The sequence below is a fragment of the Actinomadura bangladeshensis genome (genome assembly GCF_004348335.1).
Taxonomy (GTDB): domain Bacteria; phylum Actinomycetota; class Actinomycetes; order Streptosporangiales; family Streptosporangiaceae; genus Spirillospora; species Spirillospora bangladeshensis.
The window spans coordinates 1-54,507 of sequence record NZ_SMJW01000013.1; the positions used below are offsets into that span (position 1 = coordinate 1).

General features: G+C 74.3%; 61 protein-coding genes, 1 pseudogene and 1 riboswitch (1 of these 63 only partly in view). Of the genes and pseudogenes, 33 read left to right on the top strand and 29 right to left on the bottom strand.

Annotated elements, in window-relative coordinates; genetic code table 11:
* Positions 1-159 precede the first annotated feature (159 nt).
* The 8 genes and pseudogenes from gap to E1284_RS04595 all read left to right on the top strand — a co-directional run bounded on the left by gap (position 160) and on the right by E1284_RS04595 (position 7,349).
* The gene (gene gap / locus E1284_RS04560) at positions 160-1,164 is read left to right on the top strand and encodes a type I glyceraldehyde-3-phosphate dehydrogenase (RefSeq protein ID WP_131937367.1); all 1,005 of its coding nucleotides are present in this window, start codon (positions 160-162) and stop codon (positions 1,162-1,164) included.
* 87 nt (positions 1,165-1,251) lie between these two features.
* Positions 1,252-2,439 carry a phosphoglycerate kinase gene (locus E1284_RS04565; protein ID WP_131937477.1) on the top strand — a complete coding sequence of 396 codons (1,188 nt, stop codon included), beginning with the start codon at positions 1,252-1,254 and terminating at the stop codon, positions 2,437-2,439.
* A 3-nt stretch (positions 2,440-2,442) separates the two neighbouring features.
* The gene (gene tpiA, locus E1284_RS04570; RefSeq protein ID WP_131937369.1) at positions 2,443-3,255 is read left to right on the top strand and encodes a triose-phosphate isomerase; all 813 of its coding nucleotides are present in this window, start codon (positions 2,443-2,445) and stop codon (positions 3,253-3,255) included.
* A gap of 135 nt (positions 3,256-3,390) precedes the next feature.
* Entirely contained in the window at positions 3,391-3,633 is a 243-nt protein-coding gene (gene secG, locus E1284_RS04575; RefSeq protein ID WP_131937371.1) for a preprotein translocase subunit SecG, read from the top strand.
* Between the two features lie 81 nt (positions 3,634-3,714).
* Entirely contained in the window at positions 3,715-4,086 is a 372-nt protein-coding gene (locus E1284_RS04580) for an RNA polymerase-binding protein RbpA (protein WP_131937373.1), read from the top strand.
* Positions 4,087-4,442: 356 nt separating this feature from the next.
* Positions 4,443-4,913 (top strand): Lrp/AsnC family transcriptional regulator, encoded by a 471-nt coding sequence (locus E1284_RS04585; protein ID WP_131937375.1) that lies wholly within the window; start codon positions 4,443-4,445, stop codon positions 4,911-4,913.
* A 130-nt stretch (positions 4,914-5,043) separates the two neighbouring features.
* Positions 5,044-5,844: pseudogene (locus E1284_RS04590) on the top strand (DMT family transporter); the annotation flags it as partial.
* 92 nt (positions 5,845-5,936) lie between these two features.
* Positions 5,937-6,023, top strand: a riboswitch (ZMP/ZTP riboswitch).
* A 54-nt stretch (positions 6,024-6,077) separates the two neighbouring features.
* Complete coding sequence (locus E1284_RS04595) at positions 6,078-7,349, top strand: serine hydroxymethyltransferase (RefSeq protein WP_131937379.1); 1,272 nt, start codon at positions 6,078-6,080, stop codon at positions 7,347-7,349.
* On the opposite strand, the gene E1284_RS04600 is transcribed toward E1284_RS04595, so the two are convergent.
* Complete coding sequence (locus E1284_RS04600) at positions 7,346-8,128, bottom strand: class I SAM-dependent methyltransferase (RefSeq protein WP_131937381.1); 783 nt, start codon at positions 8,126-8,128, stop codon at positions 7,346-7,348. The genes E1284_RS04595 and E1284_RS04600 overlap by 4 nt on opposite strands.
* 116 nt (positions 8,129-8,244) lie before the next feature.
* Here E1284_RS04600 and E1284_RS04605 point away from each other — a divergent pair, with 116 nt between their 5' ends.
* From E1284_RS04605 to E1284_RS04615, 3 genes are read left to right on the top strand one after another with little or no spacing between them, the layout of a single operon-like run.
* Positions 8,245-8,913: a carboxymuconolactone decarboxylase family protein gene (locus E1284_RS04605; protein ID WP_131937383.1), complete on the top strand. Its 669-nt coding sequence runs from the start codon at positions 8,245-8,247 to the stop codon at positions 8,911-8,913.
* Positions 8,906-9,499 carry a GNAT family N-acetyltransferase gene (locus E1284_RS04610; RefSeq protein ID WP_131937385.1) on the top strand — a complete coding sequence of 198 codons (594 nt, stop codon included), beginning with the start codon at positions 8,906-8,908 and terminating at the stop codon, positions 9,497-9,499. The genes E1284_RS04605 and E1284_RS04610 overlap by 8 nt, the downstream gene beginning before the upstream one ends.
* Before the next feature lie 50 nt (positions 9,500-9,549).
* Positions 9,550-10,983, top strand: a complete 1,434-nt coding sequence (locus tag E1284_RS04615; protein ID WP_131937387.1) for an NAD(P)/FAD-dependent oxidoreductase — start codon at positions 9,550-9,552, stop codon at positions 10,981-10,983.
* On the opposite strand, the gene E1284_RS04620 is transcribed toward E1284_RS04615, so the two are convergent.
* The 3 genes from E1284_RS04620 to E1284_RS04630 form a co-directional block, all read right to left on the bottom strand.
* Entirely contained in the window at positions 10,970-11,737 is a 768-nt protein-coding gene (locus E1284_RS04620; RefSeq protein WP_131937389.1) for an isocitrate lyase/PEP mutase family protein, read from the bottom strand. The genes E1284_RS04615 and E1284_RS04620 overlap by 14 nt on opposite strands.
* Before the next feature lie 42 nt (positions 11,738-11,779).
* On the bottom strand, positions 11,780-12,511 hold the full coding sequence (locus E1284_RS04625; RefSeq protein WP_131937391.1) for an aspartate/glutamate racemase family protein: 732 nt from the start codon (positions 12,509-12,511) through the stop codon (positions 11,780-11,782).
* A gap of 99 nt (positions 12,512-12,610) precedes the next feature.
* On the bottom strand, positions 12,611-13,342 hold the full coding sequence (locus E1284_RS04630; protein ID WP_207923560.1) for a phosphodiesterase: 732 nt from the start codon (positions 13,340-13,342) through the stop codon (positions 12,611-12,613).
* A 47-nt stretch (positions 13,343-13,389) separates the two neighbouring features.
* On the opposite strand from E1284_RS04630, the gene pdxR reads away from it, so the two are divergent.
* The gene (gene pdxR / locus E1284_RS04635) at positions 13,390-14,778 is read left to right on the top strand and encodes a MocR-like pyridoxine biosynthesis transcription factor PdxR (protein WP_131937393.1); all 1,389 of its coding nucleotides are present in this window, start codon (positions 13,390-13,392) and stop codon (positions 14,776-14,778) included.
* Between the two features lie 84 nt (positions 14,779-14,862).
* On the opposite strand, the gene E1284_RS04640 is transcribed toward pdxR, so the two are convergent.
* The 4 genes from E1284_RS04640 to E1284_RS04655 all read right to left on the bottom strand — a co-directional run bounded on the left by E1284_RS04640 (position 14,863) and on the right by E1284_RS04655 (position 16,775).
* Positions 14,863-15,435 (bottom strand): TIGR03086 family metal-binding protein, encoded by a 573-nt coding sequence (locus E1284_RS04640; protein WP_131937395.1) that lies wholly within the window; start codon positions 15,433-15,435, stop codon positions 14,863-14,865.
* Entirely contained in the window at positions 15,422-15,904 is a 483-nt protein-coding gene (locus E1284_RS04645) for an SRPBCC family protein (RefSeq protein WP_131937397.1), read from the bottom strand. The genes E1284_RS04640 and E1284_RS04645 overlap by 14 nt, the downstream gene beginning before the upstream one ends.
* Positions 15,837-16,232, bottom strand: a complete 396-nt coding sequence (locus E1284_RS04650) for an ArsR/SmtB family transcription factor (protein ID WP_131937399.1) — start codon at positions 16,230-16,232, stop codon at positions 15,837-15,839. Before E1284_RS04650 ends, E1284_RS04645 begins: the two co-directional genes overlap by 68 nt.
* 105 nt (positions 16,233-16,337) lie before the next feature.
* Positions 16,338-16,775: an ATP-binding protein gene (locus E1284_RS04655; protein WP_165965120.1), complete on the bottom strand. Its 438-nt coding sequence runs from the start codon at positions 16,773-16,775 to the stop codon at positions 16,338-16,340.
* A gap of 184 nt (positions 16,776-16,959) precedes the next feature.
* Between E1284_RS04655 and E1284_RS04660 the strand changes: the two genes are divergently transcribed.
* The 3 genes from E1284_RS04660 to E1284_RS04670 all read left to right on the top strand — a co-directional run bounded on the left by E1284_RS04660 (position 16,960) and on the right by E1284_RS04670 (position 19,124).
* Positions 16,960-17,814: a helix-turn-helix domain-containing protein gene (locus tag E1284_RS04660; RefSeq protein ID WP_131937403.1), complete on the top strand. Its 855-nt coding sequence runs from the start codon at positions 16,960-16,962 to the stop codon at positions 17,812-17,814.
* A complete protein-coding gene (locus E1284_RS04665) occupies positions 17,811-18,026 on the top strand; it encodes a DUF397 domain-containing protein (RefSeq protein ID WP_131937405.1) in 216 nt (71 codons plus the stop codon). Before E1284_RS04660 ends, E1284_RS04665 begins: the two co-directional genes overlap by 4 nt.
* A gap of 180 nt (positions 18,027-18,206) precedes the next feature.
* Positions 18,207-19,124, top strand: coding sequence for an NADP-dependent oxidoreductase (locus tag E1284_RS04670; RefSeq protein WP_131937407.1), 918 nt, complete (start codon positions 18,207-18,209; stop codon positions 19,122-19,124).
* Between the two features lie 16 nt (positions 19,125-19,140).
* Here E1284_RS04670 and E1284_RS04675 read toward each other — a convergent pair whose 3' ends face one another.
* Positions 19,141-19,644 carry a nuclear transport factor 2 family protein gene (locus E1284_RS04675; RefSeq protein WP_131937409.1) on the bottom strand — a complete coding sequence of 168 codons (504 nt, stop codon included), beginning with the start codon at positions 19,642-19,644 and terminating at the stop codon, positions 19,141-19,143.
* Positions 19,645-19,862: 218 nt separating this feature from the next.
* Entirely contained in the window at positions 19,863-20,378 is a 516-nt protein-coding gene (locus E1284_RS04680; protein ID WP_131937411.1) for a TetR/AcrR family transcriptional regulator, read from the bottom strand.
* 3 nt (positions 20,379-20,381) lie between these two features.
* On the opposite strand from E1284_RS04680, the gene E1284_RS04685 reads away from it, so the two are divergent.
* From E1284_RS04685 to E1284_RS04695, 3 genes are all read left to right on the top strand, one after another.
* Positions 20,382-20,642, top strand: coding sequence for a nuclear transport factor 2 family protein (locus E1284_RS04685; protein ID WP_243714252.1), 261 nt, complete (start codon positions 20,382-20,384; stop codon positions 20,640-20,642).
* An 87-nt stretch (positions 20,643-20,729) separates the two neighbouring features.
* Entirely contained in the window at positions 20,730-21,140 is a 411-nt protein-coding gene (locus E1284_RS04690) for a VOC family protein (RefSeq protein WP_131937415.1), read from the top strand.
* Between the two features lie 4 nt (positions 21,141-21,144).
* Positions 21,145-21,609 (top strand): nitroreductase family deazaflavin-dependent oxidoreductase, encoded by a 465-nt coding sequence (locus tag E1284_RS04695; RefSeq protein WP_131937417.1) that lies wholly within the window; start codon positions 21,145-21,147, stop codon positions 21,607-21,609.
* Between the two features lie 10 nt (positions 21,610-21,619).
* On the opposite strand, the gene E1284_RS04700 is transcribed toward E1284_RS04695, so the two are convergent.
* From E1284_RS04700 to E1284_RS41195, 4 genes are all read right to left on the bottom strand, one after another.
* Positions 21,620-21,766, bottom strand: coding sequence for a hypothetical protein (locus E1284_RS04700; protein ID WP_207923562.1), 147 nt, complete (start codon positions 21,764-21,766; stop codon positions 21,620-21,622).
* A gap of 100 nt (positions 21,767-21,866) precedes the next feature.
* Positions 21,867-22,823: a polyprenyl synthetase family protein gene (locus tag E1284_RS04705; protein WP_207923563.1), complete on the bottom strand. Its 957-nt coding sequence runs from the start codon at positions 22,821-22,823 to the stop codon at positions 21,867-21,869.
* On the bottom strand, positions 22,820-24,433 hold the full coding sequence (locus E1284_RS04710) for a chymotrypsin family serine protease (RefSeq protein ID WP_131937419.1): 1,614 nt from the start codon (positions 24,431-24,433) through the stop codon (positions 22,820-22,822). Before E1284_RS04710 ends, E1284_RS04705 begins: the two co-directional genes overlap by 4 nt.
* Before the next feature lie 32 nt (positions 24,434-24,465).
* Positions 24,466-25,074 (bottom strand): hypothetical protein, encoded by a 609-nt coding sequence (locus tag E1284_RS41195; RefSeq protein WP_165965121.1) that lies wholly within the window; start codon positions 25,072-25,074, stop codon positions 24,466-24,468.
* A gap of 291 nt (positions 25,075-25,365) precedes the next feature.
* On the opposite strand from E1284_RS41195, the gene E1284_RS04715 reads away from it, so the two are divergent.
* From E1284_RS04715 to E1284_RS04755, 10 genes are read left to right on the top strand one after another with little or no spacing between them, the layout of a single operon-like run.
* Entirely contained in the window at positions 25,366-26,859 is a 1,494-nt protein-coding gene (locus tag E1284_RS04715) for a PKD domain-containing protein (RefSeq protein ID WP_165965122.1), read from the top strand.
* Positions 26,860-26,866: 7 nt separating this feature from the next.
* Complete coding sequence (locus tag E1284_RS04720; RefSeq protein WP_131937423.1) at positions 26,867-27,601, top strand: hypothetical protein; 735 nt, start codon at positions 26,867-26,869, stop codon at positions 27,599-27,601.
* Complete coding sequence (locus tag E1284_RS04725) at positions 27,598-29,661, top strand: lycopene cyclase family protein (RefSeq protein ID WP_131937425.1); 2,064 nt, start codon at positions 27,598-27,600, stop codon at positions 29,659-29,661. The genes E1284_RS04720 and E1284_RS04725 overlap by 4 nt, the downstream gene beginning before the upstream one ends.
* Entirely contained in the window at positions 29,658-30,215 is a 558-nt protein-coding gene (locus E1284_RS41200; RefSeq protein WP_165965123.1) for a hypothetical protein, read from the top strand. The genes E1284_RS04725 and E1284_RS41200 overlap by 4 nt, the downstream gene beginning before the upstream one ends.
* The gene (locus E1284_RS04730) at positions 30,212-31,882 is read left to right on the top strand and encodes an AMP-binding protein (RefSeq protein WP_165965124.1); all 1,671 of its coding nucleotides are present in this window, start codon (positions 30,212-30,214) and stop codon (positions 31,880-31,882) included. The genes E1284_RS41200 and E1284_RS04730 overlap by 4 nt, the downstream gene beginning before the upstream one ends.
* Positions 31,879-33,057 (top strand): acyl-CoA dehydrogenase family protein, encoded by a 1,179-nt coding sequence (locus E1284_RS04735; RefSeq protein ID WP_207923564.1) that lies wholly within the window; start codon positions 31,879-31,881, stop codon positions 33,055-33,057. The genes E1284_RS04730 and E1284_RS04735 overlap by 4 nt, the downstream gene beginning before the upstream one ends.
* Positions 33,054-34,202 carry an SDR family oxidoreductase gene (locus tag E1284_RS04740; protein WP_165965125.1) on the top strand — a complete coding sequence of 383 codons (1,149 nt, stop codon included), beginning with the start codon at positions 33,054-33,056 and terminating at the stop codon, positions 34,200-34,202. Before E1284_RS04735 ends, E1284_RS04740 begins: the two co-directional genes overlap by 4 nt.
* The gene (locus E1284_RS04745; RefSeq protein ID WP_131937431.1) at positions 34,199-35,158 is read left to right on the top strand and encodes an NAD-dependent epimerase/dehydratase family protein; all 960 of its coding nucleotides are present in this window, start codon (positions 34,199-34,201) and stop codon (positions 35,156-35,158) included. Before E1284_RS04740 ends, E1284_RS04745 begins: the two co-directional genes overlap by 4 nt.
* Complete coding sequence (locus tag E1284_RS42375) at positions 35,155-36,651, top strand: PEP-utilizing enzyme (RefSeq protein WP_207923565.1); 1,497 nt, start codon at positions 35,155-35,157, stop codon at positions 36,649-36,651. The genes E1284_RS04745 and E1284_RS42375 overlap by 4 nt, the downstream gene beginning before the upstream one ends.
* Positions 36,626-36,889 (top strand): acyl carrier protein, encoded by a 264-nt coding sequence (locus E1284_RS04755; RefSeq protein ID WP_131937433.1) that lies wholly within the window; start codon positions 36,626-36,628, stop codon positions 36,887-36,889. The genes E1284_RS42375 and E1284_RS04755 overlap by 26 nt, the downstream gene beginning before the upstream one ends.
* On the opposite strand, the gene E1284_RS42910 is transcribed toward E1284_RS04755, so the two are convergent.
* Both E1284_RS42910 and E1284_RS04765 read right to left on the bottom strand, forming a co-directional pair.
* Positions 36,870-37,841 (bottom strand): PEP-utilizing enzyme, encoded by a 972-nt coding sequence (locus E1284_RS42910; protein WP_243714253.1) that lies wholly within the window; start codon positions 37,839-37,841, stop codon positions 36,870-36,872. The two genes, E1284_RS04755 and E1284_RS42910, sit on opposite strands and share 20 nt — an antisense overlap.
* A 23-nt stretch (positions 37,842-37,864) precedes the next feature.
* On the bottom strand, positions 37,865-38,443 hold the full coding sequence (locus tag E1284_RS04765) for a hypothetical protein (RefSeq protein WP_131937437.1): 579 nt from the start codon (positions 38,441-38,443) through the stop codon (positions 37,865-37,867).
* A gap of 151 nt (positions 38,444-38,594) precedes the next feature.
* Here E1284_RS04765 and E1284_RS04770 point away from each other — a divergent pair, with 151 nt between their 5' ends.
* Both E1284_RS04770 and E1284_RS04775 read left to right on the top strand, forming a co-directional pair.
* A complete protein-coding gene (locus E1284_RS04770) occupies positions 38,595-38,966 on the top strand; it encodes a VOC family protein (RefSeq protein ID WP_131937439.1) in 372 nt (123 codons plus the stop codon).
* 41 nt (positions 38,967-39,007) lie between these two features.
* Complete coding sequence (locus E1284_RS04775) at positions 39,008-39,577, top strand: DUF4303 domain-containing protein (protein WP_131937441.1); 570 nt, start codon at positions 39,008-39,010, stop codon at positions 39,575-39,577.
* Positions 39,578-39,595: 18 nt separating this feature from the next.
* Here E1284_RS04775 and E1284_RS04780 read toward each other — a convergent pair whose 3' ends face one another.
* From E1284_RS04780 to E1284_RS04795, 4 genes are all read right to left on the bottom strand, one after another.
* Positions 39,596-41,689 carry an MMPL family transporter gene (locus E1284_RS04780; RefSeq protein WP_131937443.1) on the bottom strand — a complete coding sequence of 698 codons (2,094 nt, stop codon included), beginning with the start codon at positions 41,687-41,689 and terminating at the stop codon, positions 39,596-39,598.
* Between the two features lie 130 nt (positions 41,690-41,819).
* The gene (locus tag E1284_RS04785; RefSeq protein WP_131937445.1) at positions 41,820-42,494 is read right to left on the bottom strand and encodes a response regulator; all 675 of its coding nucleotides are present in this window, start codon (positions 42,492-42,494) and stop codon (positions 41,820-41,822) included.
* On the bottom strand, positions 42,491-43,618 hold the full coding sequence (locus tag E1284_RS04790) for a sensor histidine kinase (RefSeq protein WP_131937447.1): 1,128 nt from the start codon (positions 43,616-43,618) through the stop codon (positions 42,491-42,493). The genes E1284_RS04785 and E1284_RS04790 overlap by 4 nt, the downstream gene beginning before the upstream one ends.
* A 233-nt stretch (positions 43,619-43,851) precedes the next feature.
* Positions 43,852-44,307 (bottom strand): MarR family winged helix-turn-helix transcriptional regulator, encoded by a 456-nt coding sequence (locus E1284_RS04795; RefSeq protein ID WP_131937449.1) that lies wholly within the window; start codon positions 44,305-44,307, stop codon positions 43,852-43,854.
* An 83-nt stretch (positions 44,308-44,390) separates the two neighbouring features.
* Here E1284_RS04795 and E1284_RS04800 point away from each other — a divergent pair, with 83 nt between their 5' ends.
* Complete coding sequence (locus E1284_RS04800; protein ID WP_131937451.1) at positions 44,391-45,887, top strand: MDR family MFS transporter; 1,497 nt, start codon at positions 44,391-44,393, stop codon at positions 45,885-45,887.
* Here E1284_RS04800 and E1284_RS04805 read toward each other — a convergent pair.
* The 4 genes from E1284_RS04805 to E1284_RS04820 form a co-directional block, all read right to left on the bottom strand.
* A complete protein-coding gene (locus E1284_RS04805) occupies positions 45,884-46,549 on the bottom strand; it encodes a response regulator transcription factor (protein ID WP_131937453.1) in 666 nt (221 codons plus the stop codon). The genes E1284_RS04800 and E1284_RS04805 overlap by 4 nt on opposite strands.
* A 20-nt stretch (positions 46,550-46,569) precedes the next feature.
* A complete protein-coding gene (locus E1284_RS04810) occupies positions 46,570-46,995 on the bottom strand; it encodes a pyridoxamine 5'-phosphate oxidase family protein (RefSeq protein ID WP_131937455.1) in 426 nt (141 codons plus the stop codon).
* Positions 46,979-48,178 (bottom strand): sensor histidine kinase, encoded by a 1,200-nt coding sequence (locus E1284_RS04815; RefSeq protein WP_243714254.1) that lies wholly within the window; start codon positions 48,176-48,178, stop codon positions 46,979-46,981. Before E1284_RS04815 ends, E1284_RS04810 begins: the two co-directional genes overlap by 17 nt.
* Positions 48,179-48,254: 76 nt before the next feature.
* Entirely contained in the window at positions 48,255-48,932 is a 678-nt protein-coding gene (locus E1284_RS04820; RefSeq protein WP_131937489.1) for a DUF2249 domain-containing protein, read from the bottom strand.
* 78 nt (positions 48,933-49,010) lie between these two features.
* Here E1284_RS04820 and fdxA point away from each other — a divergent pair, with 78 nt between their 5' ends.
* Both fdxA and E1284_RS04830 read left to right on the top strand, forming a co-directional pair.
* Positions 49,011-49,334, top strand: coding sequence for a ferredoxin (fdxA, locus tag E1284_RS04825; RefSeq protein WP_131937457.1), 324 nt, complete (start codon positions 49,011-49,013; stop codon positions 49,332-49,334).
* 5 nt (positions 49,335-49,339) lie between these two features.
* Positions 49,340-49,972: a helix-turn-helix transcriptional regulator gene (locus E1284_RS04830; protein WP_131937459.1), complete on the top strand. Its 633-nt coding sequence runs from the start codon at positions 49,340-49,342 to the stop codon at positions 49,970-49,972.
* Positions 49,973-49,990: 18 nt separating this feature from the next.
* Here the strand turns inward: E1284_RS04830 and E1284_RS04835 are convergent, their stop codons facing one another.
* From E1284_RS04835 to zwf, 5 genes are all read right to left on the bottom strand, one after another.
* Positions 49,991-50,323: a cupin domain-containing protein gene (locus E1284_RS04835; protein WP_131937461.1), complete on the bottom strand. Its 333-nt coding sequence runs from the start codon at positions 50,321-50,323 to the stop codon at positions 49,991-49,993.
* Between the two features lie 57 nt (positions 50,324-50,380).
* A complete protein-coding gene (locus tag E1284_RS04840) occupies positions 50,381-51,589 on the bottom strand; it encodes a L,D-transpeptidase (protein WP_243714255.1) in 1,209 nt (402 codons plus the stop codon).
* Between the two features lie 143 nt (positions 51,590-51,732).
* Positions 51,733-52,485 carry a 6-phosphogluconolactonase gene (gene pgl / locus E1284_RS04845; protein WP_131937465.1) on the bottom strand — a complete coding sequence of 251 codons (753 nt, stop codon included), beginning with the start codon at positions 52,483-52,485 and terminating at the stop codon, positions 51,733-51,735.
* The gene (locus E1284_RS04850; RefSeq protein WP_131937467.1) at positions 52,482-53,501 is read right to left on the bottom strand and encodes a glucose-6-phosphate dehydrogenase assembly protein OpcA; all 1,020 of its coding nucleotides are present in this window, start codon (positions 53,499-53,501) and stop codon (positions 52,482-52,484) included. The genes pgl and E1284_RS04850 overlap by 4 nt, the downstream gene beginning before the upstream one ends.
* A protein-coding gene (gene zwf, locus E1284_RS04855; RefSeq protein WP_131937469.1) for a glucose-6-phosphate dehydrogenase crosses the window boundary here: on the bottom strand, positions 53,501-54,507 show its 3' portion. Its footprint extends 520 nt past the window's final position; the window shows 1,007 of its 1,527 coding nt (coding positions 521-1,527); its start codon lies beyond the right edge, outside the window; it ends in the stop codon at positions 53,501-53,503. Before zwf ends, E1284_RS04850 begins: the two co-directional genes overlap by 1 nt.

Sequence of the window (54,507 nt, forward strand, 5' to 3'; positions counted from 1 at the left end):
GGCGGGGGGAGGCGGGGTTCCCCCGTGAAAACCCACGCGACCGGTGTCGGGCTACTCGCGGGTCATTGGATAGGGTCGAAGGAGGGGGAGAACCCCGGATCCACCGCAGTTAACAGTCCGGCCCGAGCCGGGCGATACGACGTGAGGGAGAGCCGTTCCGTGACCATCCGAGTAGGCATCAACGGTTTCGGCAGGATCGGCCGCAACTTCTACCGCGCGGTGAAGGCCAGCGGAGCCGACATCGAGATCGTGGCGGTCAACGACCTGACCGACAACGCCACGCTCGCCCAGTTGCTCAAGTACGACAGCATCCTCGGCCGCTTCCCCGAGGACGTGCGCGCCACCGCCGACGAGATCGTGGTGGGCGGCAAGGCGATCAAGGCGTTCGCCGAGCGCGACCCGGCCAACCTGAAGTGGAGCGACGTCGGCGCCGACATCGTCGTGGAGTCCACCGGCTTCTTCACCGACGCCACCAAGGCCAAGGTGCACGCCGACAACGGCGCCAAGAAGGTGATCATCTCGGCGCCGGCCAAGAACGAGGACGTCACCCTCGTGCTCGGCGTCAACGACGACAAGTACGACCCGGCGCAGCACACGGTGATCTCCAACGCCTCCTGCACCACCAACTGCCTGGCCCCGCTGGCGAAGGTCCTGCACGACAACTTCGTCATCGAGAAGGGCCTGATGACGACGGTGCACGCCTACACGCAGGACCAGAACCTGCAGGACGCGCCGCACAAGGACCTGCGCCGCGCCCGCGCCGCCGCGCTGAACGTCGTGCCGACCTCCACCGGCGCCGCCAAGGCGATCGGCCTCGTGCTGCCCGAGCTGAAGGGCAAGCTGGACGGCTACGCGCTGCGCGTCCCGGTGCCGACCGGCTCCGCCACCGACCTCACCGTCAACGTGTCCCGCGAGGTCACGGTCGAGGAGGTCAACGAGGCGTTCAAGAGCGCGGCCGAGGGCGCGCTGAAGGGCTACCTCACCTACACCGAGGACCCGATCGTCTCCAGCGACATCGTCACCGACCCGGCGTCCTGCATCTTCGACTCCGGGCTGACCAAGGTCATCGGCGACCAGGTCAAGGTCGTCGGCTGGTACGACAACGAGTGGGGCTACTCCAACCGCCTCGTCGACCTCGTCAAGCTCGTCGGCTCGCAGCTGTAACCGAAGCCGTCGCCGCCGTGGCCGCGGCGCCCCCGGGTGGGGCGCGCGGCCACGGCTCGGCCGTGTACGGAAGGACATCGCATGCCGATGCGCACCATTGACGATCTCGACGTCGCCGGAAGGCGGGTGCTCGTCCGCGCGGACCTCAACGTCCCGCTGAAGGACGGCGCCATCACCGACGACGGGCGGATCCGGGCCAGCCTCCCGACGATCGAGGCGCTGCGGGCCAAGGGCGCCAAGGTCATCGTCTGCGCCCACCTCGGCCGCCCCAAGGGCCAGGTCAAGCCCGAGTTCTCGCTGGCCCCGGTCGCGCGGCGGCTCGGCGAGCTGCTCGGCACGGACGTGGCGTTCGCCTCCGACGTCGTCGGCGACTCCGCCCGCGCCGCCGCCGAGGGCCTCGCCGGCGGCGGCGTCGCGCTGCTGGAGAACCTGCGCTTCGAGCCGGGCGAGACCAGCAAGGACGACGCCGAGCGCGGCGCGCTCGCCGACCGGCTGGCCGCGCTCGCCGAGGTCTACGTCGGGGACGGCTTCGGCGCCGTGCACCGCAAGCACGCCTCGGTCTACGACGTGCCGCGGCGGCTCCCGCACGCCGCCGGCGGGCTGATCACCGCCGAGGTCGCGGTGCTGAAGAAGCTCACCGAGGACGTCGAGCGCCCCTACGCGGTCGCGCTCGGCGGCTCCAAGGTGTCCGACAAGCTCGGCGTGATCGACAACCTGCTCGGCAAGGCCGACCGCATCCTCATCGGCGGCGGCATGGTGTTCACCTTCCTGAAGGCGCAGGGCCACGAGGTCGGCGAGAGCCTCCTCGAAGAGGACCAGCTCGACACCGTCCGCGACTACCTGCGGCGCGCCGAGGAGTCGGGCGTCGAGTTCGTGCTGCCGGTCGACATCGTCGCGGCCACCGCGTTCGCGGCCGACGCCGACCACGGGGTCGTCGCCGCCGACGCGATCCCGGCCGACCGGCTCGGCCTCGACATCGGCCCCGAGTCCGGCAAGCTGTTCGCCGCGCGCCTCGCCGACGCCCGGACGGTCTTCTGGAACGGCCCCATGGGCGTGTTCGAGATGGAGCCGTACTCGCACGGCACCCGCGCCGTCGCGCAGGGCCTCATCGACTCCGGCGCGTTCACCGTGGTCGGCGGCGGCGACTCGGCCGCGGCCGTCCGGCAACTCGGCTTCGACGAGGCCGCCTTCTCCCACATCTCGACCGGCGGCGGCGCCAGCCTCGAATACCTCGAGGGCAAGACGCTGCCCGGCCTGCAGGCCCTGGAGGACTGACCGATGGCCCCCGCGACCCCTTCTTCCGGTAAGCAGAGCGGCCGCAAGCCGCTGATGGCCGGCAACTGGAAGATGAACAACGACCACTTCGACGCGATCCGGCTCGTCCAGAAGCTGGCGTTCACGTTCAAGGACGCCGACTACGACGCCGTCGACATCGCCGTGCTGCCGCCGTTCACCGCGCTCCGCTCCGTGCAGACGCTCGTGGACGCCGACAAGCTCCGGCTCGAGTACGGCGCGCAGGACGTCTCGCAGCACGCCTCCGGCGCCTACACCGGCGAGATCTCCGCGGCCATGCTCGCCAAGCTCGCCTGCCGCTACGTCGCCGTCGGGCACTCCGAGCGCCGCCAGTACCACGGCGAGGACGACGCGGTCGTCAACGCCAAGGCCAAGGCCGCGCTCGCCGCCGACCTCACCCCGATCCTGTGCGTGGGCGAGGGCCTGGAGGTGCGCAAGGCCGGCGAGCACGTCCGGCACTGCCTCGGCCAGCTCGACGGCGGGCTGGAGAAGATCCCCGCCGCCCAGGCGCGCCGCACGGTGATCGCCTACGAGCCGGTCTGGGCGATCGGCACCGGCGAGGTCGCCACCCCGCAGGACGCGCAGGAGGTCTGCGCCGAGATCCGGACGCGGCTCGCCGAGCTGTACGACGGCGGAGTGGCCGACGAAGTGCGTATCCTGTACGGCGGTTCGGTCAAGGGCGGCAACGTCGCCAAGCTCATGGCGCAGGACGACGTGGACGGCGCCCTGGTGGGCGGTGCCAGCCTGGATCCGGGAGAGTTCGTCAAGATCTGCCGGTACCGGGATCTCCCCGTCTGATCAAAACTGATCAATTCTGCGTGAACTGGGGGTTCTTGCCGAACCAGCGGGTAGTTCGTCGTACCCTTCGTAGCTGACGGGTAAACCCGCCCGGCCGGCCCTCCGTCCCCGACCTACAGACAAAGGCGTTGAAGAATGATCATCGCATCGTCCATCGTGCTCATCGTCACGAGCCTGCTGATGGTGGTCCTCGTCCTGATGCACAAGGGCAAGGGCGGCGGACTGTCGGACATGTTCGGCGGCGGCGTGTCGTCGTCCCTGGGCGGGTCGTCCGTGGTCGAGCGCAACCTCGACCGGCTGACGGTCGGCGTCGGGGTGCTGTGGTTCGCCTCGATCATCGTGCTGGGGCTGCTGTTCAAGCACAAGGGCGTCGGCTGACCCACCCGTCTGACACATGCGATCACCGCGCCGTCCCAGGAGGTCACGGACGGCCGCGGAACACCGAGCGAGGAGTAATCCGTGGGTAGTGGCAACGCGATTCGGGGCAGCCGTGTCGGGGCCGGTCCGATGGGAGAGGCGGAGCGCGGCGACGCCGCCCCCCGCGTCTGGGTGACCTTCTACTGCGCCAACCGGCACGAGACCCGCCCCAGCTTCGCGACGGACGTCGCGGTCCCCGAGACGTGGGACTGCCCCCGCTGCGGGTTCCCCGCCGGCCAGGACTCGGAGAACCCCCCGGCGCCTCCGAAGACCGAGCCCTACAAGACGCACCTCGCGTACGTGAAGGAGCGCCGCAGCGACGAGGACGGCGAGGCCATCCTGGAGGAGGCCCTCGCCAAGCTCCGCGAGAAGCGCGCCGCGGTGAGGCAGGCCATGGAGGCCGCCGCAAGGTGACTTCCAGGGGGCTGTATCTGCCCAGGGGGGCGACCCCCTGGAACCCCCGTCAGCGACGCAGGCGATCCTCACGCCGCCGTTGCGGTCCTCGTGCCCGTGACGGCGGCGTGGCGTCGCTGCGGTCGCCCGCGTCGCCGGGCATGCCCGCTGCGCTCGCAGAGCTCGCTCCGCGTGCCTGCCCGTGTTCCCGTGGTCGAGGTCCAGTCCGAGAGGGTTGGGCCTCAGTCGTTTTCGGGGGTCGGTTGTTCTCCGGGGCTTGTTCGGTGGCGGGCGAATAATATTCGGGGTGAGGGGCTTTCGGGCGTGGTTCGCGTGCGGGAGTTCGGCTTCGGGCGGTCAGTTCGGGAGGGGTACCGGTGGACGCGGTCGATCAGGCGATCCTGCGGCGGTTGCAGCGGGACGGGCGGCAGACGAACCGGGAACTGGCCGAGGCGGTGGGGATCGCGCCGTCCACGGCCCTGGAGCGGACGCGGGCGCTGCGGGCGCGGGGCGTCATCACCGGGTTCCACGCGGCGGTGGACTTCGAGCGGCTCGGCCGAGGGGTGCAGGCGCTGATCTCGATCCGGATCCGGCCGCAGTCGCGGGAGGCGATCGAGTCGGCGCGGGACGGCATGGCCGCGATGCCCGAGGCCGTCGGGGTCTTCGTCGTCACGGGCAACGAGGACCTGCTGGTGCACGTGGCCGTGCCGAGCACCGCGTACCTGCGCGACTTCGTGCTCGACCGGCTCGCGCGGCGCAAGGAGTTCGTGGACGTGCGGACGACCGTCGTCTACGACTACGTCCAACCGGCGGAGCAGGCCGAACTTCCGACGCCTGACCGGCGATAAGGCCGATCATCCTGCAGCGCAGCTCCGTCTTGGCATGCCCTGGGCGAACAACTGACGGCCATGGTGCGCTGAGCCGAATGAATAACGGTCTAGAGATAGAGAATCCGCACGTTCTTCTAGCGTCGGTCGTATGGATCGACGAAGCAATCTGTCCGGGTCGCTGCTCGTGCTCGCGGCCGGGGTGCTCTGGGGGACCGTCGGGCCCGCGCAGGTGCTCGCCGGGCCGGACGCCGGTCCGGTGGCGGTCGGCGGGGCCCGGATCTTCTCGGGCGGGGCCGTCCTCGCCGCGCTGGTGCTCGCGACGGACCGGCGCGCGTTCCTCTCGCTGGGGCGGCGGACGTGGCGTCCGGTCGCGGCGGCCTCCGCGGCGACCGGGGTCTTCCAGGCGGCGTTCTTCAGCGCGGTCGACCGCACCGGGGCCGCCGTCGCGACGGCCGTGGTGTTCGGGCTGGCGCCCGTCTCGACGGGGCTGTGCGAGCGGCTCGTCCTCGGAACGCGGCTCGGCCGCCGGTGGTGGGCCGGGACGGCGTGCGCCGTCGGCGGCGTCGCGCTGCTGATGGTGCCCGGGGAGGCCGTCCACGCCGACCCGGTGGGCATCGGGCTGAGCCTCGTGGGCGGGACGTGCTTCGGCGTCTACACCGTGTCCGCCAAGGTCCTCACGGGACGGGAGGCGGGCATGGCCGCCGCCGTGTCGGTCACGCTGCTCATCGGGGGAGCGGCCCTGCTGCCCTGGACGCTCGCGGAGCTGCCGGCCCTCGCGGAGCCGCGGTCGGCGGTGCTGGTCGGCTGGCTCGGGATCGCCGCGACGGCGGCCGCGTACATGTTCTTCGTCACCGGGCTCGGCGGGGTGGCGGCCGCGACCGCCGGGACGCTCAGCCTCGCCGAGCCGCTGGTCGCGGCGGCGCTCGCCATCGCCGTCCTCGGCGAGCGGATGTCGGCGCCGGTCGCGGCCGGGTCGCTGCTCCTGCTGGGCGGGCTGTTCGTCGTCTCCGTCCCGGCGCGGGCGCGGACGGCCCGATATGATGGCGCGCACGTGACTGGCGCAGTCAAGGTGGAGACGACCACCGGGGAGCGAAACTAGTCCGCACGCCGCGCGCCTGGGTGTACGGGTCCCCTTCGCCGGGGCGCCCGAAAGCCCCGGCGCGAGCAGCGCGGAGGCTCACGATGCACCAACCGCCCGTCCCCCATCTGCAGGACCGGGATCCCGAGATCGCCGGGCTGGTCGAGGCCGAGGCCCGCCGCCAGTACGAGAAGCTCCGGCTGATCGCGTCCGAGAACTACGTCTCGCCGGCGGTGCTGGAGGCCACCGGGTCGGTCCTGACGAACAAGTACTCCGAGGGCTACGCCGGCCGCCGGTACTACGAGGGCCAGCAGAACATCGACCCGATCGAGCTGCTGGCGATCGAGCGGGCGAAGGAGGTGTTCGGCGCCGAGCACGCCAACGTCCAGCCGTACTCGGGGTCGCCCGCGAACCTCGCCGTCTACATGGCGTTCCTGGAGCCCGGCGACCCGGTGATGGGGCTGTCGCTGCCGATGGGCGGGCACCTCACGCACGGCTGGTCGGTCTCGGCCACCGGCAAGTGGTTCCGGCCCGTCCGCTACGACGTGCGCGCCGACACCGGGCGGGTCGACATGGACCAGGTCCGCGACCTGGCGCTGAAGGAGCGGCCGAAGCTGATCTGGTGCGGCGGCACTGCGATCCCCCGGACGATCGACTTCCCCGCGTTCGCGGAGATCGCCCGCGAGGCCGGCGCGGTGCTCGCCGCCGACATCGCGCACATCGCCGGGCTGATCGCGGGCGGCGCCCACCCGTCCCCGATCGGGCACGCGGACGTGGTCACCACGACCACGCACAAGACGCTGCGCGGCCCGCGCGGCGCGATGATCCTGTCGACGGCCGAGCACGCGAAGGCGGTCGACAAGGCGGTCTTCCCCGGCCTGCAGGGCGGCCCGCACGACCACACGACCGCCGCGATCGCCGTCGCGCTGAAGGAGGCGGCGCAGCCGGACTTCGCCCGGTACGCGCGGCAGATCGTCGCGAACGCGCAGGTGCTGGCCGCCGCGCTGGTCGACCGCGGCTACGACCTGGTGTCCGGCGGCACCGACAACCACCTCGTCCTGATCGACCTGACGAACAAGGGGGTCGCCGGCAAGCCCGCGGCGCAGGCCCTCGACCGCGCCGGCATCGAGCTGAACTACAACGCGGTGCCGTTCGACCCGCGCAAGCCGTTCGACCCGTCCGGGCTGCGGCTCGGCACCGCCGCGATCACCACCCGCGGGCTCGGCGAGGAGCACATGCCGCAGATCGCGGAATGGATCGACGAGGTCGTGCTGGGCACCGCCAAGCAGGACGAGGCGGTCGCCGGCCGCGTCGCCGGGAAGATCCGGGAACTGCTCGCCTCCTACCCGATGCCGGGCTGGGCGCCGGCGCCCTAGGCGGGCCGCAGGATCGTGATCATGCGCCAGGCTTCGGGGTCGGTGAGGGCCACGGTGTCCTCGCCGGTCCCGAAGTCGCCGTAGCGGGCGGCGGTGCCGAGGCCGCCGGCGAGGCTGATCGCGGCGTCCAGTTCGGTGGCGGTCCAGAAGCGGTAGGGGACGACGTCGCGGATCACCCGGGTGCCGTCGCCGTCCGTGATCGTCATCGTGACGTGGTCGTCGGCGATCTGGGTGACGGGGTCGAGCCGGTCGGACGGCTCGCCCCACCGCACGCTCGCCCGGACGCCGCCGCGCTCGACCGTCCAGCCGGTGCTGACGCTCGGGTCGTCGCCGAGCCGGTCGCGGGGGTGCGACATCTCCACGACGTACAGGCCGCCGGGGGACAGGTGCGCGGCGACGCGGCGCAGGTGCGCCGTGAACGCGTCCAGCGTCATGAGGTGGGACGTCGAGTCGAGCATGGTCACGACGAGGTCGAACCGGCGGCCCAGGTCGAACCGGGTCATGTCGTCCCGGACGACCTCCACCTCGACGCCGGCGCGCCCGGCCTCGCGGGCGGCGTGGGCGCACATCCGCGGGTTCAGGTCGAGCGCCGTCGCGGCCAGCCCGCGCCGCGCGAACTCGCGGGCGTGCTCGGCCGGCCCGGCGGCCAGCTCCAGCACGCTCGCGGGCTCGGCGTCCAGCCCGGCGCACCAGCCGAGGAGCGCGTCCACCTCGGCGGGCACGTCGCGGAACGAGCACGCCAGCTCGTACGCCCAGGGGTCGTCGTAGATGCCGCTCACCCGGCCATCCTGCCAGCGGCCGCGTGTCACGCGACCGCCACGTCACCCTGTGCCCGCGGTTTCACATTCCGGACCGGGGGTTGAGCCGCCCGCGCCGACCGCCTAGCGTTCGGTAAGTGATCGACCCCGTGAGCGGTGAGGACGTCAACGACCGACCGCGGCGCGGCCCGTCCTCGACCCGGCTGCCGCTGCTGCTGCCCGGTTCGCTGAGCGACGAGCAGCGCGCCGTGTACGAGGCGGTGACCGGCGGCCCCCGCGCCGAGGGCCGCACCCCGCCGTTCGGCATGGCCGACGACATCGGACGGCTGCACGGCCCCTTCAACGCCATGCTGTACAGCCCGTCCGTGGGCCTGCCGCTGCAGGACCTCGGGGCCGCGCTGCGCTTCCGGACCGCGTTCACCAAGCGGGAGCGGGAGATCGCCACGCTGGTCGTCGCCGCGCACGCCCGGTCCGACTTCGAGTGGTACGCGCACGAGCGGATCGGCCGCCGGCACGGCCTCACCGACGCGGAGATCGACGCGCTGCGCGACGGCCGCGCGCCGCTGCTCGGCGACGTCCGCGAGCGCGTCGTCCACGAGGCGGCGCGGCAGCTCGCCGCGGAGGGCGACCTCGCCGACGCCGTGTTCACCGAGGCGGTCGCGACGCTCGGCCGCGCCGCCGTCGTCGAGCTGGTCACGCTCGTCGGCTACTACCAGGCGCTGGCGCTGCAGCTGCGGGTGTTCCGGGTCGGCCTCCCCGACGGCGAGGACGCGCCCGAGTGGCCGCCGGAGGACGCGGATGAGTGAGGTGCTGCGGACGGTGCGGCTCGCGCTGCACCCGGTCTCGATGCGCGACCACCGCGCGCTGCTGACGCACTGGACGGGCCCGCTCGTCCGGCGCCACCTCTTCGACGACCAGGTGGTCACCCCCGTCCAGGTCAGCGAGATCATCGAGGCGAGCGAGCGGGACTTCGCCACCGAGGGCTACGGGCTGTGGGGGCTGCGCCCGGCCCGCTGGTCCGCCGGGATCGACGCGGCGGGCGCCGCGTCCGGCGATCCGCTGATCGGCGTCGCCGGGCTCGGCCACCACGAGGGGCCGCTCGGCCGGGGCGTGGACGTCGAGATCCTCTACAGCCTGGAGCCCGACCACTGGGGGCAGGGCCTCGCGGCGGAGGCGTCCCGCGCGGTGCTCGACTACGCGTTCGGGGTGGTCGGCGTGCACCGGATCACCGCCGAGATCGACACGGCCAACACGGCGTCGGCGGAGATCGCGCTGCAGCTCGGGATGCGGCGGTGGCGGGACGGCCCGTCCGGCCCCGACGGCGCCGCCTACTATGCCGCGGACCGCTCCCGCTGGATCGGATCCCGTCGAATCATCGACGCCGTGCCATAGAATCCGTCGCCATCTGTTGATTTCGCTATGGAATACAGCAGTATGTGCGCATGAGCTCCTCCTCTGGCCGGGCGCCCCTCGCGGCCGGGTTCGGCAACGGCGGCGTGTCCTTCTGGTACCGGGCGGCCGGACGCCCAGAGCCGGGCCCCCGCCTTCCCGGGCCGCGCACGGCGGACGTCTGCGTCGTCGGCGCCGGGTACACCGGCCTCTGGACCGCCTACTACCTCAAGCGCGCCCGCCCGGACCTGCGGATCATCGTGCTGGAGCGCGAGTTCGCGGGCTTCGGCGCGTCCGGCCGCAACGGCGGCTGGGTGCTGGGGGAGATCGCCGGCTCGCGGGAGCGGTACGCGGCCCGGCACGGCCGCCCCGCCGCGATCGCGCTGCAGCGCGCCATGTTCGGGGCGGTGGACGAGGTCGTCCGGGTCGCCGCCGCGGAGGGCGTCGACGCCGGCCTGGTGAAGGGCGGGGTGCTGCACGTCGCCCGCAACGCCGCCCAGCGCGCGCGGCTCGCCGCCATGGTCGACGAGGCCCGCGCCTGGGGCTGGGCGGACGGCGACCTCGTCCCGCTGCCCGCCGCCGAACGCGACGACCGGCTCCGCGTCGAGGGCGCGACCGGCGCGGCGTGGAGCCCGCACTGCGCCCGCGTCCAGCCCGCCGCCCTCGCCCGCGGCCTCGCCTCGGTGGTCCGGGGGCTCGGCGTGGAGATCTACGAGCGGACGCCGGTCGTGCGGATCAACCCGCGGCGCGGCGGCGCGGCCTCCGCCGTCACCCCGTGCGGCACCGTCACCGCCGACTACGTGCTGCGCGCCACCGAGGGCTTCACCGCCGGGCTGCCCGGCCACCGCCGCGACTGGCTCCCGATGAACAGCTCCATGATCGTCACGACGCCGCTGCCGGCCGCGGCCTGGAAGGAGATCGGCTGGGAGCGCCGCGAACTGCTCGGCGACATGGCGCACTACTACATGTACGCGCAGCGCACCGCCGACGACCGCATCGCGTTCGGCGGCCGGGGACGCCCCTACCGGTACGGGTCCCGCATCGACGACGGCGGCCGCACCGACCCCGCCACGATCGACGCCCTCTGGACGATGCTGACCGCGATGTTCCCGGCCGTCGCCGGCGAGGGGCGGGTCGACCACGCCTGGTCCGGAGTCCTCGGCGTGCCGCGCGACTGGTGCTCGACCGTCGTCCTCGACCACGCGACCGGGCTCGGGCACGCGGGCGGCTACACCGGGCACGGCGTCGCGGCCGCCAACCTCGCGGGCCGCACCCTGCGCGACCTCGTCCTGCGCGAGGACACCGCGCTGACCGCGCTGCCGTGGGTGGACCGCCGCGTCCGCCGCTGGGAGCCCGAACCGCTGCGCTGGCTCGGCGTCCACGCGATGTACGCGCTCTACCGGGCCGCCGACGCCCGCGAATCGGCCTCGCCGTCGGCGGCCACGTCCGCCCTGGCGCGCCTGGCCGACCGGATCACCGGTCACTGACCAGCCGCTGGACGTCGGCGTACGAGGGCGCGGGGCGGTCGCCGTCCGCGCCGGTGACGCCGAGGGCCGCCGCGACGGCGGCCTGCAGCGCCTTGCGGAACGGCAGCGACCCGGTGCTCACCCGGTGCACGCCGAGCCGCGCGAGCCGCTCGTACTCGGTCTTGCCCGGCAGGTACAGGACGTTGAGCGGCACGTCCGCCGCCTCCAGCACGGCCCGGATGTCGGCGTCGTCCACGATGCCCGGGACGAAGACCCCGTCCGCGCCGGCCGCCGCGTAGGCGCTCGCCCGCCGCAGCGTCTCGTCGCGGTCGGGGTCGCCGAGCCAGAACGTGTCGGTGCGGGCGTTGAGGAACACCTGCGGCGCGGCCCGCTTGACGGCGCCGATGACGGTCAGCTGGTGGTCGAGCGGCGCGAGCGTCCCGTCGGCGCGGCCGTCCTCCAGGTTGATCCCGGCGATGCCGAACGAGGCCAGCTCGGTGACGAGGTCGGCGACGTCGGCGGCCCGGTCGGAGAACCCGCCCTCGACGTCGACGGTGACCGGCACGGGCAGCCGCGACAGCGCGCGGGCCAGGGCGAGGGTCTCCGCGCGCGTGTCGCCGGTGGCGTCGCTCTTCCCGGCCGCCGCCGCGACGCCGAGGCTCGTCGTCCCGATCGCGGGGAACCCCGCCTGCACCAGCGCCGCGCCGCTCGCGAAGTCCCACGCGTTCGGCAGCACCAGCGGGCGGTCACCGCGGTGCAGTTCACGGAAGTCCATCGTCGTCCCCCTTCTCGACGGTCACGCTAGGTCTGCCCCGTTTCAACCCTGGTCGAAATGTCCGCCGCGCCAGGTGGGCAGGGGACGGCGCTCCACGGCCGCGTCGAAGGCGGCGCGGGCCAGCAGGCGGGTGGAGTCGAGCGTGGGCAGCGGCGACACGCCGGGCGTCACCAGGAGCGGGATCTCGGTGCACACCAGGGCGACGGCGTCGCAGCCGCGGTCGGCGAGCCGGCCGATGATCCGGACGTACTCGCGGCGCGACTCCTCGGTGAAGACGCCGTTGACCAACTCGTCGAAGATGATCCGGTGGACGGTCTCCCGGTCGGCGGCGTCCGGGACCTCGGCGGCGATGCCCCGCGCGGCCAGCTCGCGCGGGTGGACGGGGCCGTCCATCGTGTAGCGGGTGCCGAGGACGCCGACGCGGGTGCGGCCGTCGCGGGCGGCCCGGTCGGCGACGACCCGCGCGATGTGCAGGCCGGGCAGCGCCAGGTCGTCGCCGGGGCGTTCGAGCGCCAGGTGGGCGGTGTTGTCGGGGCAGACGAAGAAGTCGGCGCCCGCCGCCGCGAGCCGCCGGACGCTCTCGGCCAGGATCGCCCTGACCGCGTCGTGGTCGCCGGCCTCCCAGGCGGGCATGCTGCGGGCCAGCGCGATCAGGTCGAGCGTCACGTCCGGGTGGTCGTCGGGGCCCAGCTCGCGGAACCCCTCCTGGCAGAAGGCGCGGAAGCACAGCGCGGCGCCCTCCGCGCTGTGGGCCAGGATGCCGAGATGCCTCATGGCACCGACAGTACTGTGATCTTCCGGAAGCGATCAGCCCGGCAGGGACCTGCTTCTGGATCGCGCTCGGCGGAGGACCCGCGCCTGGACGACGCGCCGCTAGACCGTGCGGTAGTGCGTGGTCAGGCGGCCCTCGTCGTCCAGGAGGTGGAACGCCACGCCGGGCGGCGCGTCATAGTCGGCGATGCCGCCGCCCTCGATGGGCAGCCGCAGCGTGGAGACGGTGCCGGGGGAGACGAGCAGCGGCCGCCCGGCGAAGGTCGTGGCCGCCGCCGTGTGGTTGTGCCCGCACAGCACGGCCACGACCTGCGGATGCCTCTCGATGACCGCGGCCAGGCGGTCCGCGCCGAACTGCCGGATCCGGTCCACGTACGGGATGCCCTGCGGCACGGGCGGGTGGTGGAAGCAGACGAACGCCGGCTCGCCGGGGTTGCCGGCGAGCTGCCGGTCGAGCCAGGCGAGGGTGCCGTCGTCCAGGAACCCGTGGTCCTTGCCGGGGACGGTCGAGTCGCACATCGCGAACGTCGCGCCCGCGATCCTGTGGAGGCGGTTGACCGGGCCGTCGAGGGGCGGCTCGTCCAGCAGGCCCTCCCGGTAGGGGCCGCGCACGTCGTGGTTGCCGGGGCAGAGCAGGACCGGGTGCGGCGACCCCAGCAGCAGCTTGCGGGCCTGCGCGTACTCGGCGGGGTCGCCGTGGTCGGCGATGTCCCCGGTGACGAGGACGGCGTCGAGCGGCAGCGCGCCGAGATGCTCCATGACCCGCGCCATGCGGTCGGCCCGGTCGTCGCTCTGATCGAGGTGGGTGTCGCTGAGCTGCGCGAAAACAATCACGACCGCGAATCTAGGCCGGGACCGGACCAGGATTAAGATCCGGTTCCGTGCCGAAAGATTGGTCCGGTTCCGTCGATCTGCATCTGGACGTCGACACGGCCGGCGGCCGCCGCGCGGGCCTGGAGCATGCGCTGCGCGCCGCGATCGCGGCGGGACGCCTCGCCCCCGGCGCCGCCCTGCCCTCGACGCGGGCGCTCGCCGCGGAGCTCGGCTTCTCGCGCGGGACCGTGACCGCCGCCTACGACCAGCTGATCGCCGAGGGCCACCTCGTCACCGTCCCCGGCTCCGGGACCCGCGTCGCGGCGACCGCCGCCCCGCGCGTGCCGGCGGCCGGGCCGCAGGTTTCCGGCGTCCCCGATGAACCGCTGCACGACCTGCGGCCGGGGCGGCCCGATCTCGGGGCGTTCCCGTCGGGTGCGTGGCTGCGCTCGACCCGCCGCGTCCTGGCGTCCGCGCCGCCCGGGGCGCACGCGCTCGGCGACCCGCGCGGGCGCCCCGAGCTGCGGGAGGCGCTCGCCGGCTATCTCGGGCGGGCGCGCGGCGTCCACGCCGACCCCGCGCGAATGGTGATCACGTCCGGGTACGCGCAGTCGCTCGGCCTGCTCGCCTCCGTGCTGGCGGGGCCGTTCGCGATGGAGGAACCGGGGCACTTCTTCCACCGCGCCGTCGTCGCCCGCGCCGGGATCGGCATCGTCCCGCTGCCGGTCGACGACCTGGGCGCCCGCCCCGACGCGCTCGACGGTGCGGGCGCCGCCGTGCTGACCCCGGCGCACCAGTACCCGTCCGGCGCGACCCTCCACCCGGAGCGGCGCCGCGCGTTCACCGCCCGTGCGCGCGAGACCGGTGCGGTCATCGTCGAGGACGACTACGACGGCGAGTTCCGCTACGACCGGCAGCCCGTCGGCGCTCTCCAGGGGACGGCCCCGGAGCACGTCGTCTACGGCGGCACGACGTCCAAGACCCTCGCCCCGGCGCTGCGCCTGGGCTGGCTGGTGCTGCCCGCGCGCCTGGTCGAGCCCGTCACCGAGGCCAAGCGGCTCGCCGACGCCCATACGCAGTCGCTGGCGCAGCTCGTCCTCGCCGACCTCATCGGGACCCACGCCTTCGACCGGCACGTCCGCGCCTCCCGGCTCCGGTACCGGCGCCGCCGCGACCTGCTCGTCGAGACGCTGCGCGCCCGCGTCCCGCGGGTGCGGGTGCGGGGCGTCGCGGCCGGCCTGCACGTCCTGGTCCTGCTCCCGCCCGGCGGCCCGGACGAGGACGAGATCATGAGGCGCGCCGCGGCCGCCGGCCTCGCCCTCATGCCGCTGCGCGACCACTGGCAGGACCCCGCCGGACGCCCGCAGGGCCTCATCATCGGGTACAGCACGCCGCTCGCCGCCGCCTACCGCCCGGCTCTGGACGCGTTGTGCACCGTCCTCGAAACGCGGACCTGAGCCCTTCGCTCGGAGGCGCCGAACGCCTCGGCATAGAACGTGATGGCCTCGGCGGCGCCGTCGACGATCGCGTGCGGGGATGCCTCAGCGCGCCGACCAGGACGGGTCCCGACCGATGAAGCCGAGCATCCTCGTCTGGACGTCCGCGCCGGCGGGCACCTCGACGCGGGGCCCGTACTGGCCGGACGAGCGGAGGACCTCCTCGATCTCCTCCATCCCGGCGAGGAGCCGGGCGCAGAAGCCGGGGTCGAGGCGGTCGTCCTGGCCGGTGGCCCGGGCGAGGTCCCAGGTGTGCATGAACACGTCGGCCGTGTAGAACCGGTCGATCGCGGCCGCCAGGGGCAGGGTGCCGATGTGCGGGTTCGTCAGCTTGCGGTCCGCGGTCGCGGGATCGTCCAGCACCGCTTGGACGGCGTCGCAGTGGACCTGCCACGCGGCCACCGGGTCGTCGTCCGCGGACGGCCCGCGGCGAAGGTCGAGGCCGGCCCCGGACGCCAGGAACGCCGGGAACCACTCGGTCAGGTGCCGCACGATGTCGCGCGCGGCCCAGCCGTCGACCGGGGACGGCGCGTCCCAGGACGCGGTGCCGCGGACCCGGTCGGTGAACAGCCCGGCGACCTGCCGGTGCCGCTCGGCCGGAAGCTCAGACAGCGCCATCCGCGATCATCCTCTCCAGCTTGGCGTACCCCTCGTTGACCCCGGTCTCCATGCCGCTGCGCAGCCACGCGTCGCGGCCTTCGAAGCTGTCGACCAGCGACTGCGCGCGCAGCCGCGTCCGGCCGCCGCCCAGGTCCTCGAACGACAGCGTCTCCAGCGCGACGCTGTCGGGGGCGCCCTCGTAGGTGAAGGTCTGCACGATGCGGTCCGGCCGCACCTCGTGGAAGCAGCCGTGGAAGCGGTGCTCGGCGCCGCCGCTCACCGAGACGTACCGCCAGCTGCCGCCGGTGCGCGCGTCCCAGTGCTCGATCCGGGTGGTGATGGCGTCCGGGCCCACCCACTGGGCGAACAGCTCCGGGTCGGTGTGGGCGCGCAGCAGCTGCTCGGGCGTCGCCGCGAAGTCACGGGTCATCACGATGACCGGCACCGTCGGGTCGGCCTCGATCACCGTCTCCTTGATCCTGTCCATGCTCGTCCTCCTCCATTCGCGCCAGGACGGCGTCGAGGCGGCGGTAGCGCTCCTCGGCGCGGCGCCGGTGGCGCTCGATCCAGGTGTCCATCAGGTCGAAGGCCCGGGCCTCCAGGCGCACCGCCCGGGGCTGCGGCCCCGGCGGCCGGCTGACGAGCCCGGCGTCCTCGAGTACGCGCAGGTGCTTGTAGACGGCCTGCAGCGACATCCGGTACGGCTCGGCCAGCCGGCCCACGGTCGCGTCGCCCTCCGCGAGCCGGGCCACCATGTCGCGCCGGGTCGGGTCCGCCAGTGCGGCGAAGACCCGCGACAGGTCGTCCGCGGTCATGCTCCCTACTTTCAACTTCAAGGTTGAAAGAGAGCCTAGGTGCGCCCGGCGGGTGTGTCAACCGATGGGTTTAAAGACCAGGTAGATCGGAGCTCTGCGCGCCGCTCAGCCGTGCGGGCTCCGGACGGCAGGGAAGTCGGCCCACACGGTGGTGCGCGCCCCGTGGGCGCGGTGCCCCCACCGCTCCGCGAGCGCGGCGACGATGTGCAGCCCGCGCCCGCTCTCGCCGTCCGCCGCGTCCCGCATGACCGGCCGCGCCCCGCCGGCGCCGTCGTCGGTGACCTCCGCCCGCAGCACCCCGCCTCCCGCCCACAGCGCGATGTCGATCTTCCCGCCCCGCCCGGACGCGGTGTGCCTGATGCCGTTCCCGGCGAACTCGTCCACGACGAGCGCCATGTCGTCCAGCAGCTCGTCGCCGGGCGCCACATGCTCCGGGACGAGCGTGTCCCGCAGAAAAAGCCGGGCATGCCGGACGGACCGTGCCACACCGGGCAATGTCAGGACGGCCAGCAGCCGCAGCTCTCCCGCCTCACGGGTGCTCATCGTGATTCCTCCTCCGAATGTCACCCGCACAGGCTGATCGCACTCCGTCACCGCATCAACACATTCCCGCGAGCTGAGAGGCATCCGTCGCGGGCCCATCGAAAAGCTGAAGTATCGAAGTCCGGGTGTATCGAAGTTCGCGGATTCTGACCCGCTTCATCACACACGGTGACACGATGTGTGCATGACGTCAGACGACCGGTCGTCGTATCGGCGCCGCAAGATCGGCCAGGCGCTCCGCCGGTACCGCGAAGAACGCAACCTGACGCAGGACGCGGCGGCCCGCCTGGTCGAGCGCTCACCGGCCACCCTCAGCGCCTACGAGAACGGCCACCGCGCCGTCCGCCCCCGCGACCTCCGCCAGATCCTCGACCACTACGGCATCACCGACGCCCGCGAACGCGCCCGCCTCCTCGACCTCGCCGCCCAGGGCCGCAAGGACGGCTGGTGGCTGGACTACCAGGAGCGGACGGACCCGTTCATCGTCGACTACGCCTCCCTGGAAGGGAGCGCCTCGGGCATCCGGGAGTTCGAGCCCCACGTGGTGCCCGGCCTGCTGCAGACGGAGGCGTACACCAGGGCCGTCTTCTCGGCATACGACTCCGTCCGGCTGGATCCGAGAAAGGACGGCGCAGTCGGCTTCCGCATGGCCAGACAGCGAATCCTTGTTGAGGACCCGCCCCGTCTGACGTGGATCATCACAGAGGCGGCCCTGCGCGCGCCGGTCGGTGGCGCATGCGTCATGAAGGAGCAGCTCCGAAAGATACTGGCCGTTACGGTGGCGCCGCATTTGAGTTTGCAGGTGCTGCCACTCGCGGTCGGCGAGCATCCCGGACTGGACGGTGCCTTCTCGATCCTCGATATCGGTTTTGATGAGCCAATGAGGGTCGTCGCTGTTCACAGCCTTGTACGCAGTTGGTTCATTGACGAGTCGGCGAGCGTTGCCCACTACGGGCGCGTGTACGAAGCGCTCTCCTCTCTCGCGCTCACCAAAGCCGAATCGCGGGCTCTCATCGAAGAGATAGTGTCTGCACTATGAGCGATCGAGGCTTCGGTTCCGTGCACTGGCGCAAGAGCAGTTACAGCACCGAACACGGAACCAACTGTGTGGAGGTTGCCGCACTGGGGACATCAGGGAGCGTAGGTGCCCGCGATTCCAAGAACCCGTCGGGCCCGGTGCTGAGCTTCACACCGGCGTCGTGGGACGCCTTTCTCGGCGAGATCAAGCGCGGCGCGTTCGACCTCGCCTGACGCGGCGGGCCGTCGGCCGCGCCGCCGGTTCCGGAAGGTCCTTGCGTGGTGTGTCACCAGCGACGATGTGTCTTCACGTCCGAACGGATCAGTGAAACATGTCGAGTTCCGCTGGAGCGGGGAACACACAGTCGCAGACCTGCGCGTAGGGGCAGCGGGCACGAGGTTACGGGGGCGGAAATGAAGGCGGTCGTCGCGACGGATCAGGCCGCGGAGGCGGCCGGGATCGAGCTGGCGGAGCGGCCGGAGCCGACGCCGGCGATCAATGACGTCGTCGTCGAGGTCCATGCGTCGGGTTTCGTCCCGGCGGAGTGGGAGTGGCCTTCGACGTGGGTGGATCGCTCCGGTCACGATCGAGTGCCGGCGATCATCGGCCACGAGTTCGCCGGAGTGGTCACCTCCCTCGGCTACGGCACGACGGGACTCTCGCCGGGCCAGCGGGTGTTCGGCATCACGGACTGGCACCGCGATGGAACCCTCGCCGAGTACGCGGCCGTGGAGGCGCGCAACCTGGCGCCGCTGCCCGGGGCCGTCGACTTCACGGTGGGTGCGAGCCTGCCGATCTCCGGCCTGACCGCATGGCAGGGCCTGTTCCAGCATGGCCGCCTCCAGGCGGGGCAGAGCGTCCTCGCGCACGGCGCCGCCGGCGCGGTCGGGTCCGTGGTGACGCAGCTCGCCCGGGAGTTCGGCGCCTACGTCATCGGTACCGGGCGGGCGGCGGACCGCCAGGCGGCGCTCGACTTCGGCGCGAACGAGTTCCTCGCCCTCGACGACGAGGACCTCGAAGACATCGGAGGGGTCGACGTCGTCTTCGATGTCATCGGCGGTGACGTCCAGAGGCGCTCGGCGGGCGTCGTCCGGCCCGGCGGGACGCTGGTGTCGGTGGTCGGGCCGGTTGAGACCCGCCCTGTCGACGGTCTCGCGGTCGACTTCGTCGTCGAGTCCGTTCCGAGTCAGCTGGTGGAGATCGTCGAACGGGTGCGGGACGGGCGCCTTCGCACGCACATCGGAACCGTCGCGACCCTCGACGACGCCGTCCCCGCGCTCAACCCGGCCCAGCGTCGCAAGGGCAAGACCGTCATTCGCGTGCGCCCCTGAGGTTTCCGGCCGCCGGTCATTCCGCCGATGCGTCCTGCGTGTGCGGGGGCGTCCGGGCGCAGGCGCCGGCGATGGCGGACGGGTCCCAGTAGAAGGGACGGCATTCCAGCATGCGCCCGTCCCGGACCTTGATCAACTGCATGATCAGTGTCTCGACCTCGCGGCCCGTCGACCGGGCGCGGAAGCGCACCCGGTTGTGCACCACGACGGTGTCGTCATCGCCCCAGTGCTCCTGCTCGAGGAACTCGATCGACTCCCACAGGTCGCTGAAGACGGCGAGGAAGCGCTCCAGGCCGTCCCGTCCCCGCCACGTCCCGGTCCCGGTGAACGGCAGGCCCGGCGCCTGGTGCAGCACCACGTCGGGGTCCACGTACACGGCGACCTGGCCGTAGTCGGCTCTGCCGTATCCGCCCGCTGCCACATACGCGGCCTCCGCCGCATAGAACTTCTCCATCACCGCCCACGCGCCATCCGCGTCCACGACGGCGTATCCCTCGTCCACCGGAGTCCCCACGGCCATCACTCCCATCTTCGGCAACGACCACAGCAACCCCGGTCCACCGCACTCGGTTGCAGAAGAGGACGTGCGAGCGCTCGTCGAACGGCCAGTGCGTTCTCCACCAAGATCCGCCGGGTGCGTTGACCTGCGGCGTGTTGTTGTTATGAGCGCGTCAAAAGCAACAACACGCCGCAGATCAACGACGCGGCGACCCCGTCGCGAGTGCAGCGGCGCAAGCCTTACCGGGGGCGCAGGCCGTCCAGCGTCAGCCGGGTGATGTGTGCCGGGCGCTTGCGGTCGGTCTCTGCGGCGGCGTGGCGGATCGCGGTAAAGGCGCCTGCGACGAGGGCCATCACATCGTCGGGGGTGGCGTCGCGGCGTGCGGCGCCGGCTGCTTGCGCGCGGGCCAGGAGGTCCGCGACGTGGTTCGTCAGGTCTGCCGCGATGTCCGGGGCGGCGGTGCGCAGGTCGAATTCGGCGGCGGCCAGTGCGCTCTTGACCGCTGCGTTCTCGGCTCCCTCCGCCACCATGCGGGACAGCAGTGTGAAGAGGGCCTCGGGGCCGTCGGTGGCGGCGAGCCTCTCCGCCTCCACGATCAGCCCCCGCGGCATGTCGATCGCGACGGCCAGGCAGAGCGCGTCCTTGGCGGGGAAGTGGCGGTGGACGGTGCCGGGGCCGACGCCCGCGCGCCGGGCGATCCCATCGAGGGAGACCCCGAGGCCGCCGACCTGCACACTCCCGGCTTCTTCAGCCATCCGTTGGGTGCCGCCGGGTTCGAGGCCGGCAAGGAGGCGTGGCGCATGCTCGTCGGCCGGTTCCCCGGCATCCGCGTGGTCGCCGAGGACATCCTGGTGGACGGCGACAAGGCCGCCGTCCGCTCGTCCGTCGCAGGAATCGGGGGCGACGCGCGGCCCATGCTGTTCGAGGTCTTCCGTATCGAGGACGGCCGGTTCGCGGAGATGCGGGGCGCCGGCGCGGGCTCTCCGGCTTCGGCCGGCCCCGAGGACGTGGTCGGCTGACACGAGGTCCGTGCCTGGGGAAAAGGTGGCCGAACCGGTCAGGAATCAAGAAGCGCCGGTCACTACGCCGCGCCTAGCGTGATGGGCATGGAACTCACGATTCACACGGCCTTTCTCCCGCACACCGATCCGGAGGCCTCGCTGGCCTTCTACCGCGACACGCTCGGCTTCGAGGTCCGCAACGACGTCGGCAAGGGCACGATGCGCTGGATCACCGTCGGCCCCGCAGGGCAGCCCGGCACGTCCATCGTGCTGACCCCGCCGGCCGCCGACCCCGGCATCACCGACGACGAGCGCCGCACCATCGCGGAGATGATGGCCAAGGGCACCTACGGCATCATCGTCCTGGCGACCCCCGACCTCGACGATGTGTTCAAGCGGCTGCAGGGCGCCGCCGAGGTCGTCCAGGAGCCGACCGAGCAGCCGTACGGCATCCGCGACTGCGCCTTCCGCGATCCGGCGGGCAACATGATCCGCGTCAACGAGTTCCGGGAGTAGCCCGATGGCACAGGACGAGCAGAAGAGCGGGCGCAGGCCCGGTACGCCGGGCGCGTTCTCGCGGTGGATGCAGCACCGGATGAACGCCCGCATGAACCGCAAGGTCCGCAAGGGGCGGGGCACGTTCATGGGCATGGACGTGCTGATCCTCAACACGGTCGGCAGCCGCAGCGGGCAGCCGCGCGAGACGCCCGTGGCGTGGTTCCCCGACAAGGACGACTCGCGGCTGATCATCGCCTCGGGCGGCGGCACCCGCAACCCGGACTGGTTCGACAACCTGATGGCCCACCCCGACCGGGCGACGATCGAGCTGCCCGGGGAGGGGGCCGTACCGGTGACGCCGCAGCGGCTCGACGGTCCCGAGCGCGAGGAGGCGTGGCAGCGGATCGCCGAGGCGCAGCCCCGCATCGCCAAGTACCAGAGCAAGTCCGAGCGGCAGTACCCGGTCATCCGCCTCACCCGCCGGTGACCGCCGGACGTCAGGGCAGGAGCGCGAGCTCGCCCGCGGTGGCCCGTGCCTCCAGTTCCGCGAGTGCCTTCGGCCCCACGGCCGGCCCGTAGCACGTCGGCCGGCCGGGGCCGGGCACCCCGGCCGCCGAGAGCCCGGCCACCGCCACGGCGGCCACGAGGCACCTGCCCGATGGCGGCCCGGGACTCCCTCACCTCCGCCCGCACCGGTGGCCGAGCAGCGCTCCCGGGCCGGTGCGGGACCCGGGAGCGTCACCGTCACAGGCGGGATTCGACCTTCGCCAGGATGGCGAGGATTCCCGTCCGCGCGTCCTCGGCGACGTCGTCCAGGGCGGCCCGTGCGCGGTCGAGGTGCTCGCGGGCGAGCTCCATCGCCTGGTCGAGGCCGCCGGACGACTGGACGAGCGCGCGCACCGCCGGAAGGTCGTCGGAGGTGAAATCCGGTGACAGCAGGAGCGCGGCCAGCGCGCCGGAGTCGTCGGCGGCGAGGGCGGCCAGCGTGGGTGCGCCGAAGAGGCCCAGCATGTGGTCGGTGCCGACGGACTTGTCGAGGTCGCCCGGGGTGAGGTCGAGGCAGTCGTCCAGCACCTGGAAGGCGATTCCGAACTCGTGGCCGAACAGCGAGAGCGCCGCGACCTCCGGTTCGGGGCGGGCGGCCTCCGCGGCGCCGAGCAGGCAGGTCATCTGGAACAGGACGCCGGTCTTGCGCTCGGTGAGCTCCAGGTAGTCCTGCAGCGCGTAGGCGGTGTCGAAGGTCCGCTCGATGTCCAGCAGCTGGCCGTGCGCGAGCTCGCTGAGCGTGCGGCTGACCAGCATGTCGACCCCCGCGCCGAGCTCGGCCGACTCGGTCCCGGCCAGCGCGAAGGCGGCCAGTCCCGCCAGGGACGCCCGCTCGGGCCCGACGAGCGTGTGCGCGGTCGGCTGCCCGCGCCGGAGCGCCGCCCGGTCGACCACGTCGTCGTGGATCAGCGACGCCAGATGGACGAGCTCCACCAGCGCGCCGAGCCTGACCATCCGGGACGGGTCCACGGGCGCGTCGCCCACGCAGGCCGCGAGCAGGCCCGAGCGCAGGCTCTTGCCCGGGTTCGCCGCCAGGGCCGCCACCGGGCCCCGCAGGGACGGGCCGAGCCCCGCGGCCAGCTCGTCGACGCGCGCCAGGACCCGGGAGGGGTAGTCCATCTCCGTGCCGGGTGCCGGGCTCTGGACGGCGGTCACGACGTCGGCTCCGGCGGCATCTGCTTGAACGGCGCGTTCATCTCGATGCCGGCGGTCGCCTCGACGGCCTCGTAGACCTGGCTGTAAAGGGCGGGATTGCTCATGTACGCCAGGACCTCCCGCCTGGTCATCCCGAGCGTGGGCACGAGCGACTCCCGGTGCAGCTTGACGGCGAGCTGCGCCTCGGGCGCCGTCAGGACACCGCTCTGCACGAGGCCGCCGATGACGACCTCGGCATCGTCGAGGTGCTCCTGGGTGACGACCTCCGCGGAATCAGGGTCGTTGAGCACGCCCTCCATGAAGTCGTGGTACTTGTCGTAGTACTGTCTCGCGTACACCACTTCGGACGATTGCGCCTGCCGGTCCTTCAACCGGTCTATCAGCGTCTCGGAGTTCACATAGGTGAGTTCGACCAGCAGCCTTCCGGCCATGGTCTGCATGAAGAAGTCGTCGCGCACCTTGTCGGCGATCGGATTGTCCTCGACCAGCGGCAGCCGGTAGTAATCGCTCAGCACCGGCAGCATCTTGCATTGCACCTGGGATTCGGGGATCACGTGCGTGTCGCCGTTGCCGCCCGCGAACACGATCGACCCGGAGTCGCCGGCCGCGATGAGGAACTCGGTGTAGATCATGTCTTTGTAGGGGATGTCCCCGATCGGCGTCCTGACGACCGCCTGCACGCCGATCGCGACGATCTCGCTGGAGCTGTAGCCGGTCGTCCGCCCGACCTTCTCGATCTTCATCCCCGGCTGGGGGTCGGTGAGCCCGGGCACCGGCCCCGCGCACGGCAGGCCGGCCTCCGACACCGCCGCCCGCCGGCCGAGCGGAAGGCGCACGTTGAGGGCCTCCAGCGTGGCGTCCATCCGGGTCAGCAGGTTGCCGCCGAAGGAGTCGCCGGCCGCGGCCATGCCGACGACCGGATGGGTGGCCGAGATGGGCGCCATGAGGTCCTTCGCGACCTCCAGGGTGTAGGCGCTCTGGTCGGTCAGCTGCGCGATCGCGCCGTCGACCCGCGTGCCCGCCGGGCTGATGGGCGCCCAGCGCTTCAGCTTCGCGATGGCGTCCGCCGACGTGCCGCCGTCGTAGGTGCCGGGCTGGACGATCGGCTCGCCGACCTTGCCCCGCCCCATGCGCGCGATCACGTGGTTGCAGGTCAGCAGGCAGATGGTGTCGTCGGTGTTGTCGATGACGAAGAGGCCGAGCGTGCCGGCCGTCGTCCCGTCGACGGGGTTGGAGATGCTGGCGCCCTGCCGCGGCGGCCGCATCCGGCCCATGATCGGGTCCGACACCCCCGCCGGCGCGAGCGGCGCCCGCGCCGGCGCGAGGGCCGTCTGCGCCCCGGCCGAGAACGGCCCGGCCTGCTCCACGTCGACCTCGTAGGTCGTGCCGTCGACCTCGACGGTGCGCGGCAGCAGGCGGCGGCGCGACACCAGGGCCTCGCGGCGCTTCTTGCCGACCAGCACGACGACCGCGGGACGTCCGGTCCACTCGCCGCCGCGGCGGCGGAAGCCGATGCCGACCCCGGTGACGTTCGGGTCGTCGCCGTAGGCGTCGTAGATCTGCTGCCTGGCGCGTTCCAGCCTGCCGTGGTCATCGGCGCAGAGTTCCATGGTCCTCCGTCGTCGGTTCCTGGTCGCGCCGGTCAGTTCCGGTGCGAGATGGGCTGCGGCTGCCGGCCGAGCCGGTGCTCCCGGCCGAGCCCCCCGAGCCAGATCTCCGCCATGGCGTCGTCGGCCGGGTCGAAGTGGGGAGACAGGGTCGCCACGCCGAGCGCGACGAACGCCCGGAGGTCCTTCTGGCCGGCGTCGTCGGCCTGTGCCGCGTGCCGTCCGATGCCCGCCAGCAGCCGCCCCTGCGGCGCGCCCAGCAGACCCAGCGCGATCAGCGCGTCCGCGCCCGCCCGTGCCCGCGCGAGGCGCGCGGGGGCGAGCCGCCGCTCGGCCGCCAGCAGGCGGGCCGGGGTGACGCGCTCCCTCCCGCGGGCGGACTCCCCGAAGCCGCGGAACTCGATCGGATAGACCGCGCCGGCCCGCGCCGCCTGCAGCAGCATCTCCCGCCGCCGGTCGAGCGGCGCCGCCGGCGGAGCCGGGGCGCCGGCGTCCGGCGTGCTCGCGGCGGCCGCCGGCGCGGACGGGACGGAACCGGACCCGCCCAGCGTCGTCCCGGCGGCGACCGCGGCCGAACCGGCGACCGCCGTCCTGCCGAGGAATTTGCGCCGGGTGACCGGGGTGGTGTGCGCAGCGGAGTCCATCTGACCACCGTTTCGTCGCCGGGCGGCCGCCCGAGTTGATCTTCAGGCGCACGCTAACCCGGAGATCGCTAAACAAGGGAATGTTGGCCGGATTCGGCCATGTGAGCCCGGAATCGGGCTTGACTTGGCGGAATTCGCCAATCGGTTCCCGGAAAGCCGGGAGTAAATGCCAACGGCGAACCCGGCCGTTGACATCAAGATCGTTTGGATGTTCCGATCATGGCGATCGGCGTCCGGAGCGATCGCACACGACGTGAGGCGAGCGCTCTTCTCCTGGCTGGGGGAATGTGCATGCGGCAGCGCGGTTTTGTCATCGCGGGAACCTGCGTCGTCGCCTTCGCGGCATCGTCGGCGGTGGCGCCGGCGGCACCGGCCGCGGCCCCCGGGCGCTGGGTCGCGATGGGCGACTCCTACCAGGCCGGCGTCGGCGCGGGCGACTACTACCCGGCGAGCGGCGACTGCAGCCGGTCGCCGTGGGCGTACGCCCCGCTGCTCGACAAGGACGGCGTGCTCGGCGGTCCCTTCTCCTTCGTCGCGTGCAGCGGCGCCACCACCGCGGACGTCGGCACCGGCAAATCGGGCGAGCCGCCCCAGTTCGACACGCTCGGCAGCGATGTCTCGCACGTGACCCTCGGCATCTCCGGCAACGACATGGGGTTCGCCGACACCGTCCAGGCGTGCATCAAGATGTCGTGGAACAAGACCTGCGAGGCCTCTCAGCAGCCCGCTCTCCAGGCCGCCTTCGACAAGCTCGACACCGGCACCACGCAGAACACCAACCCCGTGCAGGCGCTCTTCGGCGAGATCCGGGAGCGGGCACCGCAGGCGAAGATCTTCGTGCCGACGTACCCGAAGTTCTTCCCCGACGAGGGCGGGAGCGACGGCACCTCGGGCGTCCCGCTCCCCACCAAGCGGTGCCAGATGATCCGGCTCACCGACCAGCTGTGGATGAACCAGTGGGTCCAGCGCCTCGACAACTACCTCGTCACCTCGGCCACCATCGCCGGGGCCGTCCCGGTCGATCTCTACCATTCGAGCGACGGCCACGAGATCTGCCCGCCCAAAGGCCAGGAGCGGTTTCTGAACGGGATCGTCCCCAGAAATATCAATGACTCGTTCCACCCGACCAGGGCCGGTTACGCCAACACCGCCTGCATCATCAAGGAGGCGTTCCTGCGGCCCGCCGCCGCCTCGCGGATGGCCGGCGACGCGGGGGTGACCCGGCAGGCGTCGGACGTCACCGTCCAGCCCGGCCAGAAGGTCCAGGTCCCGGTCACGCTGAGGGGCGGCGGACTCGGCGCCGGGTTCGGCACGACCTGGACCGGCGGGAACGTCACGGTGCGGGTGCTGCCGCCGGCCGGCGTGCGGGCGCCCGCCGCCCGGCACCGCCGGACCGGCGGCAAGCGGGCGGTCTACGACAGCGTGTACGTGCCCGGCGCGGCGGCGGGAGGCTGGAAGGTGGAGCTGACCGGCGGTGACCGCCCGGTGAAGGTCCGCGTCACCACGACGGAACTCGCGCGGCCCGAGAGCCCGCCGGTGGCGAAGGCGGCCATGAAGCGGACCGGCCCGCGCACGGTCGTCCTGGACGCGTCCGGCTCGGCAGGCTCGGGCGGCGGCGAGGTGAAGCGCTACCTGTGGGAGTTCGGCGACGGGACGCTCGCCACGGGCGAGAGGGTCACCCACACCTACACCGAGCCCGGCACCTACGTCGCCAGCCTCGCGGTCACCGGCGACGACGGCCAGCTGGGGTTCGACGCGGCCGCGCCCGTCACGGTCGGCGAATGACCCCCGGGTGCGGACACCGGGCCCGGACGTGCGGGTGAGGACGGCGGTGCTGACGGTGCCCGCCTGCGTGCTGGTGGTCGTCGCGGGGATGCTGGTGCTCAAGGGCATGTACGACTGGTCCGGCCGGCCCGCCCACGTCGAGGTGCGGCCGTTCCAGCAGGACCGGGTGGTCGTCTACCTGGCCGCCGGAGCGGTCGCCGCCGGCGCGCTGCTGTTCCTCCTCGCCGGAGAGCGCGGTCCCGCCCTCGCGGTGCTGGTCACCGCGCTCGTCCCCGTCCTGCTGATCGCGCCGGGCATCGCCCGGGACTCCACCGCCTTCTTCCCCTGCCTGATCACGGTCCCGGTGGGCGCGGCCATGGCGCTGCGCACGCTCCTGATGCCGAAGACGCCGGTCACGCTCCTCGCGGTGGCGGCGTTCGCCGTGGTCGCCGTGGCGGGGAGCCTCCTGCTGGCCGCCGTCTCGGACGCCGTGCCCTTCATGAGCTCGTTCAGCGAGGAGGAGGCGCGCAGGCAGGCGTCCGCGCGCCTGGTGGCGGGCCTGGCGGGCCTGGCCCTGGCGGCCGCGCCGGTGCTGCTCCTGCTCGCCGGCCACCGGGTCGCCGCGGTGCTCGCCGCGCCGTTCGCCCTGGCGGCCCTCATCACCGTCGTCGACACGCAGACCCTGGCCCCCTGGGCGGCCTTCGCCGTCGCCGGGCCGCCCGCCATGGGCGCCTCCGTCCACGTCCTGTTCACCGACCGATGACGGTCGCCGACACACTGGAGATGCCCGTGACCGAGCCGGTCGATGTGCTGGTCGCCGGCGGGGGCCCCGCCGGGACCGCGGCCGCCGCCGCCCTCGCCCGCCGGGGCCTGCGGACCCTGCTGGTGGACGCCCCCGCGGTGGGAACGGTCCACGACGTGCTCGTCAGCGCCCCGGCCCGGCACGCGCTGACGGCGCTCGGCGGCCGGGACGAGGCGCTCCCGCCCCCGGCCGGGGAGCTCGACCTGTGGTTCGGCACCCGCACCAGACGCGTGATCGACGACGCCGGGATGGCCGTGTGCGACCGCGCCCGGCTGCTGGCCTCGCTGCACCGCGCCGCGACGGAGGCGGGCGCCGTGCCGCTGGCCGGCCGGGTGGCGGACCTGCGCCGCGCGGACGGCGGCCACCGCGCGACCCTCGCCGACGGGACGGTGGTCACCGCCCGCCACGTCGTCCTCGCCACCGGCCCCGCGCCGGACGGCGCGGCGGACGGCGCCGCGGCCGGCGCCGCTGGCGCCCGGCTGCAGTGCGCCCAGCGCTTCACGGGCGCCGCGCCCGGCGGACGGATCGTGCTCCAGCTGGTCACGCCCGCCGGCAACGACCCCAAGGCCCAGCCGTCCTGCGTCTGGGTGCTGCCCGGCACCGGCGGCGGGTTCACGATCGGCGTCACCGGCGGCGGCCCGGACGCCGGGGCCCTGATGGCCGGGGCCGTCGCCGGGCTCGCCGAGGCCGACCCCCGGTTCGCCGGCGCCCGCCCGGACGGCCCGCTGTCGTGGGGCCCGGTCGACAGCGGCTTCGCCCCCGAGCGCGCCGCCGCCGGCGGCCGGCTGGCCGTCGGCGACGCCGCCGGCCTCGTCAACCCGTTCACCGGCGAGGGGCTGAGCTACGCGGTGCAGAGCGGGCTCCTCGCCGCCGAGTCCATCGCCCGGCACCCGGACGACCCGGACAAGGCCGCGCTCTCCTACCGGGGGGCGCTCACCCGCGCGTTCGTCGGCTACTTCGAGACGGCCCGGCACGCGGCCCGCCGGTACCACCTCGCCTGGCGGGTCCTCGCGGCGACCGCCGAGAGCGACCACCCGTTCTTCGGCAAGGGCCGCCGCGCCGTGCTGCTGCCCGAGGGCATCGCGGGCGTGACCGCCGCCGAGCCCCTCGACCCCGGCCTCCGCGAGTCGCTGGTGCTCCGGCCGTTCCTCGCGGGCTGCGACGAGGTGTCGGTCGCGGCGGTCCGGGGCGAGTGGCCGTTCATCGCGCGGATGCTCATCACCGGTGCCGGCCCCACCCACCGCCGCCTCCGTCCGGCGGCGCTGCTGTGCGCCGGCCTCATGAGCACCGGCGGCTTCCCCGACATCGGGCACGCCCCGACCGGCGCGGCGATCGAACTCGCCTCGCTCGGCGGCCTGGCCTTCCTCGGCCCGGCGGCGCCCGCGCCGCCCGGCGGGCGCGGCGTCGACTGGGCGTCGGCCACCACCGTCCTCGCCGGGGACTTCCTCCTCGCGCAGGCGTGCACGCTGGTCGCCGAGCACGCGCCCGAGCTGTCGTGGTCGTTCTCCGACTGGCTCGCGGAGCTGACGGTGCTGCGGGCCCGGTACCTGGACGGGGCGCCGGGCACCTCGGCCACCGACGTGTTCGCCGCGATGTTCGAGTACCCGCTGCGGGCCGGGGCGCTGCTCGCGGACGCCCCCTCCGCGACCGTCGCCCCGCTCCGCGAGTTCGGGCGGCACTGCGGCCGGGTCTTCGTGCACGCCGAGGACGTCCTGGCCGTGCGCGGCCTGCGCACCCGCCTGGACACCTCGCTGGAGGCGATGCTCGACGGCAGGGTGTCGGCCCTGCCCGACCTGCTCGGCGCCCCCGGCCTCACCGCCGGCCGGGTCGCCGCCGACCCCCGGCTTCGGGACGAGGCGCTCGCCGTCGCGGCCGCCGCCTGCCGGGAGGAGCTGGAACTCGCGCGCAAGGCCGCGGGGGAGGTGGGCGAGGAGATGCCCGCGCGCATCCTGCGGAGCTTCGCCGAGGCGATGGCCGCACCCGTACTGGACGTCCCCGCCCCGGCCGGGACGCGCCCGTGACGGCCGCGTCCGAGGTGCTGCACGCCCTGTGCGTGAAGGGCATGGCCGGGACGGCGCACCTGAGCCTGATGACCGGGCGGCCCGAGACCGCCGTCCTGCCGGCGGCCCGGGACCTCGCCGCCGCCGGCGCCGCGGTCTTCGTGGCCGCCCGCGAGGTGTGGCGGATCACCGAACCGGGCCGGTCGCGGCACGCGGCGGAGGTGCGCGCCGACCTCACCCCGGACGCCGCCGCGGCGCTGCGCGCCTGCCATGACCGGTTCGTCCCGCTCGACCTCCGCGTCAAGGAGCTGTGCACCCGCTGGCAGCGAGGGCAGGCCGCCGAGGCGGACGTCCGCGCGGAACTGGCGGACCTGCACCGGGACCTGCTCGCGGTGGCGGCGGACATGGCCGTCGCCCGCCAGCGGTACACCGGGTACGCGAGCCGCCTCACCGCCGCGCGCGACCGCTTCGAGGCGGGCGAGGCGAAGGCCCTCACGGGCGTGCTCTGCGACTCCTACCACGAGGTCTGGATGGAACTGCACCGCGACCTGCGGCTGACCCTGGACCTGCCGTGACCGCCGGGCTGCTGGACTGGCTCGACGCGCCGTCGGAGTCGGCCGGCCTGCGCTTCCTCGCCGAGGACGGGACGTGGGAGACCGTCTCCTACGCGGCACTGGCCGGGCACGTCCGCGCCACCGCCCGCGCCCTGCGCGACCGCGGGCTCACCACCGGGCAGGCCGTGGCCGTCCTGCGCCGGACCGGGCCCGGGTTCGCGGCCGCGTTCTTCGGCACCCTCGCCGCCGGCGGCACCCCCGCGCCGCTCGCCCCTCCCGGCGCGCTCGGCGCCGCCCGCCGGTGGCGCGCGCACGCCGCCCATGTGATCGCCGAGTCCGGCGCGGCCCTGGTGCTCGCGGACCCCGACCTGGCCGAGGCCGTGACCGCCGTCGCCGGGCCGCGGTGCCCCGTCCTGGCGCCCGCGGCGGCGGCCGACGCCCCGCCCGGGTCCTGGCCGCCGGCCGAGACGGCCCTCCTGCAGTTCACCTCCGGATCGCGGGGCAGGGTCCGCGGCGTCCGGGTGAGCCGGAGCAATCTGGAGGCCGGCATCGCGATGATCGGGCGGCGCTGGGCCGACCGGGCCGCCGGGACCGGTGTCCCCTGGCTGCCGCTGCACCACGACCTCGGGCTGATCTTCGGGCTGCTCACCCCGGTCGTCCGGGGCGAGCCGGTCGCGCTGATGCGGCCCGAGCAGTTCGTCCAGCGGCCGCTGCGCTGGCTGCGCGAGCACCACGCCCGGCCGGGCATGGTCATGCTGATGCCGAACTTCGGCCTGGAGTACGTCGTGCGGCGCGTCCGGCCCGAGCAGCTCGCCGGGCTCGACCTGTCCGGGGTCGAGGCGGTCGTCACCGGCGCCGAGCGGGTGCGCCTCGACACCGCCGCCGCGTTCCTGGACCTGCTCGCCCCCTGCGGCCTGCGGCCGTCGGCGCTGCGCCCCGCCTACGGGCTGGCGGAGGCGACGCTCGGCGTCACCTGCGCGCCGCTGGGCCGCGTCGCGCGGGCCGTCGCGGTCGCTCCCGGCCCCCTCCGGATGGGGGAGCCGCTGCCGCTGCTCGGCTCGGCGGAGGTCTCCCGGCGCGTGCCCGGCGGGCCCGGGACGTGGCACGTGAGCTGCGGGACGCCGCTCGACGGGCTCACGGTGGCGATCGTCGACGACGCGGGCCGCCGCCTCCCGGACGGGAGCCTCGGCGAGATCACCGTGGCCGGGCCCTCGGTGGCGCTGGGCCACACCAGCGCGCAGGAGGACCCCGCCACCCGGTTCGAGGACGGCGTGCTGTTCACCGGCGACGCGGGTTTCATGATCGGCGGCGAGCTCTACGTCGTCGGCCGCATCGGCGACAGCCTCCAGGTGCGGGGCCGCAACGTGTACGTGGAGGAGCTGGAGGCGGCGCTCGCCGAGGAGGGCCTGCTGACCCGGCAGCGGACCGCGGTGCTCGCCGGATACCTCGACGACGACCCCGTGGTGTGCGTGCTCACCGCCGCGCCGTCCGCCGAGGACGTCGTCGCCTGCCTCACGCCCCTCGTGGGCCCGGACGTGGCGGTCCGGGTCCTGCGGGTGCGGGCCGGTGCGATCGAGCTGACCTCCAGCGGCAAGCCGCGCCGCCGCTCGATGTGGCGGAAGCTGCTCGCGGGGGAGATCGACGGCCCGCTGCTGTCCTCGTCCGAGCCCGCGGGGGCCGGGCGGTGACCGGGCCGCTCTACGCGGCCGGCCTCAGCGGCCCGCACGTGGACGCCTTCCGGGAGCGAGTCCGCGCCGCCGTCCGGGACGAGATCATGCCGCTGGTGCCGGCGGCGGAGGAGACCGGCGAGTTCCCCCGCGCGGCGCTGGCCGCGCTGGGCCGCACCGGGCTCGTCCGGGAGCGCTGGACGCCCCTCCCGGGCGGCGATCCCGGACGCGCCGCGATCCTGGCGGAGGAACTGGCGCGGGCGGGCGGCGTCGGCGTCGGCGTGGGCGTCGTCGTGGAGACCGTCGCCGCGGCCCTCGCCCGCTACGGCCGGTCCGACCTGCTCGCCGGCACGCTGGAGGGCGTCCTCGCCGGCGACCTGGTCGGCTGCTTCGGCGCCTCCGAGCCCGCCGGCGGCTCGGACGTCAACGGCATCGGCACCACCGCCGTCCGGGACGGCGCGGGCTGGCGCGTGCGCGGCGAGAAGAAGTACCTCTCGCTCGGCCGCGCCGCCGACTTCGCCCTGGTCCTGTGCCGGACGGGCGGCTCGGGCCTCGCCGCGCTCACCCTGCTCCGGGTCCCCGCCGAGGGCCTGCGCGAGGTCAGGAGGCTGGCCAAGCTGGGCGCCGCGTCGCTGGAGACCACCTGGACGGCGATCGACGCGTGGGTGCCCGACGCGGCGGTGCTCGGCCGCCCCGGACTCGGCCTGACCGTCGCGACCTGGGCGCTGAGCCACGAGCGGCTGGCCGTCGCCGCGCACGCCGCCGGCGTCTGCGAGCTGGCGATCGGGCTGGCCTGCGCCCACCTGCACCGGCGCAGCCAGTTCGGCCGCCCGCTGATCGAGCACCAGGCGCTCCGGCTGCGGCTCGCGCGGCTCCAGTCCGAGCTGGTCGTGCTGCGCTCCGGCGTGCACGGCGCGGCCGCGACCGCGTTCCGGCCGGGCGGCGCGGGGGCGCGGGAGGCGGCCGCGCTGAAGGTCACCGCCGTCCGGCTCGCCGAGCGGACCGTCACCGAGTGCATGCACCTGTTCGGCGGGATGGGATACCTGGAGGACGAGACCCCCATGGCGCGGATGTGGCGCGACGTCCGGCTCGGCCGGGTCGGCGGCGGGACCGACGAGATGATGTGGGAGATGGTCGCGGCGGGGCTCGTCCCCGACTTCGCCGCCTACGACGCCACCGTCGGGGACGGCGCGTGAGGCTGCTGGTGGCGGGCGCCACCGGCCAGCTCGGCGGCGGCCTGCTGGAGACGGCGGGCGAAGCGGGCTGCACCATCATTCCCCTGCTTCGCGCCCCGGCGCCGGGGCGCCGGGCGGGACGGCTCCGGCCGCCCGACCCGGCGGTGGTCCGCGAGCCCGTGCACGGCGACGTCCGGTCGCCCCGCTGGGGCCTCGACGACGCCGCGGTGCGGCGGCTCGCCGGCGAGGCCGACGCCGTCGTCGACCTGGCCGGCGAGACCAACTGGGCCGGGCGCGCCGCCGACCTCTACACCACCCACGTGCTCGGCGCCGAGCACGGATACCTGCTGGCGCGCGAGCTCGCCGCCCGGTCCGGCCGCCGCGTCCCCTACCTGTACGCCGGCTCGGCCTACGCGGCGGGCGGCGCGGTCGGCGAGATCGCCGAGCTGCCCTACCCGCGCCGGGCCGACCGGACCGTCTACGAGCAGGCCAAATGGCTCGCCGAGCGGCGCCTGGCGGAGCTGGCGGCCGAGGACGCGCCGCTGCTGGTCCTCCGGCTGTGCGCGCTGGTCGGCAGCGCCGCGACGGGGCGGACGCTGCGCCGCAACTCCCTCTACATGCTCGCCGACCGGTGGGACGACCTGCCGGGCGGGCTCCTGCCCGCCATGCCCGCCGCCCGCGTGGACGCGCTCCCCAGGGACGTGGCCGCGCGGACGCTGCTGCGCGCGGTCCGCCGCCTCGCCGGCGCGCCGGACGCGGGACGGCCGGGCACGGGCCCGCCGGACGCCGGGCCGCTGATCTGCCATCTCGGCCTCGGCGAAGCGGCCCCCAGCGTGCGGGGCCTGCTCGACGCGGCGTTCACCGCCGACCCCGAGCGGTTCCGCCGCCCCCCGCGCGTCGTCTCCGCGACGGCCCGGCAGATCGTCTGGACCAGCCAGAACGCCCACCGCTTCCTCCCGCTGGCCCCGGCGGCGCGCACCGCGCTGATCGGGCTGCGCTACGTCGGGCTGGACCGCGTCTTCGCCCGCCCGCGGCTGGCGGCGCTGCTCGGCGGGGACCCGCCCGCCGCCGACCTCGGCCTGCTCGCGGGGCTGCTGTTCGGCGCGCCGCGGCGCGGCCCCGGCACCCCGGCCGCGGGCGGCTCGATGGCGAGGTTCCCCGGATGAAGGTCCTCGTCGTCGGAGCCTCGGGCTACCTGGGCGGTGCGGTGTGCGCCCGGCTGGAGCGGACCGGGCACGAGGTGATCGGCCTCAGCCGCTCCGGCGGCGGGCCCGCGCGGCGCGCCGTGCGGGGGGACGCGACCCGGCCGTCCCTCGCGCTGGCGGGGGACGCGCTCGACGAGGTCAGGGCCGAGGTGACCCACATCGTGACCGCCTTCGGCAGCGTCGGCTGGGACGCCGGGCCGGCCGAGGCGCTTGACCTGCACGCCGCCGGAGTCCGCAACGTCCTCGCGCTGGCGCGCGGCTGCGAGCGCTTCGCCGGCCTCGTCCACGTGTCGTCCCTCCTCGCGCTCGGACGGGCGTCCGGCAGGGTGGGGAACCGCGAACTGTACGTCGGCCAGACCTTCCGCAACTGGTACGAGTACGGGAAGTACGTGGCCGAGGGCCTCGTGCGGGCGGCGCGCGACGTGCCGTCCACGAACGTGCGCTTCGGTCCCCTGCTGGGCGTCCCGGCGTCACCGGGCGCCCTGTCGGCACGGCACGGGCTGCTCGCCGCCCTGCGCCCGCTGCTCCAGGGCTACCCCGTGCACCTGCGCGGGGGAGGGGAGTTCCCGTGCTACCCGGGTGAGGTGACGGGCGCGGCCGAGGTCGTCGGACGCGCGGTCGAGGCGCCCGCCGCGGGAGCGACCTGGACCTGGTACGACCCGGACGACCCGACGCTGGCGGACGTGCTGCGGGCGGTGTGCCGGCCGCTCGGGCGCGTCCCGCGCATCGTCGACAGCGCGGCCGTGGGCCGCCTGCAGCGCGCGCTCGCGTCGCGTGCCGGGGTGCCGCCGGCCCTGCTCGGCTACGCCGAGCCGTGGTTCGACCTGGACCCGGCTGTCCTGGACGCCGTCCCCGGCGGCCCGCCGCGCTGCCCGCCCGGATACCTGGAGGCGACGGGCCGGGAGGTCTTCGCGTGACCGGTCACTTCCCGCCGATCGACACCGACGCGCACCCGACGCTCCCCGTCTACAGCGCCGGCAACTTCGGCGAGGTCGCGCCGGACCGGATCTCGCCGGTGTCCTGGTCACTGGTCGGCACCCCCATGGAGCGGGCCACCCGGCGCCTCGCCGCGCGCTGCTTCGGTGAGCGCCCGTGGGCGCAGGGCAGCCACTACGTGTTCCTGGGCTACTTCGCGTGCAAGCCCTACCACAACCTGTCCGCCTACACGCGGCTGGCGAGCCGGCTTCCGCTGGTCACGCCCGAGGACGTGACCGCCGCCTACTTCGAGGGCGCCCGCCCGCCGCGGCCCGGCCGGGCGCGGGAGGGCGCGCTCCGCCAGGCGGCCGCGCTGCCCCGTCTGATCCGGGAGCTGACCCGGCTCGGCCCCGCGCTGCAGCGGCTGGAGGAGGAGGTCGCCGACCTGGAACTGCTCGCCCGCACCGCCGTGTCGCTGGGCGGCGAGGCGGCCCTGGTCGAGGTCCTGGTGCGCGCGGCCCCCGTCCTGGACGACGCCTGGGACGCCCACATCGTCGCCACCACCGGCCTGGTACCGCTGGGCGTCGTGCAGCGGCGGGTCAACGGCCTGGTCGTCCCGCACGCCGAGGCCGTCACGCCGTGGCTGAACCGCCCCGCGGAACTGGTGTGGGACCGGCTGCACGCCTTCTCCGGCGATCTCGCGCCCGGGGAGTTCCTCGGCACGTCCTTCTACGAGGTGGCCGAGGGCCGGGCGCCGTGGTCCCGGTTCGGCGCCCGGCGCCGCGCCGAGCCCGCACCCGCCCGGACCGACGCCGATTCCCTCGTCGACCCGGCCGAGGCGGCGCTCGGCATGCTGGGCTCGCGCCGCCGCCGCCTCACCGCCGCCCTCGCCCGGGTCATGGGGGAGACGATGGCCTCAAGGGAGCACTCGAAATCGCTGGTCATGCGGGTGCTGCACGTCCATCGCCGCGTCCTGCCGGAGCTCGTCCGGCACTGGCCGCTGGACGACGCCGACTGGCCCTACCTCACCATCGAGGAGCTTCGCCGCCTGCACCGCGCGCCCGGTCTCGCCGGCCGCGCGGCGGAGCGGGCGGCGGCCTGCGCCGAGGCCGTGGACATGCCGATGCCCGACCGGCTCGACTTCTCCGCGGACGGCGGGCGGCGCCGGACCGCCCCGGCGGCGGGCAGCGGCGTCTCGCCCGGCCGCGTGACGGGCGTGGTCGTGCGCCCGCCCGCCGACGACATCCCCGGCGACCGCCCCGCCATCCTGGTCTGCGCGTCGGCGGACGCCGACGTCGCCCCGCTGCTCGGACTGGTCGGCGGGGTCGTCACCGGGCGCGGCAGCGCGATGTCCCACATCGCCATCCTGGCCCGCGAGCACCGGGTCCCGGCCGTGGTCGGGCACCCCGCGGCCGCCGCGCTGCGCCCCGGCGACCTGGTCACCATCGACGGCACGACGGGAGAGGTCCATGCCGAGCCCACCCTCACCGGATGAGTTCCTCACCGTCCTGGAGGACGCCTACGAGGCCGCCAAGCGGATCCGGCGCACCATCCGCATGGAGGACGACATCGCGCGGGGGCTGGGGATCGACTCCCTCGACGCGATGGAACTGCTGCTCGTCCTGGAGCAGACCTACGGCGCGGCGCTGATCGACGCGCCCGCCATCGCCGACGTGGAGACCGTGGGCGACCTGTACGACCTGCTCGTCCCGCTCACCGGCCCGTCACCCTGACCGCGCCGCGGCCGCCGTCGACCTCGGCGCGCATCCCGGTGCGCAGCAGGGCGAGGGCGTCCCCGACGCCGGTGACGCACGGCACCCCGAGCTCGCGGGCGACGATGGCGGCGTGGCAGAGGCTCCCGCCGGAGGTGGTGACCACGGCGGCCGCCTCCGCCATGAGCGGCACCCACTCCGGACCGGTGCCCGCGATCACCAGCACCGACCCGGGATGCCACGACGGATCGCCCGGATCGGACGCGCACACCACCGGCCCCTCCGCCGCGCCCGGGGCCGCGGGGACGCCGGTGAGCGGCCCGCCGCCGGCGGCGGGCTCCGGCACCGGCCGGGTGACCGGCCGGTACTGCACCCAGACCAGGCCGGAGTCCAGCACGGCGAACTCCAGATCGGCCACGGCGCCCAGCGCACGCTGCACACCGAGGCAGGCCCGCCCGGTCGGCCCGCCTCCGCCCGCGGCGGTCCACTCCTCGGCTGCACCGGACGCCCACTCCAGCCGGCCGGTCTCCGGGTCCCGTCCGATCCACACCCCGGAGTCCCGCGGCGGCTCGTACCGCTGGAGCACGACCGCGACCTCGACGTCCCGGACGGCGAGGCCCGCTCTCGCCTGGTAGGCCCGGACGCGCTCACCGCCCCCCGACCGGGCGACCCGGGCGATGGCCGCCGGGAGGCCGCCGAAGCCGACCCCCAGCTCGGTGCGGAACAGCCCGGCGAACGAGTGGACCGGATCGTCCTCGACGGAGGCGGAGCTGCGGACGGCCCACAGGCCGGGCCCGGCGAGCCCGCTCAGGTCCGTCCCGCCCGGCCCGGCCGCGGCCGGGCCGGCGGGGACCACCCAGGTCTCGGGGACCCGGAAGCCGTGGCGCCGCAGCACGGCGAGCCCCCGCGCCTTGCCGCCCACCACTGTCCGCGCGTCCTCGGGGTCCACGTCACCGAGCATGATCGGTTTCACGGAACGGACGATACGCGTCCCGATCATGACGACCACCAGGGCGGGTACGGCGGTATGGGCGGCGGGACGGCCCAGGGCGGCGGCGCGACGCCCTCGATGACCAGCGCCGGGTTGTGCGCGCGGAGGCGGTACACCAGGTCCCCGAAGTCCTTGCCGCCGTGCCCGGAGACGTGCTTCAAGGACCACCTGGAGCGCGGTACCGGTGTGTATTTCATGGTGGGCCACATCCGGAACCTCCCGCCGTCCCAGTGGACCGCCGCGGAACCGAACCCGGTGCGCGCTCTTCGCGAAACACTGATCGCGGTGATGCGGCCCGCATGAATGTCGACATGCTGCCCGAAGCCGGTGATCAGCAGGCGCCCGCGGTCCGTCAGGACGACGCGGCGTTCCGGCACGGACGTGACGAGCGCGCCGGTCAAGGCCGCGGCGAAGGTCAGCCAGAAAGTCGGCAGGCCCGCGTCCAAGGCGGGCGAGGCGAGCGCGACCAGAATCCCCATCGCCAGGAGCAGGGCGAGGAAGCCGAGCCCTGCGGGCGGGGAGGCCTGATAGTGCAGCGAGGAGCCGGCCACCTCATCGGACCGCCTCGAGACACCTTCGGTCATGGCTCGGCCCCGCCTTCACTCCGGGAGGACGCGCATATCGGCAGAGTGACCCAGAGCGGGGTCGAGATCAAGCTCGTCCCGCCATTGGGTGCCGGTGGCTGGCATGCTGTGGTGGTGTCCCGCGAGACGGGACGGCGAGGAGGGAGCGGGCATGGCCTGCCGGATCAGTGAGCTGGTCGTCGACTGCCGGGATCCGGAAGGGCTCGCGGCGTTCTGGTGCGAGATCCTGGGGTTCGAGGTGCTCGGGCGCGAGGGGGAGGCGGTCGAGATCGGGCCGCCGGAAGGGGCCGGCGGGCTGCAGCCGACGCTCGTGTTCGAGCGCACCGACGAGCCGAAGGCGGGCAAGCTGCGGCTGCACTTCGACGTCAACGCCACCGACCGCGACCAGGACGCCGAGCTCGAGCGGCTGCTGGCCGCCGGGGCGCGGCACGCCGACATCGGGCAGACCGGCGAGGAGAGCTGGGTCGTCCTGCAGGACCCGGAGGGCAACGAGTTCTGCCTCCTCCGCACCCGCCTGGACTGAGCACGGCATCAGCGGGTCCCCGGGTCTGGGACGATCTCGGTATGTCGTTCGATGCGCTGGTGGCGCGGTTGGCCGAGGCGGGGCGGGCCGCGTTCGCGGAGGCCCGCGAGAGGAACCCCGGGGAGTCCTTCTACAGTTTCGCGCTGTTCACCGACCCCTTCGCCGCCTACATCCTGCCGACCTGCAGCTCCGAGGAGGGGCTGCGGCGCGTCGCGGAGCGGTACGTCGGGGAGTTCGGCGGGACGGTGGAGGAGCAGGCCGAGGGCCTGCGGTGGAGCCCGGTCGACTCGCCGTACCACATGCTGGGGGAGGAGCACTTCGCCGGCGTCCTCGACGTGCTGAACGACCGAGGCGACCCGTGGCAGCGCGACGACGACGGGCTGGACGCCGAGATCGACGGGCGGTTCGAAGCGGCCTTCCGCGCGCTGGCCCTGCTGGACGAAGAGGGCGTCTTCGGGCGGGACGCGGAGCGCGAGCGGGTCGTGGTGAACATCCTCCAGGGCGACCAGGACGAGGAGAGCGTCCTGGAGAACGCGCGGCGCCTCAATCCGCCGGCCGCCCTCACCGTGCTGGAGCGCGACTTGGGCGAGTGGGTGGCCGGGGCCGGGTAGACCGGCCCCGGCCACCGGTCACGGGTGCTCCAGGGCGACCTTCGGCAGCCGCCTGGCCAGGGGCGCGGGGAGCCACCAGGCGTGCCGGCCCAGGAGTTGCATGACGGCCGGGACGATCAGGCAGCGGATGATCACCGCGTCCAGCAGGACGGCCACGGCGAGGCCCAGGCCGAACTGCTGGAGCATCCGGTCCGGGCTCAGGACGAACGCCGCGAACACCACGATCATGATGGCGGCGGCGGCCGTGATGACCTTGCCGGTCGCGGCGAGGCCCTCGCGGACGGCGTGGGACGGGTCCCGCGTGCGCTCCCATTCCTCGTGGATGCGGGAGACCAGGAAGACCTCGTAGTCCATGGAGAGCCCGAACACGATCGCGAAGATCATCACGGGGATGAACGCCTCGATGGGGCCGCTCTGCGCGCCGAACCGGCCGTCCTGGAACACCAGGGTGATCGCGCCGAGGGCGGCGGAGATCGACAGCAGGTTGAGCAGCGCGGCCTTGACCGGGATCAGCACCGACCGGAACACCACCATCAGCAGCAGGGCCGACAGCCCGACGACGACGGCGACGAACAGCGGCATGCGCGCCGACACCGCGTCCGAGAAGTCCTGGGTCGCCGCGGTCGGGCCGCCGACCAGGTAGTCGACGCCGGTCCGGGCCGACAGCGACGGGAGCACCTCGTCGCGCAGTTCGTGGACGAGGCCGGTGGTCGCCTCGTCCTGCGGCGCCGTGGCCGGGTAGGCGATCACGGCGGAGACCGCGCCGTCCTCGGACGGGATCGGGGGAGTCGCGGCGGCGATGCCCGGCGTCCGGGTCAGGGCCGACTGGAGCGGGCCGGCGTCGCCCTTGGCGACGATGATGAGCGGGCCGTTGAAGCCGGGGCCGAACCCCTCGGCGAGCAGGTCGTACGCCTGGCGGCTGGTGCCCGACGGCGCGTCGTTGCCGGCGTCCGCGAAGCCAAGGCGCATGTGGAGCGCGGGCGCCGACAGCGCGAGCAGTGCGACGACGGCCGCCAGCAGCGCCGCGACGGGACGGCGCTGGACGGCCGACGCCAGCCGGTGCCAGCGGCTCTCACCGGGCCGCGCCTTCGCCGCCCGCTTGCGGACCTGGCGCTCGATGCGCCCGCCGAAGACGCCGAGCAGCGCGGGCAGCAGGGTCAGCGACGCCGCCATCGTGACCAGCACCGTGAGGGCCACGGCCAGCGCGACGCCCTGCAGGGAGCCGAGCCCGAGGGCGATGAGGCCGAGCAGGGCGATGATGACGGTGCAGCCGGCGAAGAAGACGGTGCGCCCGGCGGCGTCCAGCGCGCGGCGGGTCGCGGCGGCCGGGCCGGCGCCGTCGCGGAGCTCCTGCCGGTACCGGTAGAAGATCAGCAGCGCGTAGTCGACCCCGACGCCGAGCCCGATCAGCATCATGATCGGCGGGGTGAAGTCGGCGACGGTGAAGACGTGCGAGGCCAGCGCGATCAGGCCGACCGCGCCGCCGACCGCGAACAGGGCGGTGCCGAGGGGGAGCGCGGCGGCGACGAGGGAGCCGAACAGCAGGACGAGGATGACCAGGGCCGCGAGCATCCCCGCGCCCTCGGCCGCGCCGCCCCCGCCCTCCTCGGCGCCGCGCACCGGGTCGCCGCCGAGTTCGATGCGCAGCCCGTCCCCGGCGGCGCCCTGGGCGGTCTCGATGATCTCGGTGACCTGCTCCGCCGGGACGTCCTCGGCCGTGCCGTCCAGCGTGACGGTCGCGTAGCCGATGGTCCCCCGCTCGGAGACCGACAGCTCGCCGACGCCGGTCACGCCGGGCAGGCCGCGGACCCGGTCGAGCATCCGCCCGATGTCGTCGCGGTCGCCGGCCAGGCCGCGCTCGTCCGCGGCGACGATCTGGACGGTGGCGCCCGCCTGCCGGGAGCCGTGCTCGGTCATCAGGTCGGCGGCGGCCTGCGACTCGGTGCCGGGCAGCGAGAAGTCGTTGTGGTAGGCGCTGCCGGCGGCCTGCGAGCCGACGGTGATCGCGGCGACGACCGCGACCCACAGGACGAGCGCGGCCCAGCGGCGGCGCTGCGACCAGGCGGCCAGGCGGCCGAACCGGCCGGACGGCGGGGAGGGTGGAGTGGGCACGTCAACCTCGGTTCGTGGAGCGGGCGCCGGAAAGGTTCATGCCTCCAGCGTCGGGGCGCGGCATGCCTCCCGGCATCGGCCCGCGGTCGGCATCCGGACCACCCCGGAAGTTGCGGGCGGGGCCCGCCGGCTACCGCCCGGGTCGCATCCAGCGGGGGTTGACCATGCCCGACTCGTAGGCCAGGACGACCAGCTGCGAGCGATCGCGGACGCCCGCCTTCGCCATGATGCGGCTCACGTGCGACTTGACGGTGGCGGGGCTCAGCACCAGCCGGGCGGCGATCTCGTCGTTGCTCTGCCCGGCGGCGACGAGGAGCATGACCTCGCGCTCCCGCTCGGTCAGGGACTTCAGCCGCGGCCCGGGGTCGGGCACCTCGGCGCGTCCGGCGAACTCGCCGATGAGCCGCCGGGTGACCGACGGGGTGATCAGCGCGTCGCCGCGCGCCGCGACCCGCACGGCGTGGATCAGCTCGGCCGGCTCGGTGTCCTTCAGCAGGAAGCCGGTCGCGCCGGCGCGCAGCGCGCCGTACACGTACTCGTCCAGGTCGAAGGTGGTGAGGATGACGACCCGGACGCCGTCCAGGCGCGGGTCGGCGGTGATCCGCCGGGCGGCCTCCAGGCCGTCCATCCGGGGCATCCGCACGTCGAGCAGCGCCACGTCCGGACGCAGCTCGCGGCAGGCGGCCACGGCCTGCTCGCCGTCGGCGGCCTCGCCGGTGACCGTGATGTCGTCCTCGTCGTCGAGGATGGAGCGGAACCCGGCCCGGACCAGGCCCTGGTCGTCGGCCAGCAGCACCTCGATCATCGGCCGGCCGCCCCGTTCCGGTACGGCAGCCGCGCCCGGACGAGGAAGCCGCCGTCCGGCCCGGGACCGGCGGTCAGCTCGCCGCCGAGCGCGCGGGCCCGCTGCCGCATGCCCCGCACGCCGTGGCCCGGCGGGCCCGCGCCCCGCCCGGGGCCGTCGTCGGCGACCTCGATGCGCAGCCCGCCCGGCCCGTCCTCGACGCTGACGGTGACCTGCGCGGCGGGGGCGTGCCGCGACACGTTGGTCAGCGACTCCTGGACGATCCGGTAGGCGGCGAGCCCGACCTCGGTCGGCGGGTCCGCCGCGCGGGCGACGCGGCTGTGCACCGTCAGCCCCGCCGACCGCGCGGACCCGATCAGCTCGCCGATCCCGTCCAGGCCGGGCGCGGGCGCGGTCGGCGCCTCCTCGTCGGCCTGCCGCAGGATCCCGAGCGTCGCGCGCAGGTCGCGCAGCGCGTCCCGGCTCGACTCCTTGATCGCCGCGAGGGCGGCCTCGCCCTGCGCCGGGTCCCGGTCGAAGCGGTGCAGCGACGTCCCCGCCTGGACGTTGATGAGCGACAGGTGGTGGCCGACGACGTCGTGCAGCTCGCGGGCGATGCGCAGCCGCTCCTCGCCGGCGGCGCGGTGCTCGGCCTCCCGCAGGTAGGCCAGGCGGCCGTGCCAGACCCGGCCGAGCGCGACCACGGCCACCACCCAGCCGGTCAGCATGAACAGCGCGACCGCGTTGACGTCGCCGTTCCCGGCCAGCGTCCCGGCGCCCGTCCCGATCACGGTGAGGGCGCCGAGGACCACGGCCGCCTGGAGCCGGCCGCACGCCGCGACCATGTACAGCGCCACGATGTGCGCGATCATCAGGCCGCCGTCGTTGACGCTGATGATGTAGTAGGCGCCGGTGGCCGCGAGGCTGAGGGCCGCGACGGCGACCGGGAACCGGCGGGAGAAGTACAGCGCCCCGCAGGTGAGGACGATCAGCGCCCAGCCGGCCGCCTTGCGCGCCGGCGACTCCTCGGCCGCGCCGATGAACGAGTTCAGGCTGCCGGCGGCCACCACCAGCAGGACGCCGCCGGCCGGCGCCGCGTCCCGGAACCGGCCGTGCGGCAGCCCGAGACCGCGGTGGACACCCATGCGGCCAGCCTAGACGGACACCCGGCCCCGCACCCTCCATCGCGCGTCCCGGCCGGCCGGCCCCGACCTGCAACTCCGGGTGTATCCGGACGCCCCCCGCCCGCAACCACGGGATGACGCGCGCCGGGCGCCGAGCCCCGCACGGGAGGCCGCGCGCACTCCCCGCAGGCGCGGGACGGGGCCACGGCGTGCGACGCGGCCGCGAAGGCGCCGGAGAGCGGCCGGGCCTCGTGTCAGTCCTCGTAGGTGTGGACGAAGCGGGCGAGGAGGCGGGCGAACTCGGCGCGCTCGGCGGGGGTCCAGTCGCCCATGGCCTTGGCGAAGTGCTCCTGGCGGGTGCGCCGGGTGGCCTCGACGACGCGGCGGCCGGCGGCGGTGAGTTCGAGGTGGATGCGGCGGCCGTCCTCCTGGGACGCGACCCGCCGGACGTAGCCGGACTTGACCGCCTCGGCGACGATGCGGCTGCCGCGCGAGGCGTCCACGCCGAGGCGGGCGGCGACCAGGCCGACGCTCATCTCCTCGCCGGGGCGGTCGGGGCCCTCGTCGACCACGTCCACGACGTGCAGGACCTGCACGTCCACGGGGAGGTTGTGGTCGCGGATCGCGGCCCTGCCGAGCCGCTGCCGGGACATGCCGCGGCGCAGCCGGACCATGCTCCGCTCGACCGAGTCGAGTGCCTCCTCGCCCATGGCGCCCAGTCTAGTTGGCTTGCGGATCTCATATACATGCTCTTAGCATTTAAGTGTCCAAAGCATATGAATGTGAGGTGCACATGGTTGCGACCGTTCCGATGGGCCGCCGCGCGCGGCTCTGGGCGTTCGGCGGGCTGATGCTGGCCGGGCTCATGTCCTCGCTGGACGCGACGGTGCTCGGCACCGCGCTGCCCGCGATCGTCGGGGACCTCGGCGGCCTCGACCGCATCGCCTGGGTGTCGACGGCGTACGTGCTGGCCACCAGCGTCACCGTGCCGCTGTCGGGCCGCCTCGGCGACCTGTTCGGCCGCCGGCCGGTCCTGCTGACCGGGCTGATCGGGTTCCTGGCCGGGTCGGCGGCGTGCGGCGCGGCGCCGGGCATGGACTGGCTGATCGCGTTCCGGGTGGTGCAGGGCGCCGCCGCCGGCTGCCTGATGAGCTCGATGTTCGCGGTCACCGGCGACCTGTTCGAGCCCCGCGAGCGGGCGAAGTACCAGGGGTACTCGGCGCTGATCTTCGCGGTGTCCAGCATCGCCGGGCCGCTGGTCGGCGGGTTCCTCACCGACCACGCGTCCTGGCGGTGGGTGTTCTACGTCAACATGCCGCTCGGCATCGCGGCCACCGCGGCGACCCTGCTGTTCCTGCGCCTGCCGAAGCCGGCCGGACGGCCCCGGATCGACTACCCCGGCATCGTCCTGCTCGGCGCGGCGGTCACCTGCTTCACGCTGCTCACCAGCTGGGCCGGGACGCGCTACCCGTGGGGCTCGCCGGCCGTCCTCGCGCTGGCGGCGGGCGCGGTGGTCCTGTTCACGCTGTGGGCGCTCGCCGAGCGGAGGGCCGCCGAGCCCGTCATCCCGCCGACGCTGTTCCTCGACCGGTCGTTCGGCGTCGCCTGCGTCGTCGCGGCCGCCGGCGGCGCCACCGGGTTCGGGCTCGCGACGTACCTGCCGATGTTCTTCCAGGTCGTCGGGGGAGTGGGCGCGACCAGATCCGGCCTGCTCCTGCTGCCGATGATGGCCGCCCTGCTGGCCGCCTCCATGGGCGCGGGACGCCGTATCCACCGCACCGGCCGCTACCACCGGCTCCCGGCGGCGAGCATGGCGGTCAGCCTGGCCGGCATCGCGCTGCTGGCGACGATGGACGCCGGCACGAGCCTGGTCGCCGCCGGCTGCTATATGGCGGTCCTCGGGTTCGGCGCGGGGCTGTCCCAGCAGGTCGTGGTGCTGATCGCGCAGAACGCCGCGCCGCAGCGGGACCTGGGCGCGGCGAGCTCCGGCGTGTTCGCGACCCGGATGCTCGGCACCGCCGCCGGGATGGCCGTCTTCGGCGCGATCATGACGAACCGGTTCGCCGAGGAGGTCGTCCGGCGCGTCCCGGGCGGGCGGGTCCCCGCGTTCGCCGACGCCGTCCGCCCGGAGGTCCTCGCGACCCTGCCCGCACCCGTGCGGGACGGCGTCGCCGCCGCCTTCGCGGACGCGTTCTCCGGCGTGTTCACCGCCGCGCTGCCGGTCCTGCTGGTCGGCTTCGCGGCGGCGCTGCTGCTCCGGGACGTCCCGCTGGCACCGCGGGGCCGCTAGTCGTCGAGGGCGGCGTCGTGGACGAGCAGCGCGATCTGCACCCGGTTGTTCAGGTCCAGCTTCGCCAGCAGCCGCGACACGTACGCCTTCACGGTGGCGACGCTGAGCGACAGCTCCCGGCCGATCTCGCCGTTGGTCCGGCCGCGGCCCACGAGGGCGGCGACGGCGCGCTCCCCGTCGCTCAGCCGGGCCAGCAGCTCGCGGGCGCGGTCGCGGCGCGGGTCGGCGCCGCTCTCGGCCACGTAGGCCATCATCTTGCGCAGCACCGCCGGGGACATCATCGGCTCGCCCGCCGCGACCTGCCGGATCGCGCGGATGATCTCCGGCGGCGGGGTGTGCTTCAGCAGGAAGCCGCTCGCGCCCGCCCGCATCGCCCGCAGGATGTGGTCGTCGGTGTCGAACGTCGTCAGGACGATGACCTCGGGCGGGTCGCGGCGGGCGCGCAGCAGCTCGGTGGCCGCGAGCCCGTCCAGCCGGGGCATCCGGATGTCCATCAGGACGACGTCCGGGCCGTGCCGGTTGACGGCGGAGACCACCTCGGCGCCGTCGGCCACGTCCGCGACCACCTCCAGGTCGCCGGCGTTCGCCAGCATCATCGACAGGCCGGCGCGGACGAGCGCGTCGTCGTCCACGATCAGCACGCGGACGGGGGGTGAGTGCATCCCGCCACCCTACGGGCCGGTCAGGGCCGGCGCAGGCGGCGGCCGCTGACCTCGAGCGCCGCCAGCCGGAACCACTCGTCGCGGTCGTCGCCCGGCCACGGCTCGACCTGGGCGACCTTCGCGACCTCCTCGTCCGACAGCGGATGCACGCCGCCGCGCAGCAGCACGCTCCACCCCATGCGGTCGGGCTCGTCGAACCGGTCCACCTGGAACGCCGCCCGGACCTCCCCGCCGACCACCGACGTCAGCAGGCTGCGGTTCATCCGGCCGGACGACGAGGTCCGGAAGATCACGGCCTCGCCGTCCAGGGCGTAGTTCACCGGGATGACCGTGGGCCCCTCCCCGTCGTCGAACGCGACCCGGCCGACGCTGCCGCCGGAGATCAGGCGCAGGCACTCGGCGCGGTCGAGTTCTTCGAGGACGGGCCGGTCAGAGGAGTTCGCCATGCACCTCACCCTTCCCGCCGCTCCCGGCGGCATGCGCGGCGCCGAGCGGCAGCCGGGCGCGCAGCCGGAACCGGCCGCCGGCGGTGCGGCCGTGCTCCAGCGTCCCGCCGAGCAGCGCGACCCGCTCGGCGAGCCCGACGAGCCCGGAGCCGGAGCCGGGCAGCGGCGCGGCGGGCGGGCCCGGCGGCAGCCGGTTGACGATCTCGATGTCCAGGTCGTCCCCCGTGCGGACGGCGACCCGCACGTCCGCGCCCGGCGCGTGCTTGCGCGCGTTGGTCAGCCCCTCCTGGACGATCCGGTACGCGTGCCGGCCGACGCGGGCCGGGACGCGGCCGGGGTCGGGGACCTCCTCCTCCAGCGTGATCCGCCCGCCGGCCCGCCGCGACTCCCGTACCAGTGCCGGCACGTCCGCGAGCGTGGGCTGCGGGCGCTCGGGATCGGCGCCCGGCGCGTCGGCCCGCAGCACGCCGATCACCTCGCGCAGATCCTCCATGGCCTCGTAGGCGCTCTGCCGGATGATCCCGGCGGCCTCCCGCTGGTCGGCGGGCGCGTCCGGGCGGAACTCCAGCGCGCCCGCGTGCACGGCCAGCAGTGAGATCCGGTGCGCGAGGACGTCGTGCATCTCCCGCGCGATCCGCTCGCGCTCCAGCAGCCGCGCCTCCTCGACCCGCAGCCGCTGCTCGGTCTCGGCGGCGCGGGCCCGCTCCTCCATCGAGGCGATCAGCTGCCGCCGGGACCTGACCAGCATGCCCGCCGTGATCAGCACCGCGTAGAGCAGCACGAAGACGACGGTGCCCTGGCGGAACTGGTGCCAGCTGGAGGTGATCCAGAACAGCGCGACGATCAGCGCCATGTTCGCGGCCGCGACCGGCACGAGGGCCCGCCAGGAGCGCAGCATCGCCAGGGAGTACACGGCCACCGCGGCCGTGCCGAGCGCCGACGTCGCCGTCCACTGGGCGACCGTCATCGTCACCGCGACGGCCACCGGGTACCGGCGCCGGAACAGCAGGAGGAAGACCAGCCAGACCGCGCCGATCGCGAGGTCCCGCGGGACCACGATCGTCGCGTCGGGGGGAGGGTCGTCCTTCGTGCCCATGAGCAGCAGCAGGCCGAGCGCCCCCGCCGCGGCGGTCAGGCCCAGGTCACCGAGCCACGCGCGCCGCGATCGCCGGAAGAGGTCCACGCGCCCAACGGTAGCCACACCGTCCGCCCGGGCGGAGTGGCCGCAGGTAGACGGGCGATCGACTTTGGTCGGGACGTCAGGCGGGGCGGCCGATGCGCAGGCGCCAGACCTCCGGGCCGGTCTCCTCGTACTCCCAGCTGAACGCGCCGGGGTGGGCGGCCTCGAACTCGCGCCGCAGGTGCTTGGGGTCGTGGTTGTTGACCAGCGCGAACGACTCGCCGGGCGCCAGCCGGGAGAACCGTGCGAAGATGCGCGGGTGCTTCTGCCCGCGCGGGATCTCGCGCACGTCGATGACGTCGGGACGCTCCAGGCGCCCGCCGTCCAGCAGCGTCTGCAGGTCGGCGACCAGCAGGCCGAGGTCGGCGCCGGGCAGCTCGGCGAGGGCCGGCAGCAGGACGGTCTCCTCCACGGTGAGGTGCACGGCGAGCACCGACCCGATGTTGCGGGCGAACGCGGCCGGGTCGCCGGACGGGTCGAGCACGCCGATGCGCCGCTCGATCTCGGCGGCGGTGGTGCGCATCGCCCGGATGAGCAGCCTGGTCTCGGGGGCGCCCGCCGCGGGGGCGTAGAGTGCCTCGTCGGCGGCGGCGAGGTGACGGCGCAGCTCGCCGGCGCAGAACCCGGCCACGATGCCGGGCTCGTGGTCGGCGAGTGAGGCCAGCCGGTTGCGCAGCCGGTCGTGGATGTGGCGGACGACGGCCGCGGCCCGGACGGCGGGGTCGGTCTCGGTCGCCTGGATGAAGACGTCTGGCATGGTCACCCCTTCCTCTCCCTGTTCAATTATTATTACATGTGACACTGTTAGAAACATGGCCGGCCAGGAGGAGCGCCCGTGACCTACGTGATCGCCGAGCCCTGCGTCGACGTCAAGGACCTCGCCTGCGTCGACGAGTGCCCGGTCGACTGCATCTACGAGGGCCCGCGAGCCCTCTACATCCACCCGGACGAGTGCGTCGACTGCGGCGCCTGCGAGCCGGTGTGCCCCGTCGAGGCGATCTACTTCGAGGACGACCTGCCGGAGCGCTGGACCGCCTACACGAAGGCGAACGCCGAGTTCTTCGACGACCTCGGCTCGCCGGGCGGGGCGTCCAAGCTCGGCGCGCAGAGCCGCGACCATCCGCTGATCGCGGCCCAGCCGCCGGCGGGGGAGGGGTGAGCGGCATGTCCACCGAACGTTCCCGCCGCCAGGAGGTCCTCGACATCCTGCGCGACGCCGGCGGCCCGCTCGGCGTCGCCGAGGTCGCCGAGCGGCTCGGCGTGCACGCCAACACCGCCCGGTTCCACCTGGACGCCCTGACCGCCGAGGGCACCGTCGAGCGGACGGCCGAGCGGCCGACCGGCCCCGGCCGCCCCCGCACCGTCTACACCCCGCGCCCCGGCATGGACCGCGGCGGCGCCCGCGGCTACCGGCTGCTCGCGCAGATCCTGCTCAGCCGGCTGGCCTCGGAGGGGCCCACCGCCCGGGAGAGCGCCGCCCAGGCGGGCCGCGAATGGGGCCGCTTCCTCGTCGACCGGCCGCCGCCGTTCCAGCGGCTGACCGGCGCGGAGGCGACCGACCGGCTCACCGCCCTGCTCGACGACCTGGACTTCGCCCCCCGGCCCGACGGCGACCTCATCCGGTTGCGGCACTGCCCGTTCCTGGAGCTCGCCGAGGAGTACGGGCCGCTGGTGTGCGACGTCCACCTCGGCCTGATGCAGGGCGCGCTGAAGGAGCTGGACGCCCCGGTCGAGGCCGACCGGCTGGAGCCGTTCGCCGAACCCGGCGCCTGCCACGCGCACCTGCGGCACGACTGATCCCCCCGGCCGCGCGGCTCAGCCGACCTTGGCGACGGTGAGCAGGACCGCCGCGTCCTCCAGCGCCTCCAGGCTGTGCCGCGCGTCGGGGATGATCAGCAGGTCGCCCGACACCCCGTCCCAGCGGTTCTCCCCGGCCACCAGCCGGACCCGCCCGTGCAGGACGTGGATGGTCGATTCCCCGGGGTTCTCGTGCTCCGACAGCGACGTGCCCGCCGTCAGGGCCAGCAGCGTCTGGCGCAGGACGTGCTCATGCCCCCCGTAGACGGTCTCGGCGCTGCGCCCGGTCGAGCCGGCGGCCGCGCGCTTCAGATGGTCCCGTACCTGTGCGTCCAAGGAGAGCTTCTGCATGGCACCAAGTCTGCCCTTGATCGTGCGGCGCACACGACCCGGGGTGCTCGTTGCGGATCACGTCAGCGGCAGGCCCGTCACCGGCCGGCCGGTGGCGCTGCCCGCCAGCCAGCCGTCCCACGACTTCGCCCAGGGGGTCGGGCCGTTGCCGAACTGGAGCCGGCGCGACGTGCCGGTCACCTTCACGATGTCGCCCCGGTTGGTGAAGTCGAAGAACCACTTGGCGTCGGACGGGGAGGCGTTCACGCACCCGTGGCTGACGTTGTCGTTGCCCTGCGCGTCGGTCGACCACGGCGCCGAGTGGACGAACGTCCCGCTGTAGGTGAGGCGGACGTTCCATTTGGTCGGGATCCGGTACTCGCCGGGGTCGCCGGTGGTCGCGGAGTCCATGATGATGTCCTTCGCCTTCTCCTGGGCGATCATGGTTCCGCTGTAGCTGTCGTGGCCGGGCTTGCCGAGGCTGACCTTCATCGTCCGGACGGTCCTGCCGCCGTCGGTCACCGTCGCCCGGTGCTTCTTCGCGTCGATCGTGGTGATGTGGCGCGGGCCCACGGTGAAGCTCGCGCTGCGGTCCTTCATCCCGTAGACGCCCTCGCCGACCTTCAGCCCCGCCAGGTGCGCGATGACCTTCACCTTCTGCCCGGACGGCCAGTACTCGCGGGGCCGGAAGTCGACCTCCTTGTCGCTGATCCAGTACCAGGCGCCCTCGACCGGCTTCGACATGCGGACTTCGAGGGCCTTCTCGACCGCGATCTTCCCGGCCTTGGTGCTCACGGGCCGGGACAGCAGCAGCTGCACCGGCATGCCCACGCCGACGGTCTCGCCGTCCAGCGGCGACATGCCGGACGTCAGCTTCTTCGCCGGCTTCAGCGTCGTGAACGTGGAGGTCGCGGTGACCTCCTTGCCGCCCTCGCCGGTGCCCTTCGCGGTGACCGTGTACGTCGTCGACGGACGCAGCGTCCACGACGACTTCCACGACTTCCCGTCGGCCGCCAGCTTGCCCTTCGCCTCGGCGTTCTTCGTGCCGTAGGTGAGGGTCACGCTGGTCAGCCTGCCGTTGTCCGCGGTGACGGTGACGGGCTTGTCGGGCGCGGCCTGCCGCGTCCCGGTGGCCGGCGTGATCGCCAGCTTCACCGCGTCCGCGGCCTTGGCGCCGCCGTCCCCGCCCTTGCCACCGCCGTCGCCGCCGGACGAGCAGCCCGCGACGGTGATGAGCACCGCCCCGGCGAGCGCCGCGCCCGCCGTCCCGGTCCGACCCTTGAGCACTGGAGAACTCCTCACGCTCGCCTGCTCGACCCGCGCCCGGCGGGTCATGCCCCGATCAAGGGGTGCACAAGATATTCACGTGCTCAGGTTATGCACGGTTCAGCGCGAGGCATGCGAAACCAAGGACACTCTTCGGTGTTCTCTCAGCCGGGCAATCGGGACGCGGCGGCGGTGTCCAGGAGGAACAGGGTGCGGTCGCGGCCGCGCGCACCGGCGACCGGGGCCTGCTCGGGGTCCGTGCCGGCCAGGCCGAGGCGGACGGCGTCCGCCTTCGACTCGCCGGCCGCCAGCACCCACACCTCGCGCGCCGCGCGCAGCGACGGGAACGTCAGCGAGATCCGGGTCGGCGGCGGCTTGGGGGAGTCGTGCACCGCCGCCACCGGGCGCTCGTCGCGCAGCGCCGGCAGGCCCGGGAACAGCGACGCGACGTGCGCGTCCGGGCCCATGCCGAGCATCAGCACGTCGAACGCCGGGACGGGGCCGCCCTCCGGGCCCGCGGCGGCGCGCAGCTCGGCGGCGTACCGCTCCGCCGCCGCCTCCGGGTCGTCGCCGTCCGGGCCGTCCGAGGGGGCCATCGGGTGCACCCGCGCCGGGTCGACCGGGACGTGGTCGAGCAGCGCCGCCCGCGCCCCGGTCTCGTTGCGCTCGGCGTCCCCGGCGGGGCGGAACCGCTCGTCGCCCCACCACACGTCCAGGCGGCCCCAGTCGATCGCGTCGCGCGCGCCGGCGGCGGCGAGCGCGGCCAGCACGGCCGTGCCGACGCCGCCGCCGGTCAGCACGACCGACGCCGAGCCGCGCGCCGCCTGCGCGTCGGCGAGCCGGGTCACCAGCCGCGCGGCGGCGGCGTCGGCGAGCAGGTCCTGGTCGCGGTGGACCAGGACCTCCGGGGCGCTCACGCGTCCCCCCGCCGCTCGTCCACGTGCTGCTCGGCGGGCTCGGTCGCCGCCGCCTCGGGGGTCGCCGACACCGGCTCGCTCGCCACGCCGGGCGCCGCCGTGCCGTGCGCGAGGTCCTTGGCGAACCGGGCGGCGGCGTCGCGGTAGACCTCGTCGGGGTCGAGGCGCCGCAGCTCCTCGGCGAGCAGCTCGGGCATCGGGCGGCGCAGCAGCGACACCTGCCGGTCGGGCTGGCCGGGCCGACACAGCGTCGCGACGCGCCCGTCCGGGCGGTGGATCTGGATGTCGCCGCCGGTCGTCGTCAGCCGGACGCCGGTGAGGCCGGGCCCCTCCGACACGGTCCGCTGCATCGGCACGCCCAGCCGGATCGACAGCCACGCGGCCAGCAGCTCCGCGCTCGGGCTGTCCGGCTCGGCGGCGACCTCGCCGGACACGATGTCGTCGTGGTCCTGGTCGAGCGCGGCGGCCAGCAGCGACCGCCACGACGTCAGCCGCGTCCAGGTGAAGTCGGTGTCGCCCGGCCGGTAGCCGCGCGCGAGCTGGGCGAGGGTGCCGAGCCGGTCGCGGGCCGCGTAGGCGTCGGTGACGCGGCGCTGCGCGAGCGCGCCCAGCGGGTCCTCGGCCGGCACCTTCGGCACCTTGCCGCCCGGCCACCACGTCACGACCGGCGTGTCCGGCATGAGCAGCGGGACGACGACGGAGTCGGCGTGCTCGGCGAGCGGCCCGTACATGCGCAGCAGCACCGTCTCGCCGGGGCCGGTCTCGCCCATCCGGATCTCGGCGTCCAGCCGGGACGAGCCGCCGCGCGGGTCGCGGGAGATGACGGTCAGCACCCGGCACGGGTGCTCGCGCGCCGCCTCGGTCGCGGCGCGGACCGCGTCGTACTGCGCCGACTCGTCGGTCACGATGATCAGCGTGAGCACCATGCCGACGGCCGGTCCGCCCATCAGGTGCCGGGACTGCGTCAGCGCGTCCTGGATCTTGCGGGTGGTGGTTCCGGTGAGATCGATGTTCATTAGAGCCGCCTCCAGGTGCGCCCGTCCCGCGCCATGAGCTCGTCGGCGCTGGCGGGCCCGTAGCCGCCGGACTTGTACTGGTCGAGCCCGCTGCGGGACGCCCAGTACTCGGTGATCGGGTCGAGGATCCGCCAGGACAGCTCGACCTCCTCCTGCCGGGGGAACAGCGGGGGGTCGCCGATCAGCACGTCCAGCAGCAGCCGCTCGTAGGCCTCGGGGGAGGTCTCGGTGAACGACTCGCCGTAGGCGAAGTCCATGTTGACGTCGCGGATCTCCATCGAGGTGCCGGGCACCTTCGAACCGAACCGGACGGTGATGCCCTCGTCCGGCTGCACCCGCATCACCAGGGCGTTCTGCCCGAGCTCCTCGGTGTCGGTCTCCGAGAACGGCAGGTGCGGCGCCTTCTGGAACACCATCGCGACCTCGGTCACGCGGCGGCTGAGCCGCTTGCCGGTGCGCAGGTAGAACGGGACGCCCGCCCAGCGGCGGTTCTGGATCTCCAGCTTGATCGCGGCGTAGGTCTCGGTGCGGGAGTCGGCCGGGATGCCGTCCTCCTCCAGGTACCCCTTCACGTTCACGCCGCCCTGCCAGCCGGCCGCGTACTGCCCGCGCGCGGTGGACTGGGCGATGTCGCCGGGCACCCGCACCGACGAGAGGATCTTGGCCTTCTCGGCGCGGACGGCCTCCGCGCGGAACGACGTCGGCTCCTCCATCGCCGTCAGCGCGAGCAGCTGCAGCAGGTGGTTCTGGATGACGTCGCGGGCGGCGCCTATGCCGTCGTAGTAGCCGGCGCGGCCGCCGATCCCGATGTCCTCGGCCATCGTGATCTGCACGTGGTCGACGAACGAGCGGTTCCAGATCGGCTCGAACATCGTGTTGGCGAACCGCAGCGCCAGGATGTTCTGCACCGTCTCCTTGCCGAGGTAGTGGTCGATCCGGAAGATCGACTCCTCGGGGAAGACGCGGTGCACGGTGTCGTTCAGCTCCACCGCGGTCCTCAGGTCGC

Coding starts and splice junctions, on each gene's coding strand:
- E1284_RS04565 (WP_131937477.1), top strand. CDS start 1,252: ATGCGCACCATTGACGATCTCGACGTCGCCGGAAGGCGGGTGCTCGTC.
- tpiA (WP_131937369.1), top strand. CDS start 2,443: ATGGCCCCCGCGACCCCTTCTTCCGGTAAGCAGAGCGGCCGCAAGCCG.
- secG (WP_131937371.1), top strand. CDS start 3,391: ATGATCATCGCATCGTCCATCGTGCTCATCGTCACGAGCCTGCTGATG.
- E1284_RS04595 (WP_131937379.1), top strand. CDS start 6,078: ATGCACCAACCGCCCGTCCCCCATCTGCAGGACCGGGATCCCGAGATC.
- E1284_RS04610 (WP_131937385.1), top strand. CDS start 8,906: ATGAGTGAGGTGCTGCGGACGGTGCGGCTCGCGCTGCACCCGGTCTCG.
- E1284_RS04615 (WP_131937387.1), top strand. CDS start 9,550: ATGAGCTCCTCCTCTGGCCGGGCGCCCCTCGCGGCCGGGTTCGGCAAC.
- E1284_RS04620 (WP_131937389.1), bottom strand. CDS start 11,737: ATGGACTTCCGTGAACTGCACCGCGGTGACCGCCCGCTGGTGCTGCCG.
- E1284_RS04625 (WP_131937391.1), bottom strand. CDS start 12,511: ATGAGGCATCTCGGCATCCTGGCCCACAGCGCGGAGGGCGCCGCGCTG.
- E1284_RS04640 (WP_131937395.1), bottom strand. CDS start 15,435: ATGGCGCTGTCTGAGCTTCCGGCCGAGCGGCACCGGCAGGTCGCCGGG.
- E1284_RS04645 (WP_131937397.1), bottom strand. CDS start 15,904: ATGGACAGGATCAAGGAGACGGTGATCGAGGCCGACCCGACGGTGCCG.
- E1284_RS04650 (WP_131937399.1), bottom strand. CDS start 16,232: ATGACCGCGGACGACCTGTCGCGGGTCTTCGCCGCACTGGCGGACCCG.
- E1284_RS04655 (WP_165965120.1), bottom strand. CDS start 16,775: ATGAGCACCCGTGAGGCGGGAGAGCTGCGGCTGCTGGCCGTCCTGACA.
- E1284_RS04660 (WP_131937403.1), top strand. CDS start 16,960: ATGACGTCAGACGACCGGTCGTCGTATCGGCGCCGCAAGATCGGCCAG.
- E1284_RS04665 (WP_131937405.1), top strand. CDS start 17,811: ATGAGCGATCGAGGCTTCGGTTCCGTGCACTGGCGCAAGAGCAGTTAC.
- E1284_RS04670 (WP_131937407.1), top strand. CDS start 18,207: ATGAAGGCGGTCGTCGCGACGGATCAGGCCGCGGAGGCGGCCGGGATC.
- E1284_RS04675 (WP_131937409.1), bottom strand. CDS start 19,644: ATGGCCGTGGGGACTCCGGTGGACGAGGGATACGCCGTCGTGGACGCG.
- E1284_RS04680 (WP_131937411.1), bottom strand. CDS start 20,378: ATGGCTGAAGAAGCCGGGAGTGTGCAGGTCGGCGGCCTCGGGGTCTCC.
- E1284_RS04690 (WP_131937415.1), top strand. CDS start 20,730: ATGGAACTCACGATTCACACGGCCTTTCTCCCGCACACCGATCCGGAG.
- E1284_RS04695 (WP_131937417.1), top strand. CDS start 21,145: ATGGCACAGGACGAGCAGAAGAGCGGGCGCAGGCCCGGTACGCCGGGC.
- E1284_RS04710 (WP_131937419.1), bottom strand. CDS start 24,433: ATGGAACTCTGCGCCGATGACCACGGCAGGCTGGAACGCGCCAGGCAG.
- E1284_RS41195 (WP_165965121.1), bottom strand. CDS start 25,074: ATGGACTCCGCTGCGCACACCACCCCGGTCACCCGGCGCAAATTCCTC.
- E1284_RS04715 (WP_165965122.1), top strand. CDS start 25,366: ATGCGGCAGCGCGGTTTTGTCATCGCGGGAACCTGCGTCGTCGCCTTC.
- E1284_RS04725 (WP_131937425.1), top strand. CDS start 27,598: ATGACGGTCGCCGACACACTGGAGATGCCCGTGACCGAGCCGGTCGAT.
- E1284_RS04745 (WP_131937431.1), top strand. CDS start 34,199: ATGAAGGTCCTCGTCGTCGGAGCCTCGGGCTACCTGGGCGGTGCGGTG.
- E1284_RS04755 (WP_131937433.1), top strand. CDS start 36,626: ATGCCGAGCCCACCCTCACCGGATGAGTTCCTCACCGTCCTGGAGGAC.
- E1284_RS04765 (WP_131937437.1), bottom strand. CDS start 38,443: ATGACCGAAGGTGTCTCGAGGCGGTCCGATGAGGTGGCCGGCTCCTCG.
- E1284_RS04770 (WP_131937439.1), top strand. CDS start 38,595: ATGGCCTGCCGGATCAGTGAGCTGGTCGTCGACTGCCGGGATCCGGAA.
- E1284_RS04775 (WP_131937441.1), top strand. CDS start 39,008: ATGTCGTTCGATGCGCTGGTGGCGCGGTTGGCCGAGGCGGGGCGGGCC.
- E1284_RS04785 (WP_131937445.1), bottom strand. CDS start 42,494: ATGATCGAGGTGCTGCTGGCCGACGACCAGGGCCTGGTCCGGGCCGGG.
- E1284_RS04790 (WP_131937447.1), bottom strand. CDS start 43,618: ATGGGTGTCCACCGCGGTCTCGGGCTGCCGCACGGCCGGTTCCGGGAC.
- E1284_RS04795 (WP_131937449.1), bottom strand. CDS start 44,307: ATGGGCGAGGAGGCACTCGACTCGGTCGAGCGGAGCATGGTCCGGCTG.
- E1284_RS04800 (WP_131937451.1), top strand. CDS start 44,391: ATGGTTGCGACCGTTCCGATGGGCCGCCGCGCGCGGCTCTGGGCGTTC.
- E1284_RS04805 (WP_131937453.1), bottom strand. CDS start 46,549: ATGCACTCACCCCCCGTCCGCGTGCTGATCGTGGACGACGACGCGCTC.
- E1284_RS04810 (WP_131937455.1), bottom strand. CDS start 46,995: ATGGCGAACTCCTCTGACCGGCCCGTCCTCGAAGAACTCGACCGCGCC.
- E1284_RS04820 (WP_131937489.1), bottom strand. CDS start 48,932: ATGCCAGACGTCTTCATCCAGGCGACCGAGACCGACCCCGCCGTCCGG.
- E1284_RS04830 (WP_131937459.1), top strand. CDS start 49,340: ATGTCCACCGAACGTTCCCGCCGCCAGGAGGTCCTCGACATCCTGCGC.
- E1284_RS04835 (WP_131937461.1), bottom strand. CDS start 50,323: ATGCAGAAGCTCTCCTTGGACGCACAGGTACGGGACCATCTGAAGCGC.
- E1284_RS04850 (WP_131937467.1), bottom strand. CDS start 53,501: ATGAACATCGATCTCACCGGAACCACCACCCGCAAGATCCAGGACGCG.